Origin of the sequence: Streptomyces sp. 351MFTsu5.1, assembly GCF_000383655.1 — a bacterium.
Lineage (GTDB): Bacteria > Actinomycetota > Actinomycetes > Streptomycetales > Streptomycetaceae > Streptomyces > Streptomyces griseorubiginosus.
In genome coordinates this window covers 283,672-340,872 of record NZ_KB911779.1, presented here as the reverse complement: position 1 = coordinate 340,872, position 57,201 = coordinate 283,672, and the positions used below count along the sequence as shown (strand labels likewise).

Genomic DNA, 57,201 nt, shown 5'->3' with positions numbered 1-57,201 from the left:
GGTACGTCGATCCCGTCGATCTTGGCCTGGCGGGTGCGGACCATGAAGTCGTGGTTGGCCGGGGCGTAGGAGATGTTGCCGGTCCCGTCCTCCTTCTCGATGCCGCCGATGCGGTGTTCGAGGCCGGGGGTGCCGGGCACCGCCCAGGGGCGGGCCAGGGTCTGCGGGTCCCGCTTGTAGGGCCAGAAGACCTCGGTGCCGTCGTCCAGGGTGTGATTCGGGCCCTGCGCGAACTGCACGGTCAGATCCGGGAGTTCGTCCAGCTCCGGGATCCGCCAGGGCTCGGAGCCGTTGGCCAGGTAGCCGTCCGAGAGCAGCATCACCGGCGTGCGGTACGTCAGCGCGATCCGGGCCGCCTCCAGAGCCGCGTCGAAGCAGTCGGCCGGGGTGCGGGGGGCGACGATCGGCACCGGCGCCTCGCCGTTGCGCCCGAACATCGCCTGGAGGAGGTCCGCCTGCTCGGTCTTGGTCGGCAGCCCGGTCGACGGACCGCCGCGCTGGATGTCGATCACCAGGAGCGGCAGCTCCAGGGAGACGGCGAGGCCGATGGTCTCCGACTTCAGCGCCACACCGGGGCCGCTCGTGGTGGTGACGGCCAGCGACCCGCCGAAGGCCGCCCCCAGCGCCGCGCCGATGCCCGCGATCTCGTCCTCGGCCTGGAAGGTCCGGACGCCGAAGTTCTTGTGCTTGCTCAGCTCGTGCAGGATGTCCGAGGCCGGGGTGATCGGGTACGAGCCCAGGAACAGCGGCAGGTCCGCCTGGCGGGACGCGGCGACCAGCCCGTAGGACAGCGCGAGGTTCCCGGAGATGTTGCGGTAGGTGCCGACCGGGAAGGCCTTGGTGGCGGGCGCGATCTCGTAGGAGACCGCGAAGTCCTCGGTGGTCTCACCGAAGTTCCAGCCCGCCCGGTAGGCCGCCAGGTTCGCCTCGGCGATCTCCGGCTTCTTCGCGAACTTGGTCCGCAGGAACTTCTCCGTGCCCTCGGTGGGCCGGTGGTACATCCACGACAGGAGGCCGAGCGCGAACATGTTCTTGCTGCGCTCGGCCTCCTTGCGGCTGAGGTCGAAATCCTTGAGTGCCTCGACGGTCAGCGTGGTCAGAGGGACGGGATGAAGGCTGTAGCCGTCGAGGGAACCGTCTTCCAAGGGGCTCTGCGCATACCCCACTTTCTGCATCGCCCGTTTGGTGAACTCGTCCGTGTTGACGATGATCTCCGCGCCGCGCGGCAGATCGGCGATGTTCGCCTTGAGGGCGGCCGGGTTCATGGCCACGAGCACGTTCGGCGCGTCACCCGGCGTGAGGATGTCGTGGTCGGCGAAGTGCAGCTGGAAGGATGACACGCCCGGCAGGGTCCCGGCAGGGGCCCGGATCTCGGCGGGGAAGTTGGGAAGGGTGGACAGGTCGTTGCCGAAGGACGCCGTTTCCGAGGTGAAACGGTCACCGGTGAGCTGCATACCGTCACCGGAGTCCCCCGCGAAACGAATGATCACCCGGTCGAGACGGCGGACATCCTTCGCGCCCGGCTCTTTGCGCTGCTCTCCCACGACGGTTTCGTCGGCCTGTTCCGCTGGGCTGCTGACCTGGCTGGTCACTGAACTGGACCTCCCTCGAGGCGGCTGTTCGGGAGCGGCCTTCCCGCAGGCCTTCCCTGGATCAACCCTACGACCGTGGGGTTCTCTTCCCTCGGCCATTCGCATGATGGACGTGGTTTTGAGACGATACGGCGCCCTGACTTGTCACCATTTGCTCGACCTCCGACGCTTCCCTGAAGACGCTCCCTCACGTCCCGCGGTTCTGGTTCCGCCAGTTTCTGACACAGTGTCAGGAGCTCATGAGTTCAGATAGGTGAGCACGGCCAGCACCCGCCGGTGGTCCCCGTCGCTCGGGGACAGTCCGAGCTTCAGGAAGATGTTGCTCACGTGCTTCTCCACGGCCCCGTCGCTGACGACCAGCTGGCGGGCGATCGCGGAGTTGGTCCGCCCCTCGGCCATGAGCCCGAGGACCTCCCGCTCCCGGGGCGTGAGATGGGCGAGCACGTCCTGCTTACGGCTGCGTCCCAGCAGCTGGGCGACCACCTCGGGGTCGAGAGCGGTACCGCCCTGGGCGACCCGCACCACCGCGTCCACGAACTCACGCACCTCCGCGACCCGGTCCTTGAGCAGGTACCCCACCCCACGGCTGGACCCGGCCAGCAGCTCGGTGGCGTACCGCTCCTCCACGTACTGCGACAGGACGAGTACCCCGAGCCCGGGATGTGTCTTGCGCAGTTGCACGGCGGCTCGCACACCTTCGTCGGTGTGTGTCGGAGGCATCCGCACATCGGCGACCACCACGTCGGGCAGCTCGCCCTGGTCGGCCAGCTCGCCGATGGTCTTGACCAGCGCGTCACCGTCCCCCACACCGGCCACGACGTCGTGCCCGCGGTCGGTCAGCAACCGGGTCAGGCCCTCCCTCAGCAGCACCGAATCCTCGGCGATGACCACCCGCACCCTGTCCTCCACGACCTTCGGCCCCCCAGCCCACTGCCTGCCCGTCCACTGAACAGGTCCAGCATTCCAGCATTCGGATGCGGAGGGGGGTGGGCAACGGGATTAGGGGCCCCTTATTCGAAAATCGAACGGACCGCGCATCCGGAACGCCGGTCCAGGCCCTGTCAGCCTGTCCGGCGTTCGAGGACGAGGCCCCTTCAGGGCCGACGGGGGTCTGGGGGCGGAGCCGCCAGGGTGCGGGGTGCGGGGGCGGCGGGAGGCGAACCCCCGGGGCGAACCCCCACCGCCCCCGTCACGCACAACCCGTCACACCCGATCCCCCCGCCACGGCAGCTCCGCGGTCACCCGAGTGGGCCCCCCGGCCGGCGAGTCCACCACCAGGATCCCGTCCACCGCGTCCAGCCGCTCCGCGAGCCCCGCAAGCCCGGACCCCGCGGACACGTCGGCCCCGCCCACCCCGTTGTCCACCACCTGGAGCAGCAGCCGGTCCTCCACCCGCCACACGTCAACCGCCGCCCCCGTGGCCCGTGCGTGCTTGCTGACGTTCTGCAACAGCTCCGACACCGTGAAGTACGCGATCCCCTCGATCGCCGGCGCCGGCCGCGACGGCAGGTCCACCTCCACCTGCACCGGAACCGTGCAGCGCGAGGCCACCGAGGACAGCGCCGCATCCAGCCCCCGGTCCGTCAGCACGGCGGGATGGATCCCCCGTGCCAGATCCCGCAGCTCCTGAAGCGCCGTCTTCACCTCACCGTGCGCCTCGTCCACCATCCGCGCCGCCGCCTGCGGATCCTCCGTGAGCTTCTCCTTCGCGAGCCCCAGGTCCATCGCCAGCGCCACCAGCCGGGCCTGCGCACCGTCGTGCAGATCGCGTTCGATCCGCCGCAGATCGGCGGCCGCCGTGTCCACCACGACCCCCCGGTCCGACTCCAGCTCCACCACCCGCGCCGACAGCCGGGTCGGCCCCAGCAGCCCGTGCACCATCACCCGGTCCACCGTCGTCAGCGCCCGTACGATCCACGGCGTGGCCAGCGTGAACAACAGCCCCACCAGCGCGGTCACCCCGATCTCGAACGGGTTGTCCAGGTAGACGCTGTGGGTCTGGTCGCCGTACAGCTGAAGCCCGTCCTGACCGGCGTACGCCGGGAAGACCCAGAACCACAGCGGATACGTCAGCAGCGCCCAGCCGTACACCCAGAAGTTCACCGCGACGACGAACGAGAACAGCGCCCACGGCAGGTGCAGCACGGAGTACAGCAGCGTCCGCCAGGACGTGCCGCTCTTGAGCACCGCCCCGATCCACGCCATGAACCCGGAGCCCCGCGTCCGGAGCGGCTCCGGGTCCGCGACCTCCAGGCCCAGCAGGCCCCGCGCCCGGGCCCGCTCCAGCGCCCCGAGCCCACGGCACCCGGCGAGCCCCGCCGCGAAGACCGGGATGCCGAGGAAGGTCACGAGCAGTCCGGCGCCCAGCGAGACCATCGTGACGGCGTAGGTGAACATCAGGATGCTGATCGGCAGGCTCAGCAGCACATAGCCGAACTCCCGCCAGGTCCGCCCCTCGAACGGCGCCCGCAGCCCCGCCGGCACCCGGTGCCGCCGAACCGTCTCGGGGAACCCGAGCCCACTGTCGTACCCGTAGTCCGTGGCCATCGACGTCGTCCTTCTTCTCTCGCCCGAGCATGTGGTGTCGTCCTGGTTCCACCCTGCTGCGCCGCAGGTCGACGGACCATGGAGGCCGTCGGCGTCTTGGAAGGGGGGTTTTCCCTACCTCTCGCCCGGCGCCCGGTCCCGCCACGGCAGCTCCGCCGTGACGACCGTCGGCCCGCCCGGCGGCGAGTCGATGACGAACAGCCCGTCGACCGCGTCCAGTCGCTCCGCAAGGCCCCGCATACCGGTGCCGCCGTCGAGCCGGGCCCCGCCGCGGCCGTCGTCCCACACCTGGATGAGCAGCCGGTTCTCCGCCCGCCACACGTCGACCGACGCCGACCGCGCCCCGCTGTGCTTGCTGATGTTCTGGAGCAGCTCCGAGACGGTGAAGTAGGCGATCCCCTCGATCGCCTGGACCGGCCGCGCGTCCAGGTCGGCGGTCACCTTCACCGGCACCGTGCAGCGCGAGGCGACCGAGGACAGGGCGGCGTCGAGCCCGCGGTCGGTCAGTACGGCGGGATGGATGCCCCGCGCCAGATCCCGCAGCTCCTGGAGCGCCAGCTTCACCTCACCGTGCGCCTCCGCGACCATCGCCTGCGCGTACTCCGGGTCCTCCAGGAGCTTCTCCTTCGCGAGACCGAGCCCCATGGCCAGGTTCACCAGCCGGGCCTGCGCCCCGTCGTGCAGATCGCGCTCGATCCGCCGCAGATCGGCGGCGGCCGTGTCGACCACGACCCCGCGGTCCGACTCCAGTTCCGCGATACGGCGTTCCAGCTCGTCGGAGGGCGACAGAAGTCCCCGCACCATCGCCCGGTCCACGTTGGCGAGGCCCCGGGCGATGAACGGCAGCACCGGCCACAGCACGAACAGCGACGTCAGCGTGATCGTGAAGGTCAGCACGCCCCACGGCAGCCGGATGAAGTCGTACAGCACCGTCCGCCAGCCCACGGGGTCCTTCAAACCCATCCACAGCTGGGCGAAGAAGCCGTTGCCGCCGTTCCCGGTGCGCCACGGCAGCCGGCTCGGCTCGTCCACCCGCACGCCCAGCAGCGCCCGGGCCCGCGCCCGCTCCAGCTTGCCGAGCTGCCGCGCGCCCAGCAGACCGGCCGCCAGCAGCGGGAATCCGATCACCGTCACGGTCAGCCAGAAACCGGTGAACAGCACCGTCACGACGTAGACGAATCCGAAGACCGACACGGGCAGGTTGGCCAGAAGGTGCGCGATCTCCTTCCACGTGTGCACGTCGTAGGCGAGACGGGCCGGCGGCGGCCGGCCGTCGTCGGTTCCGCCGTCTCTGCCGGTGGTCACGGCACGGCTCGGGGACGATTGGCGTTCGGTCATATGCGCTAGCGTGCCGGGCGAGAGGCCCGTGCGCCATGAGGTGGACCGCCGCGAGGTGCTGGGGAAAACCCCACCCCCTCCCCTTCCAGGGGTGACGGGCTGCTTACCGCGCCTTTACGAGGGCCTAGACTCCCGTGCGTACAGATCGTCGAACAGCGGTGTTCAGCAGCTCACGCTGTGTTCAGCGGCTCACAGGGAGCGAGGGGCGGACGTGCCGGAACCGACCGTCGTCGGTGCAAGCACCGTCGATCCGACTGTCGTCGCGGCGGACTACTTCCAGTCGTACTCGGTCGTAGGACTGCTCGCCGTCGTCGGCGTGCTGTTCGTCGCGGTCGCCTTCGGCGCCGGACGCCTGCTGCGACCCGTGGTCCCCACACCCGAGAAACTCCTGACCTACGAGTGCGGAGTCGACCCCGTCGGCGAGGGCTGGGCCCACACCCAGGTCCGCTACTACGTCTACGCCTTCCTCTACGTCATCTTCGCCGTCGACTCGATCTTCCTGTTCCCGTGGGCGACGGTCTTCGCGGCCCCCGGCTACGGCGCGGCCACGCTCGTGGAGATGTTCGTCTTCCTGGGCTTCCTCGCCGTGGGCCTGCTGTACGCGTACAAGAAGGGAGTCCTGGCATGGACGTGACCCCCTCGGAACCCGTTCTGCTCCCGGAACCGAAACGGCTCGGCGCGCTGGCCCGTCTCGCCCCCGAGCCGATGAAGGTGGTCCTCAACTGGGGCCGCCGGTACTCCCTCTGGGTCTTCAACTTCGGCCTCGCCTGCTGCGCGATCGAGTTCATCGCCGCGTCGATGGCCCGCCACGACTTCATCCGCCTCGGTGTCATCCCCTTCGCCCCGGGTCCCCGCCAGGCCGACCTGATGGTCGTCTCCGGCACGGTCACGGACAAGATGGCCCCTGCCGTGAAGCGCCTGTACGAACAGATGCCCGAGCCCAAGTACGTCATCTCCTTCGGCGCGTGCAGCAACTGCGGCGGCCCGTACTGGGACTCCTACTCGGTGACGAAGGGCGTCGACCAGATCATCCCGGTGGACGTCTACGTCCCCGGCTGCCCGCCCCGCCCAGAGGCCCTCCTCCAGGGCATCCTGAAACTCCAGGAGAAGATCGCGAGGGAGTCGCTGGGGGAGCGGTACGGGGTGACGGCCGCAACGTCCGGGGGGCGCGCGTCGGCGGCGGCGCTCCAGAGCGGGTTGGTGAGGGCGCCGGAGGCCTCGCGGGGGGCGGAGGCTTCGGGCGGTGCGGGCGCCTCGGGCAGTGCGGACGCTTCGGACGGTGCGGGCGGTGCTGCCGTCGACGGCAGGTCTGCCGGTCAGGGTGAGGGGGACGCGACGTGACCGCCGTCGGCTGGCTGCCCGCCCCCGCCGAGGAGCTGTTCGGTCCGGAGGCCACCGCGGAGGAGTCGTACGAGGTCCTCACGGTGGACGTCCCGCCGGTGGCCTGGCTCACGGCCCTGCGCGTGGCCCGCGACGACCTGGGCTGCACCTACTTCGACTGGCTGAGCGCGGTCGACGAACCCGGCACCGGCTTCCGCGTGGCGGCCCACGTGGCGGCCCTGACCCCGGTACGGCGCCTGCTGCTCCGCACGACGGTCCCTCACGAGACGCCGGTCCTCCCCACCGCCGTCGACATCTACGCGGGCGCCGCCTGGCACGAGCGCGAGACCCACGAGATGTTCGGCGTCACCTTCGAGAACCACCCCTCCCTCACCCACCTCCTCCTCCCGGAGACCTTCGAGGGCCACCCCCTCCGCAAGGACTTCGTCCTGGCCGCCCGGGTCGCCAAGGCCTGGCCCGGCGCGAAGGAACCGGGCGAGTCCGAACACGGCGGCCCCAAGCGCCGCCAGATGCTCCCCCCAGGAGTCCCCGACCCCAACGACTGGGGCCCCCAGAAGGGCCAACTCCCCCCCACCCCAACCCGCCCCACCCGCACCCCCCGCCCCTCCTCGGACCGCCCCACCCGCCGAGCCCGCTCGGCGTCGGAGGGGTCGGCGAGTCAGGGGGAGACGCGGGGGGCTGAGGCTGGGGCAGGCTCTGCCGGTGCGGTTCCGGGTGCCGGTGCCGGTGCCGGGACCGGGGCTGCGGGGGCGGTTCCGCGTCGGGCGCGGTCGGCGTCGGAGGGTTCGGCGAGTCAGGCGGGGACGCGAGGTGCCGAGGCCGGGGCAGGCGCTGCGGGCGGGGCTCCGGGGGCCGGGGCTCGGGCTGCGGGTGCGGTTCCGCGTCGGGCGCGGTCGGCTGCTGAGGGGTCCGCGAGCCAGGTGGGGGAGTCCGGAACGTCCGGCGCTCCGACGCCCGGCTCGCCCGAGACCCAGCCCGCAGCTCCGGTGGCTGACACGCCCTCGCCCCAGTCGGCCGCACCAGCGACCGGCTCGCCCGAGTCCGCGTCGGCGGCGCCGGCCCGCTCGCCCGAGTCCTCCACGGACACCCCGGCGGAGGGCTCGCCCGCGTCGGATGCAGCCACCTCACAGCGTCCGGCGAGGAGCGGTGCCGCTCCTGCGGGCCCGCGTCGCGCTCGTAGTGCCTCAGGCGGATCCGCGAGCCAACGCACCACGACCACCCCGGAACCGTCGTCCTCCTCGTCGCCCCCGCCGGAGGAAACCGGCTCCAACCCCGCGCGCCCCAGGACCCCCGTCCCCCCGCGCAGCTCGGACGCCCCGTGGCACCACGCCCGCCCGGCCTTCGACGACCCGGCACCGGAGCGACCCCGCACCCCCGACGACACGGAACCCTCCCAGAGCCCCGAGCCACCCAAGGGCCTCGAAAAACCCTCGACTTCCGAGGGCCCGGCCCCGGAGACCGCCGAGCCGGTCTCCGAACCCGCCGCTCCAAGCCCACAGAACACCGGCCGGACCCCCGACGACTCCACCCCCGACGACGACTCGACCCCGGACGACTCGACCCCGGACGACCCGCCTGCAGCCGAAGCACCCACGGCCGAGACGACTTCCGACGAGCCGTCGACCCCCGACCCCTCAAAGCCCCACCCCCGAAGCACCCCCGACCACCCTGCTGGAGGCCCGCAGTGAACGACGCTCTCGACGTCGCCCTGCGACTCCTGATCGTCTTCGTCGTCTTCCTCACCTTCCCCTTGATCATCGGCCAGACCGAGCACAAGGTGATGGCCCACATGCAGGGCCGCCTGGGCCCCATGTACGCCGGCGGTTTCCACGGCTGGGCCCAACTCGTGGCGGACGGAGTCAAGTTCGCCCAGAAGGAAGACATCGTCCCCGCAGGCGCGGACCGCCGCATCTTCCAACTCGCCCCCGCCGTCGCCCTCCTGCCCTACCTCCTCGTCCTCCTCGCCATCCCGATCGGCCCCGGCGAGGGCGCCGTCGGCGAGGTCGTCGACGCGGGCGTCTTCTTCGTGCTCGCCGTGATGGGCGTGGGCGTCCTCGGCTCCCTCATGGCCGGCTGGGCCTCCGCCAACAAGTTCTCCCTCCTCGGCGGCCTCCGCACCGCCGCCCAGCTCCTCGCCTACGAACTCCCGATGCTGCTCACCGCCGCCTCCGTGGCGATGGCCGCCGGGACTGTCTCCCTCCCCGGCATCGTCGACGCCTTCGAGTGGTGGTGGCTTCCCTGGCAGATCGTCGGCGCGATCGTCTTCTTCGTCGCCGGCCTCGCCGAACTCCAGCGCCCTCCCTTCGACATGCCCGTCGCCGACTCGGAGATCATCTTCGGTGCCTACACCGAGTACACCGGCCTCCGCTTCGCCCTGTTCCTCCTCGCCGAGTACGCCGGAATCGTCGTCCTGTGCGGCCTCACCACCGTCCTCTTCCTGGGCGGCTGGCACGGCCCCTGGGGCGCTGACGGCCTCGGCTGGGTCTGGACCCTCCTCAAGACAGCCCTGCTCGCCTTCGTCGTCATCTGGCTCCGCGTGACCTACCCCCGCCTGCGCGAGGACCAGCTCCAGAAGCTCTCCTGGACTCTCCTCGTCCCCCTCTCCCTCGCCCAGATCGCCCTCACCGGCATCGTCAAGGTGGTGATCCAGTAGCCATGGCCCCGATTCCTGGCAGCGGCCTCGCCAAGGGCCTGGCCGTCACCCTGCGCACGATGACGAAGAAGACCGTCACCGAGCAGTACCCCGACACCCAGCCCGACCTCCCGCCCCGCACCCGCGGAGTGATCGGCCTGTTCGAGGAGAACTGCACGGTCTGCATGCTCTGCGCCCGCGAGTGCCCCGACTGGTGCATCTACATCGACTCCCACAAGGAGACGGTCCCCGCCGCGACCCCCGGTGGCCGCGAACGCAGCCGCAACGTCCTCGACCGTTTCGCCATCGACTTCTCCCTCTGCATGTACTGCGGTATCTGCATCGAGGTGTGTCCTTTCGACGCCCTGTTCTGGTCGCCCGAGTTCGAGTACGCCGAGACCGACATCCGCGACCTCACCCACGAGCGGGACAAGCTCCGCGAGTGGATGTGGACCGTCCCGGCCCCGCCCGCCCTCGACCCCGGCGCGGAGGAACCGAAGGAGATCACCGCCGCCCGCAAAACCGCCGAGAAGCTGGCCACGACCCAGCCCGAGCCTGCGGACCCGACCGGCTCCAACGCCGAGCCGACGGCCCCGGCTGGGCCCAAGACCGAGCCGACGGACCCAGGTGGGCCGGGGCCTGGACCGACGGGCCACGCCGGACTGAAGCCCGGACCGACGGACCAAGCCGGACCGAAGCCCGAGCCCACCGAACCGCGCCCCCGGCCGACCGAGCCGCCCACCGAGCCGCCCGCCGGGCCGACCGCCCCTGAGGGAGACGCCCCGTGACCCTCGCCGCAGCCACCGCGACGGCGGCGCACCCCACGCTCACCACAGTCGCCGCCGAATCCCACGGCTTCCTCTCCCCGACCGGCGTCGAGGTCGCCTTCCTGCTCGTCGGTTTGGTCACCTTCGGCGCCGCCCTCGTCACCGTCACCACCAAGCAGCTGGTGCACGCCGCCCTGTGGCTGGTGGTGGCCCTCGGCGGCCTCGCCGTCGAATACCTCCTGCTCACCGCCGAGTTCATCGCCTGGGTGCAGGTCCTCATCTATGTCGGTTCCGTAGTGGTCCTCCTTCTGTTCGGTCTGATGCTCACCAGGGCCCCCATCGGCCGTTCTCCGGACGCCGACTCCGGCAACCGCTGGGCCGCCCTCGTGGTGGCCGTCGCCGCTGCCGCCGCCTTGGTCTGGGTGGTCGCCGACGCCTTCCGCACCACCTGGATCGACCTGGACGGCCCTGCCGCCGGCTCCACCGAGGCCACCGGCGCCAGCCTCTTCCAGAACTGGGTCCTCCCCTTCGAGGCCCTCTCCGTCCTGCTTCTCGCGGCCCTGGTCGGCGCGATCGTCCTGTCCCGCAAGGCGAAGGCGGAGTCGAGCTCTCCCCCTCTGAACTCCCGAGCCGCGCCCGGTAGTTCCCCGTCCGCTCCGAATTCCCGTAATCACCCGATCGGGCGAAATGGGCGACTCGAGGCAACCCGGTCGGCCAAGGAAACCGGTTCGGCCGAGGAAACCAACCCTGCCGAGCAGGAAGGCGCCCGCTGATGCACCTCGCCTATCCCGCCGTACTCGCCGCCCTCCTCTTCTGCACCGGCCTCTACGGAGTCCTCGCCCGCCGCAACGCGATCCTCGTCCTGATGTCGGTCGAGCTGATGCTCAACGCCGTCAACCTGAACCTGGTCGCCTTCGACGTCTGGCTCAGCAGGGCCGCCGAGGAGACCCTGCACTCCGGTCAGGCCCTGACCCTGTTCACCATCGCCATCGCCGCAGCCGAGATCGGCATCGGCCTCGCGATCGTCCTCGCCGTCCACCGCAATCGCGGCACCGCCGACATCGACAAGCTCCGCGACACCGCCGAGGGCCACGGCCCCGACGACACCGACGACGACGCCCGCACGGCCGAGCCGGCCGCGGAGACCGGGCGGACCGGGAAGGCTGAGGCCACCGCGTGACCACGACCACCCTCGCCGTCCTCGTCCCCCTCCTTCCGTTCCTGGGTGCCGCGGCCGGCCTGCTCCTGGGCCGCACCGCCCCCGGCTTCGTCCGCCCCCTCGCTGTCGTCCCGACGCTGGCCGCCCTCGCGCTGGCCGCGGTGGTCGCCGTACGCCAGGGCGGCGACCAGACGGTGAGCGCGGCCACCGAACTCACCCCGACCGGCTCCGTCCCGATCGAACTCGCCCTGTACGTCGACGGCTTCGCCGCCCTCGTCGCCGTCCTGGTGGCCTTCGTCGCCACCTGCGTGCAGATCTACTCGACGGGCTATCTGCGCGACGACCCGCGCTACCCCTCGTATGCCGCTCTCGTCTCCCTGTTCACCTCCGCGATGCTGCTCGTCGTCTACTCCGGCGACCTGATCGTGCTGCTGGTCGGCTGGGAGGTCATGGGCATCTGCTCGTACTTCCTCGTCGGCCACTACTGGGAGACCCCCGAGGCCCGCGCCGCCTCCCTCAAGGCCTTCCTGGTGACCAAGCTCGGCGACGTCCCCTTCCTGATCGGCCTGTTCGCGCTGGCCACCGACACGGGGTCCTTCCGGATCACGAAGGTCCTCGACGCCGTCGCGCACGGCGGACTCGACCACCCGACCCTGATCGCCCTGCTCCTGCTCGCGGGCGTGGCGGGCAAGTCGGCGCAGTTCCCGCTGCACACCTGGCTCCCCGACGCGATGGCAGGCCCCACGCCCGTCTCCGCGCTCATTCACGCCGCCACGATGGTCGCCGCCGGTGTCTACTTCATCGCCCGACTCCTTCCGGTCTTCGAGGCCTCCCAGGCCGCGATGGTCGTCCTCGCCGTCATGGCCGGCGTCACGATGCTCGGCTCCGGTCTCGCCGCACTCGCCCAGGACGACATCAAGCGCGTCCTCGCCTATTCGACGATCGGCCAGCTCGGCTACATGACCGGCGCCCTCGCCGTCGGCGACCGCGGCGCCGCCGTCTTCCACCTCCTGTCCCACGGCGCCTTCAAGGCGCTCCTGTTCCTCGCGGCCGGCGTGATCATCCACGCCGCCGGCACCAACTCACTGGCCGCCATGTCCCGCATGAAGGACCTGCGCGTCCGGATCCCCGACGCCTTCTGGACGATGACCGTGGCGCTCCTCGCGCTCGCCGCGATCCCGCCCTTCAGCGGCTTCTTCTCCAAGGAGTCCGTCCTCGGCGCCGCCGAGCACGTCGCCACCGGCCACACCGAGCACGCCCCCGGCGCCGCCGGCTGGATCACCCTGGTGGCCGGCCTGCTCACGGCCCTGCTCACCGCGGCGTACGCGACCCGCCTGTGGCTGCTGGCCTTCCACGGGCGAGGCCCCGAAGCGCCCGACCACGGCCGTCAGCCGCTGACGATGAACGTGGTGCTGTGGGTTCTCGCAGTCCCCTCCCTCGCCCTCGGCGCCTTCGCCTACCGCGTGCTGCCCGACTGGTTCGACGGACGCGACCTCACCCCGACCCTCACCACCTCCGTCCTCGGTACGGGCGTGGCCCTGATCGGCGGCCTGGTCACGTACGCCGCCTGGCGCCACACCAGCGCGGCCGCGGCCGGCGTCCCGCTGGGTGCGGTCGCCGCCCACCCCGAGGGCGACGCCGGACTGGTCGAGGCCGAAGCCATCGCCACGCACGAGCCCGCCTACGGAGACGTGGCCTACGCGCCTGACCCCGCCGACCCCGGACGGCTGCTGCTGGGCCCCCTGCACCGCCACGCGGCCGTCGGCTTCCACCTGGACGCCCTCTACACGGCCGTCTTCGTCCGCCCTGTCCAGGCCGGAGCCACCCTCGTGCGGTTCCTGGACCGGGAGGTCGTCGAGACGTACGTGCGCGGCGCGGGCGCGTTGCCCCGCTGGCTCGGCGTCGCCGTACGGCGAGCCCAGACCGGCAATCTCCAGACCTATGTGAGCGCGCTGCTCGCCGGCACCGTCGTCCTCGCGGTCGCCGTCGTCCTCGTCGCCACGGGAGCGTGAGCAGGCGTGATCGATATCAACGAGTCCGTGATGCAGTTTCTTCTGGCGTTGATCGTGGCCGGTCCGCTCCTCGGCGCCGTCACGGCCCTGCTGCCCGCCCCGCCCGGACTGAAGGGGAAGTCGCCCGAGCAGGCGGTCCTGCGGCACGGCGTCACGGTCACCGGCGTGATTCTCATCGCCGCGATCGTCCTCGCGCTCGGCTTCGACCACGACCATCCGTCGAAGATGCAGGCCACGACCGACATCAGCTGGATCCCCGCACTCGACGTGCGCATCCACCTCGGCATCGACGGCATCTCCCTCCCCCTTCTGGTCCTGACCGCGCTGCTGACCTTCCTCTGCGCGCTCTACTCCTACTTCAAGATGCCCTCGGGGCCGACCCCGAAGGCCTTTGTCGCGCTGCTTCTCGTCCTCGAGTCCGGCACCCTCGCGACCTTCGCCGTCCTCGATCTGCTGCTGTTCTTCCTTGCGTTCGAGACGGTGCTCATCCCGATGTACTTCCTCATCGCCCGCTGGGGCGGCGCGGAACGTCAGGCCGCCGCCTGGCGCTTCATCCTGTACACCCTGCTCGGTTCGGTCGTCATGCTGCTCGGCCTGCTCCTGATCGGGATCAAGGCGGGCACATTCGACATGGTGGCACTCGCCACTGACAACGGCCGGTCACTGACCGCATCCGTGCAGGTCATCGCCGTTCTGGCGATCGGGATCGGGCTCGCGGTCAAGACCCCGATGTGGCCGTTGCACAGCTGGCTGCCCGACGCCCACACCGCCGCGCCCACCGTCGGCTCGGTCCTGCTGGCCGGTGTCCTGCTGAAGATGGGTACGTACGGGTTCGTCCGTATTCTGCTCCCGGTCGCGCCCGACGGCTTCCGCGAGTTCGCGCCCTACCTCGCCGCCTTCGCCGTGGTCGGGATCATCTACGGATCCCTGGCCTGCCTCGCCCTCGCCAAGCGGGGAGCGAAGGGCGACCTCAAGCGCCTCATCGCCTACTCGTCCGTCGGCCACATGGGCTTCGTCCTCCTCGGCATCGCCACCATGACCCCGACCGGCGTGAACGGCGCCCTGTTCGCCAACATCGCCCACGGCCTCATCACCGGGCTCCTGTTCTTCCTGGTCGGCGCGCTGAAGGACCGTACGGGCACCACCGATCTCGACACCCTCGCAGAGGAGACCGGCGCGGCCCTGTACGGCAAGGCCCCCCGTCTCGGCGGCCTGCTGGCCTTCGGAGCGGTGGCCTCGCTCGGGCTCCCCGGGCTCGCCGGGTTCTGGGGCGAGATGCTGGCCCTCTTCGGCGCGTTCAAGCCCGCCGACGACCTCAGCCGCCCCGCCTTCCTCACCTTCATGGCGATCGGCGCGTTCGGCACCCTCCTGACGGCCGCGTACATGCTCGTCGTGGTCCGCCGCGTCTGCATGGGCGCCGTACCCCAGGACGCCCCACAACTCGCCGACGTCCACACGTACGAGTTCGCCGCATGGACGCCGCTCGTCGCCCTCACCGTCGTAGCGGGCCTGTGGCCGAAGGCCCTCCTGGGCCTGACCGACCCGGCCGTGCAGCAGCTCCTCGCAGGAGGCAAACGATGAGCACCCTGGCCGCCGTGGCCCAGCCACTGGCATCCTCGGCCGAGTCGCCGGCCGCGATGGCCGCGAACCTCGTCCAGTCCGTCGACTGGCTCGCCATCGCACCCCCGACCCTCGTGGCGGTCGTCGGGCTCGTCGTCCTGGTCGCCGACCTGTTCGTCGGTGACGGGAAGAAGGCCCTGCTCGGCTGGCTGTCGGTCGCGGGCCTCGCTGCCGCCGCGCTCCTGCTGCTGCCCCTCCTGGACGGCGACCGCAGCACCTTCTGCCTGACCGGCGACACACACGTGTGCAGTTACACGGTGGACCGCTTCACACTCGTCATCCAGGTCCTGGTCCTCGGTGGCGCCCTGCTGGCGGCCCTCCTGTCGGTCACCACCCTCAAGGACGCGGACAAGCAGCTCCCCGAAGGGGAGTACTGGTTCCTGCTGCTCTCCTCCGCGGCCGGCGCCGCTCTCCTGCCCGCCTCCCGCGACCTGGCGACCCTCATCGTCGCCCTTGAGGTCGCCTCCCTGCCCGCCTTCGCGCTCGTGGGCATCCGGCACGGCGACAGGAAATCGTCGGAAGCGGCGCTGAAGTTCTTCCTGTCCTCGGTCACCGCGACCGCGGTCAGCCTCATGGGCATCAGCTTCGTGTACGCCTCGACGGGCACCCTGTACCTCACCCAGGTCGCCGACCGCATCCAGCACGTCGACGGACAGCTCCACACCCTCGCCCAGACCGGCGTCGTCCTCACCCTCGTCGGCTTCGCCTTCAAGACCGCCGCGGTGCCCTTCCACTTCTGGGTGCCCGACACGTACGCGGGCGCGCCCCTCCCGATCGCCGCCTACTTGTCGGTCGTCGGCAAGGCGGTCGGGTTCTCCGGCCTGATCCTCATCACCGTCGTCGCGCTGCCGTCCTACGCCGACGTCTGGGGCCCGGCGCTCGCCGCGCTGGCCGCCCTCACCATGACGGTCGGCAACGTCGGCGCCCTCCGACAGCAGGCCACACGCGCGTACAGCGCCGTACGACTGCTCGCCTGGTCGTCCGTCGGCCAGGCCGGCTACCTCCTCGTCCCGATCGCCGCGGCCGCGTACTCCGACAATGCCGAGCGGTCCGTGGGCTCCACCGTCGCCTACGCCCTCATGTACGCCGCCGTGAATCTCGGCGCCTTCGCGGTGGCCGCTCTGGTGGGCCGTACGAAGACCGCGAACCGCCTCTCCGACTACCGAGGCCTCTACGCGTCCAACCCTCTCGCCGCTCTTCTCCTGGCCTTCTTCCTGCTCTGCCTGGCCGGGCTGCCACCGGGCATCATCGGCCTGTTCGCCAAGGTCACCGTCTTCTCAGCGGCCGTGGAGGCGGGACTCGGCTGGCTCGCCGTGGTCATGGCCGTCAACGTCGTGATCGCGCTGTTCTACTACCTCCAGTGGACGACCCTGCTGTTCCGGGCCCCTGAGGGCGAGCCGGCCGCGCACCGCGTTCCCGCTCCCCTGACCGTGGCGCTCGCCCTGACCGGGGTCCTCGGTCTCGCCCTCTCCGGCGCACCCCAGCTGGTGCTGCGCTTCACCGACACCGGCCTCTTCTGAAGCAACCGGCACAGAAGCGAGCCGTCGCCCTGCCGGAACCCGATCCTGTCTTCCGACCCTTCACCCGGACGGCCCACCTGGGCCTCCACGCCCACCAGGGAACTCGTGGCCTCCGCCTGGCGTTGAGCACAACGGAAGGGTCCACTGGACGTGACACCACGGACCAGTGGCTCGGAAGACATCGGAGACCAGTAAGCAAAGGGTTCCCCTGCGGCACCACTTGGAGGGCGTACCGTGCACCGCCGGCACAACGGGCTCAGGACCGCAGTCCTCCTCGGGGGTCTGTCCGCACTCATCATCGTCATCGGCAGCTTCTTCGGCCGTATGGGGCTGATCGTGGCCGTCCTGATCGCGCTGGGCACCAACGCGTACGCGTACTGGAACAGCGACAAGCTGGCTCTACGCGCGATGCGCGCGCGCCCGGTGAGCGAGTTCGAGGCGCCGGCCCTCTACCGCATGGTCCGCGAGCTCTCCACCCAGGCCCGCCAACCGATGCCGCGCCTGTACATCTCGCCGACCGAGGCACCCAACGCCTTCGCGACCGGCCGCAACCCGCGCAACGCCGCGGTGTGCTGCACCGACGGCATCCTGCGGATCCTGGACGAGCGCGAACTGCGCGGCGTCATCGGCCATGAGCTCAGCCACGTCTACAACCGCGACATCCTGATCTCGTCGGTCGCCGGCGCGCTCGCCTCCGTGATCATGTTCCTCGTCAACTTCGCCTGGCTGATCCCGGTCGGCCGGTCCGACGACGATGACGGCCCGGGCCTCCTCGGCATGCTGCTGATCATGATCCTCGGGCCGCTGGCGGCCAGCCTCATCCAGCTGGCGATCAGCCGCTCCAGGGAGTACGAGGCGGACGCCTCCGGAGCCCAGCTCACCGGCGACCCCCTCGCGCTCGCCAGTGCCCTGCGCAAGCTCGAAACGGGCACCCAGCAGCTGCCGTTGCCCCCGGAGCCACGCATCGAGACCGCGAGTCACATGATGATCGCGAACCCCTTCCGCCCTGGTCAGGGACTGTCCAAGATGTTCTCGACGCACCCGCCGATGGCGGAGCGCATCGCCCGGCTCGAGAAGATGGCAGGTCGCCCCCAGTGAAAACCATCCTGAACGTCATCTGGCTCATCCTGAGCGGCTTCTGGCTCTTCCTCGGATACCTGGCCGCGGGTGTGCTGCTCTGCATCACGATCATCGGCATCCCGTTCGGGATAGCCGCCTTCCGCATCGGCGTCTACGCCCTGTGGCCCTTCGGGTACACCACGATCGAGCGCCGGGACGCGGGCGCCCCTTCCTGCCTGGCCAACGTCCTGTGGCTGGTCCTCGCCGGCTGGTGGCTCGCCCTGGGCCACATCGCCACCGGACTCGTCCTCTGTCTGACGATCATCGGAATCCCGTTCGGCATCGCCAACTTCAAGCTGATCCCCGTGTCCCTCTTCCCGCTGGGCAGGGAGATCGTCCCCACGGACGTACCGTTCGCGGCTCGCTGACGGGCGGACTCGGGAGTGCCCGCCGCAGTTGTCCACAGGCAGGTGGTCGGGCTCGGACCGGTGGTTGTCCACAGGTCGATGGTTGTCCACAGGCCCGCCCGACTGTCGGTGCCGCCCTGCATCATGAATGCATGACCGAGAGCGAGCAGTTGCTGGCACGGGTGGCGGACAAGGCCCGCAACACCCGTCCGTGGGGCTGGGCCTCCCTCCCCGAGCCGGTGGACGTGGCCACCCTGAACCGCGCCGAGGCTGCGCTGGGATTCCACCTGCCCCCGCTGCTCGCAGACCTCTACCTGCACGTAGGAGACGGTGGATTCGGCCCGGAGTACGGGCTGTTGCCGCTTCTCGACAGCCCGCCGGCCGGCGAGCCCGCGGCTGTCGTGCAGTACCTCGCCAACCGCAAGAGCAGCCGCAAGGACCCCGACTGGCCCTGGCCCGAAGGCGTCCTGCCGATATCCCACTGGGGCTGCGCGATGTACGCGTGCGTGGACTGCCACACCGAGGGAGCCCCCGTTCTGCTCTTCGAGCCCAACGCAGGCGACTGCGACCACTCCTGGTTCGTCGACAGCGTCACCCTCGCGGACTGGCTGCGAGCGTGGGTCGACGGTACGGGCTGGTACGAGGAGATGAACGAGGAGCTGGAGATGACCCCTTGGGCGGAGTTCCGAATACGAGCGAACCGGTCAGTTCAGCCGTCCTGACACAGGGGATCCCGACCCCGCACAACTCGGCGCGACCATTGCGACTGAGGCGGGGTCAACTACAGGCCGCGCGGGCCGCGCCGCCCGCCGACGCACGCACCACGGCCGACCTGTCGGCTGCACCGCCCCGACGCAGCCGCCCCACGTACGCCGCTGCCTCCCCCTACCGCGCCCGCCACTTCCGCACGCCGTACGCGATCGCCCCGACCCCCAGCACTCCCGCCCCCACGACCGCCGAAACCGCCGGCAGCGCGAACGCCAGTACCCCGCACCCGAGCAGACCCACCGCCGGAACCACCCGAGCCACCGAACCCGAACCCGAGCCCGAATCCGCATCCGAAGCCGAACCTGCAGGCGATCCCGCTCCCGACCCCGAAGTCGAACCCAGCGTCCAAGCCGACGCGTTGGCCACCGCGTAGTACGCCAGCACACCGAAGGAGGAGAACCCGATCGCGCCCCGCACGTCCACCGTGGCGGCGAGGACCGCGACCACCGCACCCACGGCCGCCTCAGCCCGGTGCGGCACCTGGAACCGGGCGTGGACGGCGGACAGCGCGCGGGGCAGATGTCCGTCCCGTGCCATGGCCAGCGTCGTCCGTGAGACGCCCAGGATCAGGGCGAGCAGTGAGCCGAGCGCGGCCACGGCGGCACCGACCCGCACCACCGGCGCGAGCCCCGGCACGCCGGCCGCCCGCACCGCCTCGACCAGCGGCGCACCCGCACGTCCCAGGGCATCGGCACCGAGCACGGAAAGGACAGCCACCGCCACCGCCGCGTAGACGACCAGCGTGATGCCCAGGGCCAGGGGGATCGCGCGGGGGATGGTGCGCGCGGGATCCCGTACCTCCTCGCCGAGGGTTGCGATGCGCGCGTAACCCGCGAACGCGAAGAACAACAGACCGGCAGCCTGCAGCACCCCGCCCGTGCCGCCGGAGGCCCCCACGTCCAGCCGCCCGGCCTCGGACGCGCCCGACCCCAGACACACCACCACGACGGAAGCGAGGACAGCGAGGACCACCGCCACGATCACCCGGGTCAGCCAGGCGGACTTCTGGATGCCGCCGTAGTTCACCGCGGTCAGCGCCACCACGGCCGCGACGGCCACGGCATGAGCCTGTCCCGGCCAGACGTACGCCCCCACCGTCAGAGCCATCGCCGCACAGGAGGCCGTCTTCCCGACCACGAAGGACCAGCCCGCGAGGTAACCCCAGAACGGACCGAGGCGTTCGCGTCCGTACACATACGTGCCGCCCGAGGCGGGGTACAGGGCGGCCAGCCGAGCCGAGGACGTGGCGTTGCAGTAGGCGACCACGGCGGCGACGGCGAGTCCGAGCAGCAGCCCGGACCCGGCGGCGCGGGCAGCCGGACCGAGGGCGGCGAAGATGCCGGCGCCGATCATCGAACCGAGCCCGATCACGACGGCGTCGGTCACCCCCAGGGTGCGCCGAAGTTCGGCGGCGGGTTGCGTCATGTGCGGCACCCTACTGACCGAATGCAACCACGGAGTGTGGCCCTGACGTCCTCTTCGGCAGGATCCGCACGGTGCGCCGGGACGTAGATCACAGTCCTCGGACCGTGCGAGCACAGCGCGGAAGGGCAGGTTCAGGGCATGAGCATCATCGGCTGGATCATCCTCGGACTGTTGGCCGGAGCCATCGCCAAGTTCCTGCTGCCGGGGCGCGACCCGGGCGGCATCCTCGGGACGACCCTCATCGGAGTCGCGGGCGCGTTCATCGGCGGCTGGATATCGGCCCGTTGGCTGGACCACCCGATCTCGAAGGACTTCTTCGACGGCGCCACCTGGGCGGCCGCGATCGGCGGCTCACTCGTCCTCCTGATTGCCTACCGCCTCCTGTTCGGCAACTCGCGCGACTGATCCACCCCGAACCGCAGCCAGCAGGCGAGAAGGGTGGGCACCGGCCAGGTGCCCACCCTTCCTCGTGAAGTCGTGCAGCGGTGAAGCGTTGAAGCCGTGGAGCCGTCGGTCAGCGGCTCGGTGGCTCAGCGGATCACCGGTAGTTCACGAACTGGATCGCGAAGTCGAAGTCCTTGCCCTTCAGCAGGGAGATGACGGACTGAAGGTCGTCGCGGCTCTTCGAGCTGACCCGCAGCTCGTCGCCCTGCACCTGGGCCTTCACGCCCTTCGGACCCTCGTCACGAATGATCTTCGCGACCTTCTTCGCGTTGTCCTGGGAGATGCCCTCCTCGATCGACGCGAAGATTTTGTACTCCTTGCCGGAGAGCTGCGGCTCGCCCGCGTCGAGCGCCTTCAGCGAGATCCCACGCTTGATCAGCTTGGACTGGAAGACGTCGAGGACCGCATTGACCCGGTCCTCGGAGTTCGCCTCCATCAGGATCTTGTCACCGGACCACGAGATCGAGGCACCCACGCCCTTGAAGTCGTAGCGCTGGGAGATCTCCTTGGCGGCCTGGTTGAGGGCGTTGTCGACCTCCTGCCGCTCGACCTTCGAGACGATGTCGAAACTGGAGTCGGCCATGTCCTGTGGCTCCTTGTATCAGGGTGCGTGTCGGCGTGCGTACGGATGTGTATCGGCGTACGTGGGGGCGGGCGCCGAACCCGTCGTGGGCCCGGGCCGCATCCGCCCAAGCCTAGTCACCCCACGCCCCGCGGGCGCAGATCAATCAGGTGGCGAAGCACCCCTGGGCATCGGGTATTGTTTACGTCGTTGCCACGGAGCACCGCCGAAAGACGGTTCGAAGGGCAGCAACCCCGGCGGTGTGCCCGAGCGGCCAAAGGGAGCAGACTGTAAATCTGCCGGCTCAGCCTTCCCAGGTTCGAATCCTGGCGCCGCCACGCTGAGAGAGACCCCCTCTCACCAGGTTAATCGCCTGGTGAGAGGGGGTCTCTGCGTTGCCCGCGCCGTTCGATTCGCCGTGGCCGGGACGTGGACGTGTCTCACCTCGTACCGCCCATATCCCACTGTTGATCAGTGCGCGTCCCCCAGGTGTCCCCCGGGGGTGAGCATGGTCACTCTGGCTCGTTCCACTCCCGAAGCGCTGCGTCGATCCGGCTGTTCGCACGCTCGCGTGTCTGGTCAAGCACCTTGGCGTACACCTTGTGCAGCACCGCGATGCTGTGTCCGGCTCGGCGGGCGCACTCCATGGCGTCCACCCCGGAACTGAGCCAGAACGAGACGCCGGCGTGACGGAGGTCGTAGGGACGACGGGCCAGCAGCGAGGACGTCTCCGCTTCGGTGAGCACGTCCTTCCGGGCCTTGGCCCACACCTCGCCATAGCCGGTCTCTTGTAGAACGCCGTTGCGGTTCGTCCGGAAGAGGCGGCCATCGGGTGCCGTCCCGTGAGTGGCGATGTGCTCTCGTAGGAGGCGGACGAAGTGCGGTGGGATCGGTACTGGACGGGAGTCATTCTTCGCGCGGGCCTTGAGGTGGCGCGTCTCGTGCGCCGTGCCGTCGTCGGTCCAACTTCGTCCGGCGCGGACAACTCCCTGTCGCAGGGTGAGCATCCCCCACCCCGTCTCCGGGAGGTGGCACTGGTTCATCCGCAGTCCAGCGACTTCGGCAGGGCGCATGGCGGCGTAGTACAGGCACCCGAAGAACGCTTCCAGGTGCCGTCCCCGCGGGCCCTGCTCACGCACCCCAGCCAGCAGGGCGCGGACCTGGCGAGGGTTGGCGACACTCTCGGGGTCCACCGCTTCCACCGACTTCGGGGCGATCCATTTCACGACCGTGATCGGGTTGACCGGCATGGTGAAGTACTGCTTTTCCACGGCGAGTCCAAGGACGTCGCTCAGGCAGGCCCGCTTGCGCTTTGCGGTGCGCGGCGATGCCTCTTTGCCGTCCAGCCGTCGGGACAGCGCGTCCAGAGCGAGACGGACGGTTGCGGGATCCTCCATCGCAGTGACCGGCATGGAGTGCTTGGCGATCCAGGCGAGGGCACGAGCCACATCGTCCGGTGGGGTCTCGTCCCAACGATTCCGGTTGTACGCCCACCCGTACAGCGCGCGTCGCATGAGCGCGGCATCGGGCATTCCCGCTTGTGTTTTTACGAGCGCAGGAGTGATGGTGGCTAGCGCATCGGCGTAGTTCTTCCGCGATTTCGCCGGGGCCAGCGCCCACTTGCGGTCGACGTACGCGCGGCTGTGCTCGTACCACGTCACGGAACTCTGCTTGGCGCGCAACTCCGAGACGGGGAGGCCTGTCTCCTCGTCGAACTGGTCGCCGCGCCGTACGGCAGACATCAGCTCCGAGCGTCGCCCCTCGGCTTGGACCTTCAGCGCGTAGCTCTTGGAGTGCTTACGCTCCCCGACCAGCCAGCGCACGCGGTAGGACTTCGGCCGATCCTTGCGAACCTCGATCGCGTAGAGGCGAACGTCGTAGGTCAGTGCCATATGAACTCCAGAGGGGCCTGCCGGAGGCGGGCCCCTCGTGTCTTGGGTGTGCGGGAGGTGGTCAGGCGGCAGCGTCTTCCATGGACGACCACCACGCGTCGAGGTCGACGCGGCGGCAGCGGAGCTGGCCATTGGGGAGCTTGATCAACTTCGGGGCCTTGCCCCGCGCACGCATCCGATAGAAGGCGGCGCGACTCATGTCGATCTCTTCGAGGACTTCGGAGAGCTTGAGCATCTTGGGGCGAGCCATTGTTGCGACTCCTCGTCTGGGGCCTTCTGGGGAATCCGCAACATCCGCCACACCGCAACATTGCTGGTCAGCGGCTTGGATCTGTGGCGGATGCTGGTTGTGTTGCGGATAGGTGCCGCCGCGCGGGGTGCGCGGCGGCACGACGCGGTTGCGGCTGGTCAGCCAGCGATGCGGAGTTGCCGTGTGTCGGTTTCCGCGGACACGTGGCGGCTCTCGGAGGGGTCTTCCGCCACAGATTCACCCTCGCTGACCTGCGGTGTTGCGGACGTTGCGGATGTTGCGGACTTCTCGGGGGGAGGGGGGCAATAGCGGGTCCAGGCGTCGTGGAGGTCTTCCGCGTAGTAGCCCTTGGGGGTGCCGCTGCCGACGCGGATGCCGCGGGGCTTGATGGGGGTGTTGTCGGGACGTACGTATTGGCTCAGGAGCTTGGACAGGCCGCGTGCGGTGAGCGGTTTGGTGCTTTGCCCGTCCTCGCTCATATCGGCCCACGGGGCGTCATCGAGTCCCAGCAGGACTTCGAGGATGGCGGCACTTGGCATGCGATCGGCCCCGCAGAACACGCGGTCGCGCAGATCGGTGAGTAGTCGCACCCCGAGGGATGCCTCATCACCCTGGGCAGCGGCTTTGATGAGCGCGACGCATGCGCTGCGGGCCCGCTCGGGCCAGTGGCTGCCAGCAGCGTCGGCGACCGCCAGGAGCGGTTCCCAAACGTCGGCGGGCCGGTCTGACACGCCCTCGGGCATCTCCGGCCAGGCCGCGGCGACCTCGTCATGGATGGCGGTGGCCCAGTCGGCGAGCCGGTCCCGCAGTGCGTGGCCCTGCTTTTCGTGGACGCGCCGGCGGTACGGCTCGGCCTTCTCGTTTGGGGCCTTCTTGCGCATACGGATGATCACGGAGCGGGTCAGGATCGTGTCCGGGAGGGAGCCCAAGCCAGCCATGGCGACCGCGCAGAACGAGGAGAACCACTCGGTGCTCTGGTTGGAGCCGTCGCCGACGCAGCGCAGGGACTTGGCGCCACGCCGGTAACCGGAGTTGAGGAACCCGCGGACCTCTTCGTTGCCGCCGGCCTTGGGGCCGAACACGGTGTCGATCTCGTCGAAGAGCAGGGTCGGGGTACCTCCGTCCGCCTCTACCAGTCGGAACAGCGCGTTGGCAGAGGCGTTGACGGTGGTGGCCGCGCGCGGGGTGAGGGTCTCCACGATCTCCAGCGCACGGGACTTGCCCGATCCGGGCTCGGGAGAGAGGAACGCGAGGCGAGCGGTGCCGTCGAATGCGTCAATGAGGTGCGCGTGGGCGTCCCACAATGCGACCGCGACGTAGGCGTGCTCGGTAGGGAAGACGTTGAACCTGCGGTGGAACGCTTCCACCTCATCGAGCAGCGCGGCGCCGTCCATCGGGTTCTGCGAGCCGGTCATGCGGCGTTCCTCCTTCCGGAATTACAGGTCGTGCATGAGGTTCGGTGGATCGTGGGGAAGAGCTGAAAGGGCGCCCTTCGGGCGACCTTCTGTCGGCCGCCCTCGCCTGCTCCGACACGGGCGGGCAGGGCGTCCTGCGGCCCGTCGGGGGCGGGGATGAGGCAATCCAGGCGGGGGGAGTGGTTGGTGGTCACGCGACCTCCCGCGGTGTCGCGTTCGCCACGATCCACTCCATGGCGCTGCGGATCGTGGTGCGGCACTCGGCAGCCGGCAGTCCCGTCGACTCTCCCGCCGCCTGGATTGCCTGTTCGACCGTGTGGCGGTCGATGTGTCCCCAGGCGACGAACCGGGCCACCTTGCACGCACTGCGGTGCAGGGTGTTGTTGCGCCCGTTCGGGCCGCCCTCGCGAGCGGCTCGGATGACCGCGCACTCCCGTTCCAGAGCCGTGCGCGCGGCCTTGCTGCCGTCCAGCACCGGCGCGAGCGTCGGCGGTTCGGCAGGTTTCGCGGGTTCGGTCAGCAGGGTGGCCAGCCACGTGGGCAGCGCGGCGACCGGGGCCGCCTCGGCTACCTCGTAGGCGCCCTGCGGGGTGGTGCTGCCCGCGGCGACGACGTAGCCGCCCCAGGCACGGGTGTCGATGTTCGGGGCGAGCCGCTTGACGCTGCACTTCAACCGCACCCCACTCGGGGCCGTGAAGTACAGATGGAGGCCCCCGCTCGGGGTCCGCACCTGGTAGGTGTGCGGGTAGGGCTGGCCGTGGCGCTCGCAGAGCGCCTTGAAAGAAGTGGCGCCGTCAGGCGCTCCTTCAGGTTCTTCCTCCTTCGGCATGTCCAGATCGACGACCAGCAGGCCGGCCGGTCCGGTCGCGATCCCGACGTTGTACGGGTGATGCGCCCATGCGGTGTGGATCAGCTCGGGGTCGGTGGTGGCGCGCTGTTCGGGGGTGCGGTGCCCGCCGGCGCAGCGTCCGGTGCGGGGGCAGTCACGTTCGGGGTGCCCGGTGGGCCGCTTGGCGCCCGGCACCAGCGGGATGACGGGCCAGCCCCGCTCGCCGCACAGCAGGGCGGCGGCGAGCAGGTGCAGGGTGTCCAGGGAGACGGTGAGGGGCTCGCTCATGCCGCCGCCTCCCGCCCGGGTGCGAGGGCGGCGAGGTAGGCGCGGCCGACCCATTCCGTGTAGGCGGGCGGCAGCGCCTCGCGGAGCCTGCGGTGGTCGGTGGACCAGTCGATGCCCTTCGCGGCCCGGATCTCGTCCACGGTGGCCTTGCCGCCGCCCTCGCCGTACGCGGCGACGTAGGGGCCCTCGCGGTACTCGCCGTGGCGCCACCCGCGTACGTAGCCGCGGTGCTTGGGGTGGGCCGGGCGGACGGTGGTCCAGCCTCCGAGTTCGAAGTAGCGGTGCATGAGCACCGCGAGGCTGAACTGTTCCCCGCACAGCCGGATGTCCTTGCGGACTTCGGAGCCGGGCACGTTCTCCATCGCGTACGGCCGTCCGGTGCCTTCCAGGGCGGCCCGGGTGGGCGCGATGAGGCGGGGGTAGGTGCGGCCGATCGCCGCGTTGCGCGCCTTGTTGGTGCCCTTGCTGGGTGCGCCTTCGCCCTGGCAGGGCGGGGAGGCGTGGATGAAGTCGTATTCGTGGCCGTGGGCGCGGATGAAGTCGATGGCGTCGCCCTGGTGGAAGGCGTCGCCCGGGTAGTCGGGCTGTGCCTGGATGTCGACGCCGGTGATGTGGCAGTCGGGGCCGAACGCGCGCCGGTATCCGTAAGTGGCGCCCCCGATGCAGCAGAACGCGTCCAATACCCGGATGGGTTCGGACGGGGCGAGCAGTCGCCCGATCGCGGTGGGGTGGGTCATGCTGGAGACCTCCACAGGTCAGTTGACTGGTGGGTGGACAAGGGCGGCCCCGCGACTTTGGCGAGACGAGGGGGCCGCCCTTGGCGCAGCTAGAACGGGGGTTCGGCGTCGGCCGCGGCTCCGCCGGAGCTGTTGCCGGTGGCCCACGGGTCATCGCCCGCGGGGGTGTTCTGGCCGGTGCGCTTGGCGTTGATGGTCACGGTGGTGAAGCGGACAGAGGCGCCGATGTCGTCGATCTCGACGGCGAGCATGGAGCGCTTCTCGCCCTGCTCGTTGGTCCAGTCGTGCTGGCGCATCCGCCCGTTGGCGACGACGCGTGAGCCCTTCTTGAGGCTGTCGGCGATGTGTTCGGCGAGGGTGCGCCAGGCGGCGCAGCGGTAGAAGGCTGTGGTGCCGTCCTTCCACGCGTTTGACGTGCGGTCGAAGGTGCGCGGGGTGACGGCGACGGTGAACTTGGCGAGCGCGGCGCCGCCCTCGGTGAACTTCAGCTCGGGGTCGTCGGTCAGGTTGCCGACAAGGGTGATCGGGGTTTCTCCGAACGACATGGTCACTCGCTCTCAGATTTGGTGGGCTGGTGGTCGGCGGTGAAGTACAGGCGCACGCGCTTGCGGTCGCGGGTGGGGTACTGGCGGGCGGGTCCGGTGTCGAACGCGGCGGCCAGAGCGCGGCTGACGCGGTCGGTGTCGGTGGGCTCGCAGATGACGCGGATCTCGAACACGGCTGCGTCCTGGGCTACTTGGAGCAAGCGAGTTTGAGGATGATGCCGCCGACCCCGACGGGTCCGGCGGCGCTGGCGATGACGGTCGCGTTGTGGGCGGCGACGTCGAGCAGCCAGGCCACAGCGGCGGCCAGTCCCCATCCGCCGGCGATGAATGCGCCGGCGATCGCGAACGGGTACAGGAAGCGCCGCAACGGAAAGTCGTTGTTGGTGCCGTGTATGTGCGCCAAAGCGGGTTCTCCTTGTCTCGGGGATGGTGCGGGCGGCCGGGTGGCCTGTCCGGTCCTCGCCCCCGTGTGCGGGAGGGCGAGGATCAGGCGGAGCATCCGGGCGCATGAGAAAGGGCCCGCACCCTGGTGGGATACGGGCCCTGCGCTGTGCTGGAGGAACGCGCGTCAGAGATCGGAAGGGAGCTTGGTTCCGGTCTCTGCGTCGTACGCGATGCCGGTCGGGGACAGGCGGATGGTCCGGGACTGTGCGCGGGCGCCGTCCTTCCAGGTCTTGCCGCCGACCGAGACGCGGACGGTGATGTCCGCGAGGGGGTCGGTGACCGGCAGGTCGATCTCAGGCGCCTTGGGGAACCAGCGGTCGTTGCCCCGTGTGGTCTGTGCCGTCTTGCCGGAGGCGTCGATGCGCAGGTACTTGGCGTTGCGGTCCGCGTACGAGCGCAGTTCCAGGAAGACATGGTCCCGGTTGCTGTTCCAGTGGGCGACCAGGTCGGCGTTGACACCGTCGACCTGAAGGGCTGCCCCGGAGCGGCCCTTGTAGGCGGCGGCCTTGGCCTGGCGCTCTTGCTGCGCCTGGTCGTCGGCCGCGTACTGGTAGACGCCCGCGATCGTGATGCCCAGGGCCGCGATCGCGGCGACGTAGGGCCACCGCCGCCGGGCGCGCGGCGGCGGTGGTGGGACGGTGGTCTGAGGTTCGGGGGCATACGGCTGGGGGCCGCGGTGCCATTGCGGGGACGTGCTGTCGCCGGTCTTCTCGAACCATGCAGCGTCGTCGGAGCCCATGTGGGCGACGGTAGCGCGCAGTTGCACGGCCTGTCCGTGCTCCCCGCGCAGATCGGCCACCTGCGCGCGGGTCTCCCACCAGGCAAGCGCCTGGGGGGAGTTGAGGCCGTGGGCGATGATGTCCTCGCGTTCGTAGAGGGCGGCTACCTGACAGGCCTGGTCGAAGTGGCCGTCCAACGCGGCCTGGAGGACGCTCTCGTGCCGGGTGAGAGCGCCGATGACGTTCGGCGGCAGGCTCTCCCAGTCCCAGGTGTCATCGGCTGCGGTGAACGGTGCGTGCAGATCATCCGAGTCGACAACGACGCCGGCGTTTTCGCTCGGCTCCGTGACCTGCTCGGTGGCCGTGGTGTTCTGTTCGACGGACGTCCCCTGCTGCGCCATGCGGCGCCGTGACGACGTGTCCGTCAGCGCGATCTCGTGCTCATCGAGCAGAGTGTGGACGACGTCGACGTAGTCGGGGCCGACCTTCCACACCGCCTGGCCGGGTTCGAGGGTGGGGATGATGTCGATGAGCGTCTGGGGAAGTCCGAGCAGGGCGCCGACGATCGCGGCCTCTTCCGGTCCCAGGCGTCCGACGTGGGCGATCTCGCACAGCCGGGCCAGGTCCTGCGCCTTGCCCTGTCCGAGGTCGGACAGGGTGTGCATCACCACGTCCAGCGACAGAGCGGCCTTGCGGCTGTTCTTCAGCAGGCGCTGGATGAGTTCGCTGGTGGCCGGGGACAGCAGGATCTGCCAGGCCTCTTCGAGCACCAGGTGGCGATGCACGGCGGTGGACTGACGCAGCCACACGTGCTCTGCCCAGCAGGAGATCGCGGCCATCAAAGACGGGATCGCCGGGCTGTTGCGGTCCAGCTTGGTGAAGTCGAACGACAGGATCGGCAGGTCCGTCTCCGGCAGGCTGGCGTCCTGGCCGTCGAACAGGCCGGTCAGAGAGCCTTCGGTGTAGCGGGACAGGGCGATCGCTGCGCCCTCGCCCCACTCGGTCAGCTTGGCGGCTGGCCACCGCCCGTCCTCCGGTGCCACCAGCGCATCGACCAGCCCGTTCAGCGAGGTCGCTTTCGGGTGGGCGAGGGCGTGCTGAAGGGCGTGGGCGGCCTGATGGGTCAGGGCGCCCGGCTCGACAGCGGCGATCAGGGAGCGCACCAGCTGCTCGCGGACCTCGCGCGGGAACAGTCCGCTGCACGGGTTGAGGGTGAAGGAGCCGGCCTCGATGACCCGGCCCCCCAGTGCGCGGACCAGCGGGGCCCACTCGCCGCTCGCACTGTCCTCGCCGAAGGAGTCGATGACGACGGCCTGGTGGGCGTTGTCGAGGATCTCGCGGCGAATGCGGGCCTTGGCGGTCGTGGACTTGCCGGAGCCGAGACCTCCCAGCGCGAGCGAGTTCGTGGACGGCAGGATCGCAGCGTTGGTCAGGACGGGCGAGAGGTGGAAGGCGCGGCCGTCCAGCAGGGAGCGGCCGATCGGGATGCCGGGGAAGGCAGTGTTGGAGGCGATGAGGGGTGCGGTGATCGCGGCGTGGTTGGAGGGCAGGCGGATCACAGGATCGCCCCTTTCCGGGTGGAAGCGCCGTGCGGGGTGGTCATCACGTGGGCGCGGTGCTGCTGGCCGGGAAGCCAGTCAAGGACGATGCGGTGCCGATCGGCCGCAAGGGATGCCTGCCAGCGAGCGTCGATGACGGCTCCGGGGCTGTCGCCCCACACCGTCAGGTAGGCGTCCAGATCCACGAGGGTGGCGCCCTGCACGAGGGCGCCGTGCGTGGTGCCGCTGGCGATCTGGTGGGCGTCCTGCTTGACCTTGTCGGCCGTGAACGCCTCGCTCGCCGCGGCCTGCCACTTCGCCGACCTGCGGGACTGCCCCGCGGGGAGCGGCCGGTACAGGACCGCGAATGAGCGCTGTGCCTGGTCGTCGAGCAGGAACTTGCCCATCAGGTCCCCGCCGGTCTCGTCCGGCCAGCCGGTCACCCGGGCCGTGGCCGCGAACCGCCCGTCCTCCAGACCCACCCACCCGGAACCGCGGTCAACCACGGCAGGCAGCGGATCCGGGACAACGTGAGCGAGCGTTCCCAGGCGAGCGAACTCGCCCTCCAGCGTGGCCAGCAACCGGTCCGGCTGCCCAACCAGCCCCTTGGGGACGTGCACAGAGATCGTCTGGGTGTGGTCGGTGAACTCGCCGACCGCGGCATGATGGGTGACGTGCACCTGCACGCCTGCTTGGCGGGCCTGGCCGCCGGCGAACGTCAGCGCCTTGGAGAACGCCTCATGGAAGGCGATGCGGCGCGCGTCGTCCTGCATGGTGCCGTGGCCCGGGTACAGAGCCCACGTCGCGGTCGCGCCGGGCTGGCCGGTCATGGCCATGGGCGCGGTGCCCTCGCGAAGGTGCCGGTAGCCGACGGCCGCCCATCGGGCCATCGAGCGGGGACCGGGGGCGAGGTTGAGCAGGGCTCCGGCCGCGCCGATCGCACCGAACGCCCACAGCGGGGGCGGGGAGATCATCGCGGACGCGAGGACAGCGCTCCCGACGCCGGCGTTCACCCGGGTCAGCAGGGTCTCGCAGGGGCTCAGTCCGCGCTGGAGAGCAGGGATGCGGTAGCCGGGCGTCAGGGAGTACATCGGAAGAACCTCCGAAAGTCTGAGGGGCGAACCGCCCCGGGCCCGGCACTCCGCTCATCCCGCGATCGGGTGGGATGAGAAGAACGCCGGGCCCGGCCGGGGGGCTCGCTACGGGGTGGAAGGACGACCGGCCCCCGTTGCGGGAGCAGGGGCCGGACTGCTCGGAGCGGCGGCGGGGGAAGGGGTCGGCGGCGAGCCGGACGCCCGCACCTGGCTCCGGGCCGCCTTGATCTGCGCACTGCGGTCGGAGCGTTCGGCCGCGTGCGCGGCAGCGGACTGTGGGGTAGGACGTCCCGACCTCTTCTGCTGCTGCCGGACGCCGTACGCGGCGAGCAGGACCCCGCGGTCCTGGTGCACGGCGCGGCCCGGAGTGTTGACGGTGCGCCGCGGGCGCGGAGCGTTCTCCTGCTCGTAGACGTCCGGGGCGCCGGCCCGCACGACTGCATGGGCTACCCGGTTGTCGGTGCGCCGTTCCACGACGGTCCGGGCGCCGCGCGCGACCTTGGGCCCGAAGTACGGGATCCCGTGGAAGACCATGCGCAGCATCAGGGCGTCCGCCGCGAGCAACAAGACGGTGTCGACCACGAGTGAGCCGTGGGCAAGTTGGACGAACGGGGAGACGAGGATCAGGGCGAACGGGCAGAACATCAGCCCGAGCAGGCGCATCGTCCACGTCTTCACGGCCGTCGTGTCGCCCCCTCGTGCCAGCGAGGCCAGCACGAGCGGGGCCATGCACACGAACGCGAGGATGCCGAGGTTGCGGGTGATGAACACCAGCGCCGCGGGGGCGAGGGCCACCACGAGAGCGGAGACGGTCAACAGCTTGGCGAGTGGCACGTCCTTGTCCGCGCCCTGCTGGAGGTCGTTCAGGATGACCTTGAACAGCGTGCTCTCGTTGCTGTTGAACGCGGTCGTGAACGCGGCGCTCACGGCCTTGTTCAGCATCATCACCGTCCCCGGTACCGTCGCCATTCCGGCGACGGCCGCCAGGGTCCATCCGGTCGATGCGCCCATCTGGCGCAGGCGCGGTGCGCCCTGCCAGGCGGTCAGGCCGCACACGACGACCACGCACACGAAGACTGCAACGGCCAGGTGCTGTCCAAGCCATAGGAACGGCTCGTAGAGGGCACTGTCCGCACTCTTCGGTGCCCACGCGTCCTTCGGCGCGACCAGCGCAATGATCTTCTTGATGACGCTCTCTGCGAAGTCCCGCACGTTGTCGGAGGCGCCGCCGGTGATGCCGCCTCCGGTGCCGCCGCCGTGAGAGCGCCTCCAGTCTTCCTCACAGATCTCGCGCATCGGTTTGGCGAGTGCGCTGCTGCAATGGCTCTCGTTCTCCGCCATGGGCGTCAGCCCTTGGCCTGGGTGACGGTGGAGAACAGGGTGTCGCCGTACAGGGCGAGGACGACAGCGACGAACAGCGTGCCGATCGCCATCGATCCCTTGCGCAGGGCGCCCTTGGGGTCGCTGGAGGTCTGAAGCAGCATGCGCAGCGCGATGATCGCGATCACGGCGGCGATGCCCTTGACGACCAGGCCGCCACCGGTCATGCCGATGGTGGCGAAGAAGTCCTTGAAGCCGCCGGACATGTCGACGGGCTTGGCGAGGATGAGGAGCTTGCTCATCGGGTTAGATCTCCTGGTTCTGCTGGGGAACGGGGCGGGCGAGGGCGTACAGGTCGGGCATGGTGTCCAGGGGGTCGATGCGGACCTTGGCGCCGGGTCGGGGGGCGTTGAGCATGTGGCCGCCGCCGATGTAGAGGCCGACGTGGTGAATTCCTGCGGCGGTCTTTCCGTAGAAGACGAGATCGCCGGGGCGGGCGTCTTCCGGCTTTATGGGCTCGGAAGTCGCGTACTGCTGTGCTGCCGTACGCGGGAGCGAGATTCCGGCTTCCGCGTAGGCGTAGAGCGTGAGCCCGGAGCAGTCGAAACCGGTGATGTTCGTTCCGGAGCGGCCCATCGGCGAGCAACAGATTCCCGTGCTGGGACCGCTCGCCGTTCCACCGCCCCACGAATACGGCGTACCGAGCATCGCGTACGCCGCATTGAGCGCGGTCACGCCCTGATCTGCGGTTGCCGTCGTTCCGCTGGAGGGCTGTTTGGCGAGTGCTTCGATGGACTGGACGTAGTTCTGTGTTTCCTTGTAGGGGGGAATTCCGCCGTATTTGCGGACGGCTCCGCTTCCGGCGTTGTAGGCGGCCAGCATGTTGGACTGCTTATCGCCGGGAACGTCGTCGACTTCTTTGGCGATGGAGCAGAGGTATTTGGCTGCCGAGGGGATCGCGTCGGCGGGGTCCCACACATCGCGCTTGTTGTCGCCGTTTGCGTCGATGCCGTGGGCTTGCCACGTGGACGGCATGAATTGTGCGATGCCTTCCGCGCCGACCTGCGAGCGCGCTTTCGGGTTGAAGTTGGATTCCTGGGTGAGGAGCGCGGCGAGCAGGTTCGGCGTCACCGCTGGACAAGTGCTGCCGGCCGCCTGGATCAGGGCCTTGTACTGACTCGGCACGGACAGGCTGAGCAGCGATCCCGCGGGATCGTCGCCCACTGCTTGCAGGCACGCGGCCACAGCGACGGCCGCGGTCGCGCCTACGCCGATCGTGACGGCTGTAGAGGCACGCACGGGCTTCCTGCCTCCTTTCTGGGGTTGTGATCGTCTGCGCTGGTCAGGACCGCCATGGCGGACCGTCAGGGCACCGCCACACCGTGGCCTGGCACCGCCACGTCACCGCCATGGGGTGGCGGTTGTGGCGGTGGCATGGCGGTGGTCAGGCGGTGCCCGTGGCGGTCACACGGCGGCCATGGCGGCGGCGGTAAGGTCGGCCAGCCGGTAGCCGCGGCCTTGCGCGGTCTTGCCCGCCGGAACGCCTCCCAGGAGCCGCGAGAGCTGCTTTCCGCGCTCGGTCGGATCGGTTTCCGTGATTCCAAGAGCCGGGGCCAGGTCGGGTGTGGACATGAAGTCCACCCCGGCCTCCCGCATCAGTTCGATTGCCTGCTTCAGTGGGGAATCAGGGATCGCCTTTTCGCGTCGGGCGTGGACCTCATCGACCACTTCCCAGATGAACTCATCCGCGAAATTGAAACCCCGGAGCAGGGTGGAAGAGCCGTTGGCGAACAACACCGCCTGACCCTTCACGTCCGGGTCCAAGAGCGCCGGGTGGATCGGGGCGACCGTGTCGAAGTACGAATCCCCGAGAGCCACCTTGGCGCTGCCCTCCGATGCCACGTAGAGGCACATTCGGTACAGAAACTGATCCCGCACCTTCACCGGGATCGCATCCTTGGCCGGACGCTGTGTCAGCATCACCGTGGCGATGCCGGATTCCAGGGCTTTCGAGACCAGGGACCGCGACTTGTCCTCTACCCGGCGAACCTGCTCTTTCGATTCCTTGGTTCCGTTGTCGGTGTAGAAGTCGGCAGCCTCATCGACGATGAAGAACACCGGTTTGAAGACCGGTGCAGGCTGCCGGTTACGGATAGCGTCCTGCAATTGCGTGTACCGGCGGTCCACGCGGGAGTTCAGCTCATCGAGCATGTCCTCCAGAACAGCCGGATCGTCGGACGCCTCATAACGCACAGCGAGCTTCTCGAACTTGGTCAGCCCGCACAGTTTCCCGTCGAGCAGATACAGATCGAAGTCGCCGTACGCGATGAGCAAGCAGGTGATGAGGCCGTTGACCAGGGTCGTCTTGCCCATCTGGGTCATGCCCGCGATGAGCAGGGACGCCTTGTCGAACGTCGGCACCCCGGCGAGCCGGCCGGTGACCTCGTGTCCGAGGGGAACCCCCGCGAACGACTGGATCTCCTGCCGGGTAGGAGTGGGGAACGCCGTGCTGAACGGAGGCTCGTTCAGCACCAGCAGGCGCACATGGCGCTCGCTGCGGCGGGATGTCTCCAGCTTCAGGTGCAGGCGGGTGACGCCGAACATCGACGCGATCCGGTCGAGCCGTTTCGCGACGTCGTCGTGCGTGCGCCCCTCCGGCATCTGAAAGTCGTAGACGGTGCCGATGCCCGGCAAAGTCTCGATGGTGGCGTGTTCGGCGCGGACTTGTTCGTCCCTGCCGATCGCCCCCACCCTGCTGAGCAGCATGGTCAGGTGCGCGTGACCCTCGTTCCCGCCCGGGGGAGCCCCGGCAGGCATTGGCGGAACCGGCCCCGCTGCGGCGGCCTGATCAGGAGTTCCCTGCCATACGGCGGGGGCTTCCTGCGCGAACGCTGCCTGCGGGGCCGCGGCCTGAGGCTGTGGGCGATGTGCCCACAGGCGCGGGATGCCGGTGCGGATCTTCCAGGCCAGATAGCCCAGCACGACCAGCGCCCCGGTAGTGACCAGGACGGTGGCCGGCCAGGACAGGCCCAACTTGTCTTTGATGGCGGCCAGGACACCGAAGGCAATCGCTACGACGCCGATCGCGCCCGTCAACTGCCCGTAGGCATCCTCGCCCTTGCCTTGCTGTGGCTTCCTTCCCACACCCCTCCGTTCTTCGCGATCTCGCGCGAGCAGGCACGGCCCGCCGCGCACTCGGTCTGGTGGGTTTGCGTGAGGCTCGCTGGGTCTGCGCCGGGTCTGCGAACGTGCCGCTCGCCGGGGCTCGCCGGGTCTGCTTCACTGGGGTTCGACTGCTTCCGGCAGTCGCAACAACGGCCAGCCCACTAGCCCTGGGCTGGCCGTCATTGGTGTGTGCCGGACGCTTGCTTACGGCTGTGCGTCCTCCGCGTCGATCAGCGCGGCATACGCCTTGCGCACCCGCTCTTCCTTCGCGATGAACCCGGCCGCGCGGTAGGCAGCCAGGGCCTTGCGGTACGAGAGCGGAGGGTTCTCGGAGTGGCGCAGCCACCGCAGCACGACGGTGAGCTGTTCCTCGCTCAGCGGCTCGCCCGGCTCGGGCGTCTCGACGCCGGCCACGGCCGCCACCTGCACGAGAGCCGACCAGTCGAGCGGGGCGTGTCCCTCGCCCTGGGAAGCAGGCAGTTCGGGCGTCGGGGACACGGGGCTGACCTGCGGGGACACAGGGGACACACCCAGGGACACACCCCCGTCCGACCACTGTCCCAACACCCGGGCCAGATCCTCATCGGAGAACAGCGCTGGCACCGCCTCGGGGACCTCGGTCACCGGGCTCCGCTCGGAGACCTTGGCCAGCTTGTCGGCTGCCTTGTGCCGCGTCTTTTGCGCCTTGCCGCGGGCCTTCTGCTCCTCACGCTCCAAGACGGCCGCGGTGGTCTGCCGATCGGTCTTGGCGCGGGTGACCGCCCGGCCGATAGCGACCTGGTCCCGCGTAGCGCTCCGGACCGCGTCGATCTGCTGCTGCGCCGCGGGGGAGATCCGGGTGGCCTCCCGTTCCACGGCCATGATGAGCGTGGCCTTGGCCGCGGCGGGCACCACGGCGCCGATCACGGCCACAACCGCAGTGGCGTACAGCAGGCCGTGCGTGAACAGCACGCCGACCGAGGTCACCAGGAACAGCCAGCCCAGGGTGGTGGGCAGTGTCGCCTTGGAGCCCTGGCGGCGGTGCGCGGTCTCCATGGCCAGCGCGTACAGCCACACCGCGTCGTAGATCCCGGCCACCGTGTAGGCCAGTGGTGCAGGTGCTTGGTGGGCGAGGATCTCGCCGACCGCGTAGACCGTCCAGCCCAGAGACAGGCCGGTCAGACCGGCCGGCAGACTCCAGTGCGCCAACCTGCGCAGCACGGCCTGTACTTCCTTCCAGTTCATGTGATCACTCCTTGTTCTGGTCGTCGGGGTAGGCGCAGGGGACGCAGACCCCGAGCGATGAGGGGATGACGTATCCGGCATCCGTGCGGCACTGCGGGCAGGTCCGGCGCGCACGCATCGCGCACGCCAGGGCCCGCCGCTTGGCCGGGGTCATCGGCCGGACAGGCAATGCCTTGTCGAGCCGGTAGAGGTAAGCGACCAGCGGCCCGCGCCGGTAGCGCGGCCGGAGTATCTGGCCGGCGATCGGCTGGCCACCGGGGCGCAGGCCCCGGGCCCGTAACTGCCGTCTGGTCGCTAGTCCGTTGGGCGCGTACCGCCACGGCCAGGTGGGGATGCCGAGGCGGGCGCCGTTCGGGTCGTAGCACTTGCCCCAGGTGACGGACATCAGGCCGCCGTCCCGGCCGGTTGCGGGGCGGTGATGCTGCCGTAGCCGACCAGGTCCACGACCGTGCCCGCGTGGTCGACGCTTGCTGTCAGGACGCGGGTGTGGCCGTTGCTCTGCTCGCGGTGGACCACGGCCTCCGGCGGGATGCCCAGGGCCTCGCGCCATGCCTCGAAGCCGGACAGGTCGTCGTGGAACGACAGCTCCAACCGGTCCGGGTAGATGGTCGACACCGCCACGGCCGGCGCAGACAGGTACCCGAAGTCCGCAGCCAGCAGGCGCAGCGCCCGCAGCGGGATAGCCAGGTCGTCCAGTGTCAGACCCTCGCTCATGCCGCGACTCCCCGACGGGCCGTACGGCGGCGGGCGAGGCGGGCCAGCGGGACCACGTTGAACAGGTCCGGGTTCTCGTCGACCACCCGCGCGGCCAGCCGGATCAGGTCGTCGGGCAGGCAGCCGTAGTCGGGGTCCGCCAGGATGTCACGGGCCGCGTCCAGGCGGGCCGCGCGCTCCATCTCGCTCTCGCCGTCGACTCCGAGCCAGAGTTCGGCGGGAGTGCCGAGGGCGAGTTCGACGAAGTCCTGTGGGGTGTCGGCCCGGTGGCCGCCGACGTAACTGTGCATGGGAGCTCCCATATCGAAGGGACGGAGAAAGCCGGAAGCCGCGAGCGCGCCCACCAGAGGGCGGCGGCCGGTCCGGGAAGTACGGCGCCGCCGCGCGATGCGGCGGGCCGGAGCGCTCCGGCCGGGAGTCGAACCCGGCCGGAGCCATCAGTGCGGTTGGGACGTTCAGTAAGGGTGCGGGCCGCGCGGACGCGGCCGCAGCGGATCCTTGGTCTTCTCGTGCTCGCCGCTGGCCATCAACGGCCGCCCCGAGCGCGGGCGTTGTCCTCGCTGCGCTTGTTCGCTTCGCCTGCCTTACGGGACAGTTCGTCCCGTTCCGCGTCTGTCAGACTGGTGGCCACAGGTGCCTCCACATCAGGTGCCTGCTCGCGGTCCCTCGGGTCGCACCCCGGGGGACCGCTCAGGGCCGGACTTTCCGGCTCCCCCCGCCTCGCCCGTGCAGTCGGCGCACCAGGTGCGGGCCGGACGGGCGAGGAGAGGCAACCGGCCGCAGCGCGAGCCGCTGCGATGCCAGGAATGAGGCGGACCAGGAAGTCGTTCAGGCGCTGCCGGCCGGTCCGCCCGGCAGCGCCCATGTATGTCGTCGGCTCACGCCGACCTCCCGCAAGTGGCAGAGATGCGGCTTCACCGGCGCTCCGTTGCTACGGACCACCGGTCCCGAGCCGGGGAATCGGGTGCGTCATCGTCACTGCTCTGACGCCAGCAGGGCGGCATGTACCAGGTGGCACCCCAAAGGGATGTTCTCCAGAGCTGATGCAGGTGGCTGCGCCGCCGACGACTTCACCCGGTCGTCTCGGGGGCGGTCTTCTCATCCCGCCACGTGCGTTGGGGCCCGCTGTACTTCCCCACACCCGAGATCGGATGGCGCCTGCCAGGCGCGTAGGGGGAGAGCTTCGTACATCACGGCGGTTTGCCACCCGGACCCTCGCCCTAGGCACCTGCCGTGACCGCCGCTCTCGCGTCAGCCCCGCACGATCACTCTTCAGTTCTCAAACAACGGCTTGCGTGGTGCACACGCCGGATCAGCTCCCTCCGGAGCCTGTTCGGCTTGCAGTACCTGTTTTACAGGTACTGCATAGTGGTCCGTCAAGTACGAGCACGGATCCGCTTGGGTTTCGCGCCGGCACTTCTTGGCGCACATTCAGAATCGCCCCAGGTCAGGGGAGTTGGGCACCCCGTACGTAGACAGCTCGGAATCATCTGGCTACGGTCAAGAAGTCCCTAGAAGTCCACGCGGGGGTAAAGGTGTCCAACGAACGATTGAGGTCTGCCCTGTTGGCGCGCGGCATGACGATCCAGGACTTGGCTGCCGAGATCGGGGTGATCCCCAAGACCATCGAGCGCTGGGTCACGCAGGGCAAGGTGCCGTACCGGCGCCATCAGTACGCGACGGCGACAGCACTCCAGGTCGACGTAACGATGCTGTGGGACGACTCCCGGACGCAGGAGTCCGCAGTCGACCTGAGCAAAGCGGAGATCGTCACGGTCTACCCGCACCGCCACGTCGTACCGACGGACTTGTGGCGGGAGATGTGCGAGCGCGCCAACGAGCGCATCGACATCCTGGTCTACGCAGGCATCGGCCTCGCGGAAGACCCGCGCTTCCTCTCGGTCCTCAAAGCGAAATCGAAGAGCGTCGCGATTCGCGTCCTGATGGGCGACCCCGCGTGTGAGGCCGTCATCCAGCGCGGCATCGACGAAGGCCACCGCATCATGGACGGCAAGATCCGTAACGCCCTGGTCAACTACAGTCCTCTGTTCACCAGCCACCCCGACATTGCGTTCCGCCTGCACGACACCGTGCTCTACAACTCGATCTACCGAGCGGATGACGAGATGCTCGTGAACACGCATGTGTACGGCATCGGCGCCTACCTGGCTCCGGTCCTGCACCTACGACGACTCCCCGGGGCGGGACTCTTCGACACATTCGCCAATAGCGTGCAGCAGACCTGGGAAGGCGCAAGGCCAGTGACCGAACACGACATCACAGGAGCATGAGCCATGGGACGCATCGACTACCTTCACGACCCCGACGCCCCGCTGGCCAACTCAGTGGTGCCCTCTGTCGTGGCTTTCGTGCAGAACGATGCGGGACAGGTGCTGATGATCCAGAGGTCGGACAACGGCCGTTGGGCCCTGCCCGGCGGCGGGCACGACGTCGGCGAGTCCATCAGCGACACCGTAGTGCGCGAGGTCTGGGAAGAGACGGGCGTCAAGGCCGAAGTCGTCGACATGTCCGGGATCTACACCGACCCTGGGCACGTGATGCAGTACGACGACGGCGAGGTGCGCCAGCAGTTCAGCATCTGCTTCCGCGCCCGGCCTGTCGGCGGCGAACTCCGCACGAGCAACGAGACGACTCAGGTCCGCTGGGTCGACCCGGCGGACCTGACGAAGTTGGACGTGCACCCCACGATGCGGCTCCGAATTGAGCACGCCATGGACCGGACGCGCCCGACCCCCTACATCGGCTGACGCTTGGCGGCGCCGACGCGTTCGAGCACGCGCGAGGTGCATGCCAGGATCTCGGGTTCGGCCCGGCGGATGAACTGCCCGATCAGGCTCTCCGGTCCGTATCGACCGGTGATCTCATTGATTCGATCGATCGGGTTCGTGGGCGTGCCGTCCGGTGTGGTGTTCATGTCGCAGTAGCAGAGCGCATCGTTCAGGTGCGCGCTCTCGCGGGGGAACTCGCCCTCCAATTCCTCGCGCATGCCGCGGGCTTCCGCCTCCAACCAGGCGCAGGAGTGGTGAGCAACTAGGTTGATGACCCGTTCATCGGCGCCGGCCACGTCCCGGAGGTATCGAGCCCCGTCCAGCGGGTGAAAGCCCGTCTTGGCGAGGTCCGGGGCATAGCCGATGTCGTGCAGTACCGCCGCGGCCTCCAGCAGATCCGCGTCCTGGTCAAGAACGAGCGCGATCGTACGCGCCCGCTCGGCTACGCCGAGGCAGTGCTTCCAGCGCCGCGGAAGCGGCTCGGCGAGCAGGGACTCAGCCAGGGGATAGGCCCACTCGGTCAACGTCGGCAAGCTACGAACGCTCCTCTCGCGTCGGCAAGGCACGGACCGTCCGCACCCTGCCCTGTCCGCCACCCGCCAGTACGCCGGCGGTCTCCAACTTCTCCAGCGCCTTAGTCACCGTGGGCCGGGAAACTCCGAACCGGTTGGCCAGGGCGGAAGCGCTTGGGAAGGCTGCCCCCACCTGGAGTTCCTCAGCCGTGATGATGTCGGCGATGCGCTCATCGAGCGGGCGCCGATCGACTCGTACACCCGAACGCACAACGCGCCACCGTTCGCCGGGCGCAGGTTCGGCCAAGCCTTCCTGTCGCAGTACCCCGTACGCACGGATGGCAACGCCGCGTGAGACGCCGTGTTCGCGCATGACCTCAGTCAGGGAGGGCAGCTCTGTCATCTCCGGATCACCCTCGATCAGTACCTTCACTGAGTCGGCAATCTTCAGGAAGGTTCCCCGAGGGCTGGCCTGCTGCGACACTCGCTCTCCCTCTCCGTTCGCCCGTCGTCACCCCTAAGAATCCCACGACGTACGGCCGCTGCGGAGGGGGCGGCCGTACGGCAGACCGCATGCGCAGGACCCAATGAGGCGTAGTTGCGGGCTCTGGCGGCTCACGGGTTGCTACCGCAAGACAAGCTTGCCCACGGATCTGATCATCGCGGCATGCAGTGTGCGACACCAACTCCACAAAATGCAGTATCTGATCTCGCTCGCGGGTCGTACCATCTCGCTGTGCTTAGGCTTCTAATTGATACGTCCGTATGGCTGGACATAGCCAGGCGTCGCGACGGTCAGCAAATCATCGTACCCATTCGAGTTCTCTTCTTTCAGAAAAAGCTTGACCTCCTTGTGCCATCCATAATCTTGGAAGAGTTTGAGCGTAATCGCCCACGCGCCGAGGCCGCTGCCACAGATAGCGTTCGCGAACGCTTCAGGCTATTGAAACAAGACCTCAAGGAGTACGGCGATAGCGAGACGCAAGAATGGATTGCAGAGATGGCGCATCAGGTGCCATTCGTCAGCGCGCAAGCACTGCAGAATTTCTCTGAGATCTCTGAGCTACTCGGCCATGGCAAAAAGCTTGAGCCCAGCGCCAAGGAAAAAGGTGCCGTGGTCGAGCGAGCACTCGAAAAGCGGGCTCCGTTTCACCTGAATAAGAACAGTATCGCTGATGCCCTCTTGATGGAACTCTTTCGCTCCGCCCTTGCAGAGTCCGAAGATTCTTCGGACTGCTACGTATTCGCTACTTCCAACTATCAGGACTTCTCCGTAGTTAATGGCGACCGCCGTAAGCCACATCCTGACTTTGACGCAGTATTTGCAGATGGACGTACTGCTTACGCTTATGACGTGGATGGATTGATTGCCGTGCTTGCGGAACAACTTGGTGAGGAATACGAGGAACTGGTAGAAGAAGTGTCATTTCTCGATGATCCGCCTCGCTCGCTCGCAGAAATCCTAGAGTTGCACACGGAGCTATACGATCGCATTTGGTATACGCACAGCAGATGGAGCGACACTCCAGACGGTCATATCAACCCGAGATACGATGAGGGTCTGCGTAAATCGATTGAGCAGGGCAGAGCCCGCATAGAAGGCAAGTACGATGCCGGCCTTCTGCTGCCTGCGGACGATTACGAGTGGGGATTCCTCAACGGGAAGATGGCGATCCTTGAATGGCTCCTAGGGGACGACCTGAACACTGCGGAGTGGTATCGGTATTAGGGGAACTTTCAGCCCATAGGGCTGCGACACCATTGCACCGGAGGCCAACATTAATCGGTGTCCCTGCTTATTTGGTACGAAACCGACTCGATGAGTCATGACGGCATGCCCAGAATCCCATTTCGCCGCCCGAACTCTTGAATTGTCTGCTCTATGGCGTGCCAGTTATACGCCACGCCCAGATTTAGCTCTTGAGCTAGCTTGACATGGGGTCCATGGCCTACAACAAGGGGAAGGAGTGTCGATCTTTGCATTGTTGCCGCAATTACTCCAACAAGGACGAGCCGATTCCCCGGGGCCACGCTAGTCGGCCCCGATCGATAGAAACCCTCATTGAGTAGGAACACGGGGCTTCCGCTACTCCCCCCGAAGACTGACCCGTCGACCAGGAAAGACGGTTTGCCACTGAATGGAAGCTCAAGCGGGGTGGCTGTAATTCCACGCCTAACGATAGGTGTCAGGTGGGCTGGGTCCTGTTGTCCATTCGGGTATCCAATGAAGGTAATCTCCTCAATAGCATCAATGAAGAGACCATCCCCGTCTACGGGCATCTGACTCATCGGCATAGTGCGATAGAAGATTTTCTGGCCAAGTTGCTCAATTATTTCGCCGATTGACAGGACTGCAACATCAACCTCCGGATCTGGATGGCCCACCCAGGCGATCCCCGGATTGCCAATCGTCACATCCTCACGCTGCCCAAGCTTGGGCTCCCCGTCATCGCCCCTCGCGATAAATCCGAGAGTAAGCAATTGGGCGTCGGCCAGCACATGCTTGTTAGTTACAATAAATAGAATCGAACTTGAGTCGTTTACTTTCTTGTGGAGCAAAAATCCGGTGCCAACGGTCCTAACCCCGCCTGCACCTTCGTTAACGATTCTTACCGTGACAAAGAGTAGCTCTTTCGTGGGTGTGTCAATCTTCATGAACTGAGACTGCCACAGGAAGCCACTGATTGTACGGTGGACAAGGATTTCCTGGTCCATGGTGCTCTGCTGTGCGCGGCTGCACCGCCAGGCCGACGCAGAGTCCGTGCCAACCTGCTCCCCAGCGCGGTGACGCCTTGAGGTCGGCTCAATGGCGCCATGTCACTTGGCTCATGGTCAGGTCGGCGAGCGGCGAACTAGCCCACGGTGGCCTTTCCGGCGCGTCCGGCGTCGTCCCCTGAGCGTCACAAACCGCCCTGAGCAGGCATGACACCTGCTTCTTGAATGCCCACGGACGTCCCCAGGCCGAGATCAGACAACGCGTAATGCGTAGGCCCCGAGCACGAGCCCTGCAAGTAGCCCTGGTGATAAGAGCGACGGGGGCCACCACTACTGAGATTGCCGACGCAGGGCCTTCAAGCGGGCTCGCGCGTCCCGGCGAACGGTGCTTCGAGTCTGCGGGTCCCCCAGCAGATTCTGGCGACGTCGGCCATCGGGAAGCTCTTCCCGTAGCCAGTCCATGCACTCAGCCATGGCCTCGGGGACTTTGATCCCGTTCTCCTCGCGATCGAGGCACCATTCCTCAATCAGGTCTGCTTCCTCGTAAGGGGTCTCGTTTGCCTCCTGGAACTTGGACGTCTCGACCGTCAAGCGGCTGGAGTGCTTGACCCAGCGCTGGAGGAAGAGGTTGATCCCGTAGGGGCTGAGGCAGGCGATTCTGTTCCCGGCCTGAAGTTGCTCGGGGGAGACGTAGTACCCCTGGTTGAAGAATGCAGCACATGCCTTCACCCCGTTGCTCGCCTGGGGAAACGGCGGAGGGAGGAACATACGATTGAAGGCGCCGTTCCACTGGGCTCCCTCGGCCGGCGTCACCTCACCAACGTTCAGACGCGGCGCAAGGTTCACCCCGTCTAGGCGCAGCGAGCACGGGTGCTCAAGGACCATGGCCGTGATCTCGCGCTTGGAGCCATCTGTCTCGATAACAGTGACGCCTTCGTAGACGTCGCCGGTGAGAACAGGACGTGCGGCGACGACGTCGTCGCCGCACGCGTGGTACAGATCGTGCGGATCTTGCGGGCGTTCCATCTCAGCGGGCACTCGTCACGCTTCCTTCTGACGGATCGACATGACCCCATCCACGTCACGGTAGACCTCGAAGTCAGATTGATAGCGCTCGCGCCAGTCGGGTGCGTAGACCGTGAGGATCTCCTCAACATCGTTCGGCCCGAGTGCGTGGTCTAGTACCAGGTCTGGCCTGCGCTCTGTGAAAAGGTCGATCGGAGTCACGGGCACGCCGGGGGTGAGGGGCATCTCGAACCAGGATGCGACATCATGGATGAACGCCTGCTTGATCATGTCGCACAGGGCCAGCAGGCTCGCCAGCTGCATGCGGTTGTCCCCACTGACTCCGCCGGAGCGTCGCCACTTCTGCACGGCAGGAACGCTCACGCCGAGCATGCGGGCGATGTGACGCCACGAGAAACCGAGGTCGGACAGCTCCTCAAGCAATGTGGTGTGAGACTGCTTGGCGTGTTCGGCCGTAAGCCTGCGCCAGTCGCGGATCAGGAGCTCAAGGTGGTACTCGGTAACGTCCTCGAAGACGTTCTTGGCTTGGTACCTGAGCGATCCAGCCGCCCCGGTGAGGTCTGACAACTGGTTGGACCTGGTCGCCGTGGGCTCCTGCGGCTGCAGTACAAGGCTGCTGCCAGTGGGTTCCGTGACCACGTTCATCGGCCGCTGTGCCTCACTGCTCACGCTTAAGCACCTCCGTGCGGTAGTGGTCCGTGATCAGTTGCTCGAACAGCTCGTACGCAGACAAGCCAACGGTGTTGAACCGCTCTTCAATGCTGGCCCAGTCGAGCTGTGGAACGTCCCCGCCGGGCGTCCAGTAGGAGTCCAGGTCGAGTAGGTAGAAAGGGCCTGGCGCGGGGGTTTGGCGGCGCAGGTCACCGGCCGGGTCGACAGCGTAGCCCTCGAAGTTGCCGTGCCGAAGCACGACTCCCACGGACGGAGTGCCGAAGACCGTCACGCCCTGCCAGGTCTGGGCCGCCATATCCTCCGTGTGAAGACTGGCGATGCTGGTCAATGGTGCGGAGATCCAGCGCTCCCAGTCGGACGGATGCTCAACGTCGGGGACGCGGACTTCGTTGACGTACCGGATACCCAGACGCTCCACTCCGTCGACAGGAGAGACCTTCTGGCGAGCCTCCACAGCCTGGCGCAGGAGCTCACGCAAGGCGCTCCGCCGCTTGTAACGTGTCGTCTCGACGACGATCGCGTTGTCGCGGAAACTGATGGACTCAGTGGAGTCCCGCGTCATGTAGCGGGGGTACAACGTCCGGTCTTCCGAGGCGCCTGCGTTCGTGACGGTAATGCTCACTTGCTGGGCCGGCTTGTAGATCGGGAAGGTGCTCGCGAGGAGTGACTTCAGCCCTGCCTTGTCGGCTTCGGACAGTGTCGTACTGGCCGTGTGGCGGAGCTCAACGACTGTGAGCGCCAACGGCGCATTCGAATAGATCTCACGGTGCCCCATGCCATCAAACTACCCGAGTAGAAACCAGAACGACAACCGTTCGGACAACCGCTTGCTGCCTGTGTTGCGACTGTTGCGAAGCGATCCGTCCTCGAGAGGCAGGAAGCTGGCCGCGGTGGTTGGGTCAGGGCCACAGCTGATCTTCACATCGGACGTCTCAGCTCAAGCCCGGTGCGGTGTGCACTCGCCAGCCGCGATTTTCAAGATCAGGACGAGATGTGGACGAGGAAGTCCTGCTCAACACCTGGGCGCTACTAAGTCGCAGGTCAGATCGGGTGCGGAGTGGCGATCTTGGGGGGACTGTAAATCCGCTGTCCTCCAGAGCGGGGCCGTCGCAGGGCGGCCTAGGGTGGCCACGCAGCTGGGCCTGGACCTCAATAGGTCTCAGGTGCGCAGCCCAGTGTCAGTGTCCGTGGCTACTGTTCGGGCGTGGATGAACTCTTGAGTGAGGTGCTGGGCCTTCAGAAGGTGTGGCAGGCGAAGAACACGGAAGAGATGCAGCGTCGTGGCTTCGTCGTTCGTACCGAGATCCGCGAGTGGCTGCGTGAGCATGCGAAGGCGCTCGCCGTAGCCATGGAAATACCCCTCGACGATGTAGGGGTGGAGGGCAAGGACGGGGCCGGTCAGCGGGCTGAAGTCGTATGGACCCGCGTCTACTCGAAGAGCAGAACCCCGAGCGCAACCGATGGCTGGTACATCGTCTACCTGTTCAGTGGCGACGGTGAACGCGTCTACCTGTCGCTCATGCAGGGCACGACCGAATGGATCGCCGGCGAGCTCAAGCCCCGCGAGCCTGCTGCCCTGAAGAAGCGCATCGCCTGGGCCCGCCCCCTCATCGAGCAAGTCGCCGCCGAGCGAGGTGACTTGTTGACGGAGATCCGTCTCAACGCGCGCACGAAGCTCGGCAAAGGCTATGAGCCGGGCAACGTCGTGGCCATCGAGTACCAGAGGGGTGCCATCCCCAACTCGGGCGCCCTGAGTGAAGATCTGCTCTTCATGGCGCGGCTCCTGGGGCGTCTGTACAAGGCCACGGACGACGCGACCTACGTTCCTGGCGACCTGCCGGTGGAGGTCCGCGAGGCAACCCAGAGCGCGGCGACCACCGCGAATCGCAGGAGTGCCCGTAAGGGCGGTCAAGGGTTCGTCCTGACCGCCGCCGAGCGCGGCGCCATCGAGAAGCGCAGCGTCCAGCTCGCCACGGAGTACTTCCAAGCGCAGGGATGGACCGTGAAGGACGTCGGCGCCAGCAAGCCGTACGACCTGCACCTGACGCGAGGGGACGAGAAGCTCCACGTAGAAGTGAAGGGGACCACGTCCGACGGCAGCCAGGTCATCCTGACGCGGGGCGAGGTCGAATGGCAACGCAAGTTCGCGCCGGCCAACGCCCTTGTGATCGTCCACTCCATCGAACTGGATCGCACCCTTGTACCTGTGAGCGCGACCGGTGGAATCCTCCACTGCACCTCACCGTGGACCATCGAGGAGGAGACCTTGACCGTCATCTCCTACATCCACCGAACCGGACTGTGAGGCGGTCGGCGCGCAGCTTCCTTCCCCAGGTGTCCCTAGGACGCCGCACGGAACTCGTGACGTCTAGCACTCCACACGGCTCCGCCGAGCCGCAAGAGAGTCGTGCAGCACTTGATTGTCAGTGGTCACAGGTACGCTCGCACAGCGCTGCACTGCAAAGTGCGGCCGTTCGACCGCCACCCTGAGGCTCTGGAGATCGCGTGCAGCCAGTCAAGATTGTCGACTTGTTCGCCGGACCGGGTGGCCTGGACGTGGCTGCGGAGAAATTGGGAGTACCCACTGTCGGCATTGAATGGGATGCCGATGCTTGCGAGACCCGCCGCGCTGCGGGCCTGGGCACAGTCCAGGGCGACGTGCGGCAGTACGGTCCGGTCGACTTTCCGGACGCAGACGTGCTGGCCGGCGGGCCGCCGTGCCAGACCTTCACGGTCGCAGGCAGCGGGGCGGGCCGTAAGGCCCTCGATGACGTCCTCAAATTCGTCGAGCAAATGACTGCTCGCGTCGACCGCGAACAGATCGTTAGCGATCTCGCGAACTTGGATGACGAGCGGACCGGCCTCGTACTGGAACCCCTCCGATGGATCTTGGAAGCCATCGATGTACAGAAGAAGCCCTACGAGGCAATCGTCCTGGAGCAGGTGCCTGCGGTGCTCCCTGTGTGGGAGGCATACGCCCGAGCCCTCCGGAACGAAGGTTACTCGGTTGACTTCGGACTCCTGCTCACGGAGGCCTACGGCGTTCCGCAGACGCGGAAGCGGGCCGTACTGGTCGCGCGCCGGGGGGAGCACAACGTGAAGCTTCCCGCCTCTACCCATAGGACCTACCGCAAGGGGGTTCCGCGTGATGCCGGCGATGCGTCGAAGGAGCCGTGGCGCACGATGGGCGACGTGATCGAGCGAGGAACGCCCTTCGAGGTGATCTCGAACTACGGAACCGGTGGCGACCCGAAGCTGCGTGGGCGCAGGACCTCCTCCCAGCCCTCTGCCACCGTGACTGGCAAGATCCGCCGAAACCGCGTCGTCTCCCTCGACGGGGCTGAACTGGATCGGTTCAATCACTCCGAAGCCGGACGTCTGCAGACCTTTCCTGCCGACTACCCATGGTCCGGTCGCGACATCGGGCAGCAGATCGGGAACGCCGTTCCGCCGCGCCTGGCGATGCATGTCCTGAGCGCCGCCTTCGGCTGGTCTCCTCCGAGTGAGGACCTGCTGGCGAAGCTTGATTGGTGGCACCGACTGCCGGTGCAGGCCGCGTCTGCGCCTGACGACGAGGTGCTGGTACGGGCCTAACGCCTGTGCGTCCTCCTCGAAGCCTGTCGAGCATGTGTCTCCTGCCGGGTGCCAACCGCGCCCGCCGAGGAGGGTTCGTCGAACCCGGCTGAGTGCCTGCTGCCAGACTTCAGCTCGTGACGATACAAGAGGGTCTGTGGTTACCCGAGGATGCTCCTCAGGCTGGCATGCAAGATTCGCGTGCGTTGGCGGCGAAGCACTCGCGCCGCAATTCGTACCGCACTTGGGATCTCCCGAACGAGCCCATGAGCAGGGTGCCGCGTGAGTGGCGGATTCAGTCCGGTCTCACGCAACCCGTCCCCGATGACCTTGTCCCGTTCGTGGAGTGGTTCTACAGCCAGCCGGAGGCGCGAGAGCGCTTCCGATGGGCCCTCCGCGACTCTCTCGACGAGTTGCTCGATGGCCAGCGGACGGGGCGCTGGGCCTACCAACACCTGACGAAGACCGAGAAGACGTATCTCGGCACGGCCGTCGAGGTGAACCTCACCAAGGAGTTCGCCATCGACAACGGCGCAGACCTCGACTGGTCAATCGCCGGCCTCGACATCGACTGCAAGTTCTCCAAGGATCTCGGCGGCTGGGAGATCCCAATGGAGATGTATCTGTGCGCCGACCACGGCGAGCGGAGTGGCCGTGCCGACCACGCTGCAGTCGTGACCTGGATGGACGACGACACGAGCCGGTGGGCCGCTGGCATAGTGCGAATCACCGATGAGCGCCTGCGTTGGAAGAGAGCGCTGGGTGCAAACGGCGACCTCGTCCGCGCATACAACCGAGACAACAAGCGCAAGCTCTCCGACGCCGCCCAGTCTGGGGTCTACTGGCTCTGGGGTGGGCTCCAGAGGGATCTACCGACAAACCTGCTCCGCGACCTGCATCCCGAAACACGCGAGCGGATTCTCACCGCCCGACTGCCGGGCCGCCGATCCTCGTCGGGTCAGCAGCGGGTGAACCAGCTGTTCCGTGATGTGCAAGACCGGCTCATTGGCCGTCAGGTCGTGTTGACCGTCGGCCAGCAGGACGACGCGCCAAAACGTGCCCGCGACGCCCGGATAAAGCTGCGCCCGGAGGGCATTGTCGTTCTGGGTCACCAAGGATCACACCCGCACGCCGCCCGTGCGCTCCGGTTGCCGGAACCGACCAAGGGTGAGTGGATCTCCACCAGCCTCGTTCCGGTTTCATCTGACGATGACCGACCGAAGTTCTCACTGGACGGCCAGTTCTGGGCGCGTGGTTGCGGGGAGGAGCAGTTGCCTCCCGTTCCAGCGCCCGACCTACCTGATGGCCGCGAGGGCCTTTGGGCGCACCGCTTCGGGGCCGGTTTCAATGCGTAGCTCGGCTCTGATCCCCCAGGTATCCCCCAGCACCGAGTGACGTACGGAAAGCCGCAGGTCACCGACGGTGGAAGCGGCCCGCAGTAAGTCTGCCGAGGCGGGTCGTTTTGCACGGGTCTACCGGGCGCGGGCGCCGTTGCCTGGAACATTTGGGAAACGGCTCAGGGGTTCGGAGTGGGGCTTCTGCGGGTGGAGCGATGGAGAGTGCCTCTGGTGCTGTCCGCGACAAGTCGGTCGCGGACAGCTGCGGTAACCCAACGGCTGCTCAGTTCTGGGGTTTGGTCAACTTCGCTGGCGGCGGAGACGTGGATCAGGGCGCGAGCATCGCCGTGGGCCTCACTTCTCGGGTCCCATTAATTGCCCGGATTGTGGACGAGCTCAATGAGAGTCAGAGGTGGGGGCTGGAAATGCGCCGAGCAGGTTGGGTACGCCGCAGGCGGTGGCGAGGAGGTCGGCGTACGCGGCAAGGATGCGGCGGGTGTCGTTCAACGCGGTGCGGAGTTCAGCAGCCTGCGACCAGGCACGTTCGTGGTCGCGGCGGGAGCGGTCCACAGGACGGCGGCTCTCCCAATCCTCCAACGCAGGGTGCCAGGTGGCCAGGAGCGGGCGCACGCCGTAGTTGAGCATGGCCACGGCCAGGTAGCCGAAGTTGTACTGGCCGTCCCGTTTCGGTTCGGCGATCTGCGGACCGTGACGGCGCAAGATCTCACGGGTGGTGCCGAACAGCGAGTAGAGACTGGTCAGTGCTTCCCGTAGCAGGCCTTCGTCCGATCGCAGCGGCACCACCGAGACGCGGGTGATCAGTTCCACGTACAGCTCCCAGGCTGCGCGCCGCTCCGCATCGTTCGGCTCCCAGCTGCCAGCGATCTCAAGCAGCGGCAGCTTCAACCTGACTTCCACGTTCTTCCGCGCCTGAGCCATTTGCTTTCCTCTTTCCTGCCAGCCGATCTCAACGTTGTCCGCCCGCTCCCACGCTATATGCGAGATCATGGTTCATGCTCCACAAACCAAGCGTCAGGGGACTCGGAGGCCAACGGTGACCGACGCCACGCAACGGCTTTTCGTCAGCTACGCGGGCCCAGACCGGCCCTGGGCGGAGTGGGTCAGCTGGCAGCTCAAGCGGGCCGGTCACCAGGTGGAGCTCGACCGGTGGGATTGGCGCACGGGGGATGACTTCGTCCAGAAGATGAACCTCGCTCTCGACCGGGCTGAGGCGGTGGTGGCCTTGTTCTCCAAGAACTACTTCGCCGCCGGGCGATGGACCCACGAAGAGTGGTCAGCCATCGTGGCTGTGCGGGGACGGCTCGTGCCGGTGGCGATCGAGGCACTGATTGAGGATGACATTCCCCCCCTGCTGGCTGGGAGGCTGCGCAGGGACCTCCACGGGCTCGACGAGACCGGTGCGGCTGCTGCCCTGCTCGAAGCTGTCCACGGACCGAATCTCCCAACCGGCCCGGTTGTCTTCCCCGGCGCCGCCTCGGCCGATTCGGATTCGGAATCTGATTCACAGCGTCCCCGGCTGCCCAGCAGCGTCGGTCTGCCCGAGGTGTGGAATGTCCGCCGCCGCAACCCCGACTTCTCCGGCCGCGAAGCTGAAATGGTTCGGCTTCGCACTGGGCTGCTCAGCGGGCGCCAAGCCGTGGTCCAAGCGCTGCATGGTATGGGCGGCATCGGCAAAACCCAGATTGCCCTGGAGTACGCTCACCGTTTCGCTAGCCAGTACGACCTTGTGTGGTGGGTTGATGCCGAGCAGGCCGACCAGCTGCCCGTCCGTTACACCGAACTCGCCGACCGCCTCGGCATCGCCAAAGCCAACGCCGGCACCGAGGCCAATGCCCATGCCCTTCTCGAACATCTGCGGACAAGGCGCCGCTGGCTTCTCATCCTCGACAACGCTGAACAACCTGATCAAATCGAGCCCTTGCTCCCTGAGGGCCCCGGCCATGTTCTGATCACCTCGCGCAATCCCGACTGGCACGGGGTCGCTCATCAGAGCGGCCTGGACATGTTCGCACGCACCGATTCACTGGCCTACCTCCAGGGCCGTATCCCGGGAATCGCAAGCGAGCAGGCCGATCTTCTGTCGCAGGACCTCGGCGACCTTCCCCTCGCCCTCGCCCAAGCGGCAGGCGTCCTGCGCAGCGGCATGACCCTGGACCGTTACCGTCAGCTCCTAACCACCCACACCGGACGCCTCCTACAGGAGAGCGACGTCCGCGACTATCCAGCGCCGCTTGCTGCGACGGTCAACATCGCGGCAACCCGCCTCACGGACGAGGGCCACCCCGATGCCGCTGCCTTGCTCAATCTCGGTGCCTTCCTCGGCCCGGAACCCATCCCCACCGCCTGGCTGGAGACAGCCCGCCCCCGCCTGGCCACCATTCCCGGTGCCCCAGACGACCCGATGTGGCTCCGAAACGCCCTCCAGCCCCTTGGCCGTTACGGACTGGCCCGCACCGACTTCGACACCTTCCAAATCCATCGCCTCACCCAAGCAGTCCTCCGCACCTTGGCCAGCCCTAACCTGGTCGTAGCAATCCGCGACGACGTCACCGCTGTCCTTGCCGCAGTCGACCCCGGCGATCCGGAATTTCCGGGCGACTGGCCAGCGTGGTCCTCCCTCACAGCCCACCTCACCACCCCCCACATCGCCACGACAGTCACCGGCCGATCCGAACTGCGTCGCACGCTCTCAAACGCCGTCTATTTTCTCCTCTGCAGCGGTCAACCACGCGCCGCGGATGACCTCGGTATGGCATTGCATCAGGCGTGGAGCACTGATCTGGGGCCAGATCACCCCGACACCCTCACCTGCGCGCAGTATCTGGGGCACGCCAGCGCCGCCCTCGGTGAATACGTAATGGCTCGTTCTCTCATTGAGGACACCGTTGCCCGTCGTCGCCGTGTTTTGGGCGAGGACCATCCAGACACGCTCCAATCCGCCAACAATCTCGCCAACACTCTGGGTGACTTGGGGGAGTACGGGGAGGCTCGGCGGATGCATGAGGACGTTCTGGTGCGTCGTCGCCGTGTTTTGGGCGAGGACCATCCTGACGTTCTCCAATCCGCCAACAACCTCGCAGGTCTCCTGAACGACTTGGGGGAGTATGGGGAGGCTCGGCGGATGCATGAGGACGTTCTGGTGCGTCGTCGCCGTGTTTTGGGCGAGGACCATCTCGACACCCTCGTCTCAGCAGGCAATCTCGCAGGCGTCTTGGGTGACTTGGGGGAGCACGGGCAGGCTCGGCGGATGCAGGAGGACGTTCTCGTGCGTCAACGCCGTGTTTTGGGCGAGGACCATCCCGACACCCTCACCTCAGCAGGCAATCTCGCCAGCACCCTGCGCATCTTGGGGAAATACGGGGAGGCTCGGCGGATGCAGGAGGACGTTCTCGTGCGTCATCGCCGTGTTTTGGGCGAGGACCATCCCGACACCCTCACCTCCACCAGTAATCTCGCCAGCACCCTGAGCTCGTTGGGGGAGCATGGGGAGGCTCGGCGGATGCATGAGGACGTTCTGGTGCGTCGTCGCCGTGTTTTGGGCGAGGACCATCCCGACACCCTCACCTCAGCAGGCAATCTCGGAGGCGTCTTGGGTGACTTGGGGGAGTATGGGGAGGCTCGGCGGATGCAGGAGGACGTTCTGGTGCGTCGTCGCCGTCTTTTGGGCGAGGACCATCCTGACGTCCTCCAATCCGCCAACAACCTCGCAGGCACCTTGCACGATATCGGTCAGTACGCAGAGGCGGTCGAACTCTGGAGGGATACCCGCGCTCGCATCGTACGAGTCCTCGGCGCGAAGCATCCTGACACTGTGAGGGTCACCGGGAACCTTGCCAGTGGGCTGACCGCGATGGGCAGGGTTCACGAGGCTCAACAACTGACGGGCCGGAAGTCGACCAAAGGTAAGCGCCGCTTCGGCCGTAAGCGGCGGTGACGTCACATGACCAGTGCCTCCGAGCCCCACATGTGGGATCGCGCTCACTCTGTGACTGGCACGCGGCCTTCGGTGCGGTAAGTGGTAGGCAGCTTCATCCTGCGGGGCCTCAAACCTCTGGTCTGGGGCAGATGGGCCCGCAGGCCGTAAATCAGCTAGCTCAGGCTCAGCTCAACACGAAATCGAAGGGCGACTCCTGGGGGCTTGTGGGCTATGTGTGGGCCAGACGCCTCATAGGGCGGTCTTGAAATCCGTCGCGGTAGCGTCGGAGGCCTGATTCCCCCAGGTGTCCCCCGAACGCCGTTCCAGGCAAAGCAGCCGCAGGTCAAAGCACCCGAACTCGGCCCGCTGTAAATCTGCCGGCTCAGCCTTCCCAGGTTCGAATCCTGGCGCCGCCACGCTGAGAGAGACCCCCTCTCACCAGGTTAATCACCTGGTGAGAGGGGGTCTCTGCGTTGCTCGCGCCGTTCGAATCGCTGTGGACGGGACGTGGACGTGTCTCACCTCGTACCGCGTCGGCTGCGCGCGCTCCCGAGTCCGGTCCAGCACCTTGGCGTACACCTTGTGCAGTACCGCGATGCTGTGTCCGGCGCGGACAACTCCCTGCCGGAGGGGGAGCATCCCCCACCCCGTCTTCGGGAGGTGGCACTGGTTCACCCTCGGCGCGGCGGCTTCGGCGGGACGCATGGCCGCGTAGTACAGACACCTGAAGAACGCTTCCAGGTGCCGTCCCCGCCGGCCCTGCTCGCGCACCCCAGCCACCAGGGCGCGGACCTGGCGAGGGTTGGCGACGCTCTCGGGGTCCACCGCTTCCACAGCGAGTTCAAGAACGCCCGCCCGCATGTACCCACCGATCGACGTGTCCAGATCGCTGAGGGCGCTGAAGGGACGGTCCCACTCGGCATAGGCCCGGGCCCTTCGTAGCCGGACATCGGCCGTCAGCAAGACCGCGGGTACGGGACCGGTCTCCTGCCGGTCACCCCGTTGCTCACTCTCCTCCCGGGTGGCGAGCTGCTCCGACTCCATCCGCTGGTACAGCTCCTCGGCCTGGTCCAGGGCTGCGACTGCACCGCTCACGTCTCCGACATCGGTCCTGGCCCGTCCTATGGCGTAGAGCAGTCCCGCTCTGGCCTGGGGAAGCTCAGGCAGGTCCGGGGAGGCGGCGTCCAAACGGTCCAGGGCGTGCTGCGCCCGCGCGAACTCGGCCAGTGCCTGTGTCGGCCCCTGGCTCTGCTCGGCGGCGAGCCCCCGTTCGTAGGCCGTCCCGTACTCCTGGATCGCCTGCTCGGCAGGATCCCGTTCCTGAGAGGCTCCGCGGCGCCGAAATATCTTCATCTTCCCTATATTCCCCTTGAGTTGACTACATCCAGCCGTCCGGTAGAAAGCCGACATCCTGTCACGGCGCCTCCACCAGATGCCCTCGTTCACTTCGAAGGGGTCTGTCACAGGTTCCCTGGCCGACTTGTGCCGACGTGTCCGTCCGCGAGCGTCGGATCAGGGGAACGGCAGGGGGCGGTCCAGCCGTGCGCGTCCGTCGGGGGCCGTGCTGCCGGGGCGTGCACGACGAGCCGGAGGCGGCCGTCGACCACCAGGCACAGTCGCACCGTGCGCCCGCCGCGGTGCTCAGGGGGTGCTCAGGGGCGGGCGCCGGGCTTGTTGACGACGCCCCAGGCCGCGCGGGCGCCGACCGTCTCCCCGTCGTTGCGGGTCTCCCCGAGGTAGGCGTAACTCTCGGGATCGAAGAAGATCTCCTGTTTGCCCTGCGCGCCCGAGGGCGCCCTCTCGGCGTAGTTCACGCTCACCCCGATCGCCGCGCGGCCGAGCGGGTCCTTGACGCCGGTCGTCACCCGGGCACCGGGGATCTTCGCGAGCGCCCGGAACAGGCCTGCCTGGACTTTCGGCGGGATCAGCACCGACCGGTACAGGACGTCGATCTCCCGCCAGTCGCGCTGTGCGCGCGTCTCCCCGTTGATGGAGCCGATGGCGTGCTCCTCGCGGATGCGTTTCATCATGCGGTCGGGGTCGCTCGGCAAGGTGGCGAGGAAGCGGTAGAACTGCCGCTGTGAGCGGTCGTCGTACCCCTCCCGCTTCCACTTCTCCTCCTGGTTGGGGCCGTACCAGACCTGGAGCTTGTCGGGATCGAAGTCCGAGATGTCACCAGCCGGTGGGATGCCGGGCAGATTGGCCTGTCCAGTGCCGTCCCAGCGGGTCCACTCCTCACTGCTTTGCGGCTTGCCCTGGAAGAAGACGGTGCTCTTCTCGTACACCCACTGCTTCGGGCCGGGTTCGGTGCCGTCGTGCTTCTCGACGGTCGCGGCGGCCAGTTCGAGGGCGTCGGCGGAGGCGCCCGCCGACAGCACCTGGGGGTGCTTCCCGGCGGGTGCGCGGGGGCTGTCGGCGGGCAGGGTCGCGACGATCCCGGCGGTCACGGCGAGGGCTCCTGCGGTGGCGGCGCCGACCAGGATCATCCGGCGCCCGGGACGGGCTGCCCGCCCGCGGTGGGTCTCCTGCCGGAGCGCCGCGGCGAGCCGGGCCCGCGGCGCGGCGAGCTGGTCGGCTTCGGGAAGGGGGGCGTCGGCGCGCAGGCCGCGGATCTCGGAGAGCTCGTTCATGCGGGGTCACCTTCGTGTATGCGAGCTTCGGTGAGGGGTCCACCGGCCGCGCCGGTCGCGGTGCGCAGCTTGCGGCGGGCGCGGTTGAGGCGGGAGCGGACGGTGCCGACGGGAATGCCGAGGGCTTCGGCGATCTCCTGGTAGCTGAAGTCGGCCCAGGCGAAGAGCAGCAGGACGTGCCGGTCTCCCGCGGAGAGACGTGCCAGTGCCCTGGCCAGTGGGCGGGCAGCGGCCTCGGCAGCCAGACGGTCGTCGGCGGAATCGGTCCAGCTGTCGGCGACCGGGTCGTGGCCGGTGCGGGCGAGCAGCTTCAGTGCCCTGACCTCCTCCCGGCGCTGCCGACCGATCTGTTTGGCGGCGATGCCGTACAGCCAGGGCCGCACGCCGGCGCGGGCCGGGTCGAACCGGGCCCGTATCCGAAAGGCCGTCAAAAACGTTTCCGCGGTGACATCGTCGGCGGCGTCCCGCCCCAGTCGTCGGGCGACGTACTGGTGGATCGCCGGGGCGTGACGCTCGAAGAGCGCCGCGAAACGCTCGGGTTCGGCGAGTGAGGCCGCGATGAGCTCGGCGTCGCCGCCGGCCGAGTCGGTCATGGACTGTCCGTCCGTTGGCGGGGTCGGTGGGTGTCAGGATGGCTGGTGTT

At 68.1% G+C, this 57,201-nt stretch carries 54 protein-coding genes, 1 tRNA gene and 1 pseudogene (1 of these 56 only partly in view); 22 read left to right on the top strand and 34 right to left on the bottom strand.

What is annotated here, in order from left to right:
- The 4 genes from H295_RS0113620 to H295_RS0113605 all read right to left on the bottom strand — a co-directional run.
- Positions 1-1,592, bottom strand: partial view of a 2-oxoacid:acceptor oxidoreductase subunit alpha gene (locus H295_RS0113620; protein ID WP_020135891.1) — the 5' portion only. The gene continues 337 nt to the left of window position 1, outside the view; the window shows 1,592 of its 1,929 coding nt (coding positions 1-1,592); its start codon is at positions 1,590-1,592; the stop codon falls past the left edge of the window.
- 237 nt (positions 1,593-1,829) lie between these two features.
- On the bottom strand, positions 1,830-2,489 hold the full coding sequence (locus H295_RS0113615) for a LuxR C-terminal-related transcriptional regulator (protein WP_028809330.1): 660 nt from the start codon (positions 2,487-2,489) through the stop codon (positions 1,830-1,832).
- 306 nt (positions 2,490-2,795) lie between these two features.
- Positions 2,796-4,139 carry a sensor histidine kinase gene (locus H295_RS0113610; RefSeq protein ID WP_020135889.1) on the bottom strand — a complete coding sequence of 448 codons (1,344 nt, stop codon included), beginning with the start codon at positions 4,137-4,139 and terminating at the stop codon, positions 2,796-2,798.
- Positions 4,140-4,253: 114 nt separating this feature from the next.
- A complete protein-coding gene (locus H295_RS0113605; RefSeq protein ID WP_028809329.1) occupies positions 4,254-5,477 on the bottom strand; it encodes a sensor histidine kinase in 1,224 nt (407 codons plus the stop codon).
- A 211-nt stretch (positions 5,478-5,688) separates the two neighbouring features.
- On the opposite strand from H295_RS0113605, the gene H295_RS0113600 reads away from it, so the two are divergent.
- From H295_RS0113600 to H295_RS0113540, 13 genes are all read left to right on the top strand, one after another.
- The gene (locus H295_RS0113600; RefSeq protein WP_020135887.1) at positions 5,689-6,111 is read left to right on the top strand and encodes an NADH-quinone oxidoreductase subunit A; all 423 of its coding nucleotides are present in this window, start codon (positions 5,689-5,691) and stop codon (positions 6,109-6,111) included.
- Positions 6,102-6,818: an NADH-quinone oxidoreductase subunit B gene (locus H295_RS0113595; RefSeq protein ID WP_020135886.1), complete on the top strand. Its 717-nt coding sequence runs from the start codon at positions 6,102-6,104 to the stop codon at positions 6,816-6,818. The genes H295_RS0113600 and H295_RS0113595 overlap by 10 nt, the downstream gene beginning before the upstream one ends.
- The gene (locus H295_RS0113590; protein WP_020135885.1) at positions 6,815-8,506 is read left to right on the top strand and encodes an NADH-quinone oxidoreductase subunit C; all 1,692 of its coding nucleotides are present in this window, start codon (positions 6,815-6,817) and stop codon (positions 8,504-8,506) included. Before H295_RS0113595 ends, H295_RS0113590 begins: the two co-directional genes overlap by 4 nt.
- Positions 8,503-9,471 carry a complex I subunit 1/NuoH family protein gene (locus H295_RS0113585; RefSeq protein WP_020135884.1) on the top strand — a complete coding sequence of 323 codons (969 nt, stop codon included), beginning with the start codon at positions 8,503-8,505 and terminating at the stop codon, positions 9,469-9,471. The genes H295_RS0113590 and H295_RS0113585 overlap by 4 nt, the downstream gene beginning before the upstream one ends.
- A gap of 2 nt (positions 9,472-9,473) precedes the next feature.
- Positions 9,474-10,238 (top strand): NuoI/complex I 23 kDa subunit family protein, encoded by a 765-nt coding sequence (locus tag H295_RS43210; RefSeq protein ID WP_020135883.1) that lies wholly within the window; start codon positions 9,474-9,476, stop codon positions 10,236-10,238.
- Complete coding sequence (locus H295_RS0113575) at positions 10,235-10,990, top strand: NADH-quinone oxidoreductase subunit J (protein WP_020135882.1); 756 nt, start codon at positions 10,235-10,237, stop codon at positions 10,988-10,990. The genes H295_RS43210 and H295_RS0113575 overlap by 4 nt, the downstream gene beginning before the upstream one ends.
- Entirely contained in the window at positions 10,990-11,397 is a 408-nt protein-coding gene (gene nuoK, locus H295_RS0113570; protein WP_020135881.1) for an NADH-quinone oxidoreductase subunit NuoK, read from the top strand. The genes H295_RS0113575 and nuoK overlap by 1 nt, the downstream gene beginning before the upstream one ends.
- Positions 11,394-13,388: an NADH-quinone oxidoreductase subunit L gene (locus H295_RS0113565; RefSeq protein WP_020135880.1), complete on the top strand. Its 1,995-nt coding sequence runs from the start codon at positions 11,394-11,396 to the stop codon at positions 13,386-13,388. The genes nuoK and H295_RS0113565 overlap by 4 nt, the downstream gene beginning before the upstream one ends.
- A 6-nt stretch (positions 13,389-13,394) precedes the next feature.
- Positions 13,395-14,969, top strand: coding sequence for an NADH-quinone oxidoreductase subunit M (locus tag H295_RS0113560; RefSeq protein ID WP_020135879.1), 1,575 nt, complete (start codon positions 13,395-13,397; stop codon positions 14,967-14,969).
- 56 nt (positions 14,970-15,025) lie between these two features.
- Complete coding sequence (locus H295_RS0113555) at positions 15,026-16,528, top strand: NADH-quinone oxidoreductase subunit N (protein WP_043217481.1); 1,503 nt, start codon at positions 15,026-15,028, stop codon at positions 16,526-16,528.
- A gap of 234 nt (positions 16,529-16,762) precedes the next feature.
- A complete protein-coding gene (gene htpX, locus H295_RS0113550; RefSeq protein ID WP_020135877.1) occupies positions 16,763-17,626 on the top strand; it encodes a zinc metalloprotease HtpX in 864 nt (287 codons plus the stop codon).
- Complete coding sequence (locus H295_RS0113545) at positions 17,623-18,015, top strand: YccF domain-containing protein (RefSeq protein WP_020135876.1); 393 nt, start codon at positions 17,623-17,625, stop codon at positions 18,013-18,015. Before htpX ends, H295_RS0113545 begins: the two co-directional genes overlap by 4 nt.
- A gap of 131 nt (positions 18,016-18,146) precedes the next feature.
- On the top strand, positions 18,147-18,716 hold the full coding sequence (locus H295_RS0113540) for an SMI1/KNR4 family protein (RefSeq protein ID WP_020135875.1): 570 nt from the start codon (positions 18,147-18,149) through the stop codon (positions 18,714-18,716).
- A gap of 163 nt (positions 18,717-18,879) precedes the next feature.
- Here H295_RS0113540 and H295_RS0113535 read toward each other — a convergent pair whose 3' ends face one another.
- Positions 18,880-20,187 (bottom strand): APC family permease, encoded by a 1,308-nt coding sequence (locus H295_RS0113535; protein WP_020135874.1) that lies wholly within the window; start codon positions 20,185-20,187, stop codon positions 18,880-18,882.
- Between the two features lie 138 nt (positions 20,188-20,325).
- Here H295_RS0113535 and H295_RS0113530 point away from each other — a divergent pair, with 138 nt between their 5' ends.
- Entirely contained in the window at positions 20,326-20,592 is a 267-nt protein-coding gene (locus H295_RS0113530) for a GlsB/YeaQ/YmgE family stress response membrane protein (RefSeq protein WP_020135873.1), read from the top strand.
- Between the two features lie 133 nt (positions 20,593-20,725).
- Here the strand turns inward: H295_RS0113530 and H295_RS0113525 are convergent, their stop codons facing one another.
- Positions 20,726-21,214: a YajQ family cyclic di-GMP-binding protein gene (locus tag H295_RS0113525; RefSeq protein WP_020135872.1), complete on the bottom strand. Its 489-nt coding sequence runs from the start codon at positions 21,212-21,214 to the stop codon at positions 20,726-20,728.
- 235 nt (positions 21,215-21,449) lie between these two features.
- Between H295_RS0113525 and H295_RS0113520 the strand changes: the two genes are divergently transcribed.
- A tRNA-Tyr gene (locus H295_RS0113520) sits at positions 21,450-21,531 on the top strand.
- Positions 21,532-21,705: 174 nt separating this feature from the next.
- On the opposite strand, the gene H295_RS0113515 is transcribed toward H295_RS0113520, so the two are convergent.
- The 18 genes from H295_RS0113515 to H295_RS0113430 all read right to left on the bottom strand — a co-directional run bounded on the left by H295_RS0113515 (position 21,706) and on the right by H295_RS0113430 (position 37,657).
- Complete coding sequence (locus H295_RS0113515) at positions 21,706-23,085, bottom strand: tyrosine-type recombinase/integrase (RefSeq protein WP_020135871.1); 1,380 nt, start codon at positions 23,083-23,085, stop codon at positions 21,706-21,708.
- 61 nt (positions 23,086-23,146) lie between these two features.
- Positions 23,147-23,335 carry a helix-turn-helix transcriptional regulator gene (locus H295_RS0113510; RefSeq protein ID WP_020135870.1) on the bottom strand — a complete coding sequence of 63 codons (189 nt, stop codon included), beginning with the start codon at positions 23,333-23,335 and terminating at the stop codon, positions 23,147-23,149.
- Between the two features lie 158 nt (positions 23,336-23,493).
- Positions 23,494-24,750, bottom strand: a complete 1,257-nt coding sequence (locus H295_RS0113505) for a DUF3631 domain-containing protein (RefSeq protein ID WP_020135869.1) — start codon at positions 24,748-24,750, stop codon at positions 23,494-23,496.
- A 190-nt stretch (positions 24,751-24,940) separates the two neighbouring features.
- Positions 24,941-25,867: a bifunctional DNA primase/polymerase gene (locus H295_RS0113500; RefSeq protein ID WP_020135868.1), complete on the bottom strand. Its 927-nt coding sequence runs from the start codon at positions 25,865-25,867 to the stop codon at positions 24,941-24,943.
- Positions 25,864-26,604, bottom strand: coding sequence for a class I SAM-dependent methyltransferase (locus tag H295_RS0113495; RefSeq protein WP_020135867.1), 741 nt, complete (start codon positions 26,602-26,604; stop codon positions 25,864-25,866). Before H295_RS0113495 ends, H295_RS0113500 begins: the two co-directional genes overlap by 4 nt.
- A gap of 89 nt (positions 26,605-26,693) precedes the next feature.
- The gene (gene ssb / locus H295_RS0113490) at positions 26,694-27,149 is read right to left on the bottom strand and encodes a single-stranded DNA-binding protein (protein WP_028809326.1); all 456 of its coding nucleotides are present in this window, start codon (positions 27,147-27,149) and stop codon (positions 26,694-26,696) included.
- A gap of 2 nt (positions 27,150-27,151) precedes the next feature.
- Positions 27,152-27,322: a hypothetical protein gene (locus H295_RS47510; RefSeq protein WP_020135865.1), complete on the bottom strand. Its 171-nt coding sequence runs from the start codon at positions 27,320-27,322 to the stop codon at positions 27,152-27,154.
- Between the two features lie 14 nt (positions 27,323-27,336).
- Positions 27,337-27,552: a hypothetical protein gene (locus H295_RS46665; protein WP_020135864.1), complete on the bottom strand. Its 216-nt coding sequence runs from the start codon at positions 27,550-27,552 to the stop codon at positions 27,337-27,339.
- Between the two features lie 165 nt (positions 27,553-27,717).
- A complete protein-coding gene (locus H295_RS0113475; protein ID WP_020135863.1) occupies positions 27,718-29,871 on the bottom strand; it encodes a hypothetical protein in 2,154 nt (717 codons plus the stop codon).
- The gene (locus H295_RS0113470; RefSeq protein ID WP_020135862.1) at positions 29,868-30,941 is read right to left on the bottom strand and encodes a hypothetical protein; all 1,074 of its coding nucleotides are present in this window, start codon (positions 30,939-30,941) and stop codon (positions 29,868-29,870) included. Before H295_RS0113470 ends, H295_RS0113475 begins: the two co-directional genes overlap by 4 nt.
- A 108-nt stretch (positions 30,942-31,049) precedes the next feature.
- Positions 31,050-32,285: a hypothetical protein gene (locus tag H295_RS0113465; RefSeq protein WP_158691046.1), complete on the bottom strand. Its 1,236-nt coding sequence runs from the start codon at positions 32,283-32,285 to the stop codon at positions 31,050-31,052.
- 5 nt (positions 32,286-32,290) lie between these two features.
- Positions 32,291-32,566, bottom strand: coding sequence for a hypothetical protein (locus H295_RS0113460; protein ID WP_020135860.1), 276 nt, complete (start codon positions 32,564-32,566; stop codon positions 32,291-32,293).
- Between the two features lie 4 nt (positions 32,567-32,570).
- On the bottom strand, positions 32,571-33,563 hold the full coding sequence (locus H295_RS0113455; RefSeq protein ID WP_020135859.1) for an NlpC/P60 family protein: 993 nt from the start codon (positions 33,561-33,563) through the stop codon (positions 32,571-32,573).
- A 165-nt stretch (positions 33,564-33,728) separates the two neighbouring features.
- On the bottom strand, positions 33,729-35,408 hold the full coding sequence (locus H295_RS0113450; RefSeq protein WP_020135858.1) for an FtsK/SpoIIIE domain-containing protein: 1,680 nt from the start codon (positions 35,406-35,408) through the stop codon (positions 33,729-33,731).
- 225 nt (positions 35,409-35,633) lie between these two features.
- A complete protein-coding gene (locus H295_RS0113445; RefSeq protein WP_020135857.1) occupies positions 35,634-36,653 on the bottom strand; it encodes a hypothetical protein in 1,020 nt (339 codons plus the stop codon).
- A 4-nt stretch (positions 36,654-36,657) separates the two neighbouring features.
- Positions 36,658-37,038 (bottom strand): RRQRL motif-containing zinc-binding protein, encoded by a 381-nt coding sequence (locus H295_RS0113440; protein ID WP_020135856.1) that lies wholly within the window; start codon positions 37,036-37,038, stop codon positions 36,658-36,660.
- Positions 37,038-37,367 (bottom strand): hypothetical protein, encoded by a 330-nt coding sequence (locus tag H295_RS0113435; protein WP_020135855.1) that lies wholly within the window; start codon positions 37,365-37,367, stop codon positions 37,038-37,040. The genes H295_RS0113440 and H295_RS0113435 overlap by 1 nt, the downstream gene beginning before the upstream one ends.
- A complete protein-coding gene (locus H295_RS0113430) occupies positions 37,364-37,657 on the bottom strand; it encodes a hypothetical protein (RefSeq protein WP_020135854.1) in 294 nt (97 codons plus the stop codon). Before H295_RS0113430 ends, H295_RS0113435 begins: the two co-directional genes overlap by 4 nt.
- A 1,287-nt stretch (positions 37,658-38,944) precedes the next feature.
- On the opposite strand from H295_RS0113430, the gene H295_RS0113425 reads away from it, so the two are divergent.
- Both H295_RS0113425 and H295_RS0113420 read left to right on the top strand, forming a co-directional pair.
- Entirely contained in the window at positions 38,945-39,658 is a 714-nt protein-coding gene (locus tag H295_RS0113425) for a hypothetical protein (protein ID WP_020135853.1), read from the top strand.
- A 3-nt stretch (positions 39,659-39,661) separates the two neighbouring features.
- Positions 39,662-40,135, top strand: a complete 474-nt coding sequence (locus tag H295_RS0113420) for an NUDIX domain-containing protein (protein ID WP_020135852.1) — start codon at positions 39,662-39,664, stop codon at positions 40,133-40,135.
- On the opposite strand, the gene H295_RS0113415 is transcribed toward H295_RS0113420, so the two are convergent.
- Positions 40,123-40,689 carry an HD domain-containing protein gene (locus H295_RS0113415; protein ID WP_020135851.1) on the bottom strand — a complete coding sequence of 189 codons (567 nt, stop codon included), beginning with the start codon at positions 40,687-40,689 and terminating at the stop codon, positions 40,123-40,125. The two genes, H295_RS0113420 and H295_RS0113415, sit on opposite strands and share 13 nt — an antisense overlap.
- A 1-nt stretch (position 40,690) precedes the next feature.
- Complete coding sequence (locus H295_RS0113410; protein WP_020135850.1) at positions 40,691-41,152, bottom strand: GntR family transcriptional regulator; 462 nt, start codon at positions 41,150-41,152, stop codon at positions 40,691-40,693.
- Positions 41,153-41,404: 252 nt separating this feature from the next.
- Between H295_RS0113410 and H295_RS47195 the strand changes: the two genes are divergently transcribed.
- Positions 41,405-42,397, top strand: coding sequence for a PIN domain-containing protein (locus tag H295_RS47195; protein WP_158691045.1), 993 nt, complete (start codon positions 41,405-41,407; stop codon positions 42,395-42,397).
- Between the two features lie 95 nt (positions 42,398-42,492).
- On the opposite strand, the gene H295_RS45420 is transcribed toward H295_RS47195, so the two are convergent.
- The 4 genes from H295_RS45420 to H295_RS0113390 form a co-directional block, all read right to left on the bottom strand.
- Positions 42,493-43,323 carry a trypsin-like peptidase domain-containing protein gene (locus tag H295_RS45420; protein WP_158691044.1) on the bottom strand — a complete coding sequence of 277 codons (831 nt, stop codon included), beginning with the start codon at positions 43,321-43,323 and terminating at the stop codon, positions 42,493-42,495.
- A 390-nt stretch (positions 43,324-43,713) separates the two neighbouring features.
- A complete protein-coding gene (locus H295_RS0113400; protein ID WP_020135849.1) occupies positions 43,714-44,421 on the bottom strand; it encodes a hypothetical protein in 708 nt (235 codons plus the stop codon).
- A gap of 3 nt (positions 44,422-44,424) precedes the next feature.
- On the bottom strand, positions 44,425-45,078 hold the full coding sequence (locus H295_RS0113395) for a helix-turn-helix domain-containing protein (RefSeq protein ID WP_234021603.1): 654 nt from the start codon (positions 45,076-45,078) through the stop codon (positions 44,425-44,427).
- Positions 45,068-45,856, bottom strand: a complete 789-nt coding sequence (locus H295_RS0113390) for a TIGR04255 family protein (RefSeq protein WP_020135847.1) — start codon at positions 45,854-45,856, stop codon at positions 45,068-45,070. Before H295_RS0113390 ends, H295_RS0113395 begins: the two co-directional genes overlap by 11 nt.
- 429 nt (positions 45,857-46,285) lie before the next feature.
- Here H295_RS0113390 and H295_RS47190 point away from each other — a divergent pair, with 429 nt between their 5' ends.
- The 3 genes from H295_RS47190 (at position 46,286) to H295_RS0113375 (ending at position 50,009) form a co-directional block, all read left to right on the top strand.
- On the top strand, positions 46,286-47,386 hold the full coding sequence (locus H295_RS47190; protein WP_158691043.1) for an MrcB family domain-containing protein: 1,101 nt from the start codon (positions 46,286-46,288) through the stop codon (positions 47,384-47,386).
- A gap of 200 nt (positions 47,387-47,586) precedes the next feature.
- Entirely contained in the window at positions 47,587-48,675 is a 1,089-nt protein-coding gene (locus tag H295_RS0113380) for a DNA cytosine methyltransferase (RefSeq protein WP_020135845.1), read from the top strand.
- Positions 48,676-48,995: 320 nt separating this feature from the next.
- Positions 48,996-50,009 carry a NaeI family type II restriction endonuclease gene (locus H295_RS0113375; RefSeq protein ID WP_234021602.1) on the top strand — a complete coding sequence of 338 codons (1,014 nt, stop codon included), beginning with the start codon at positions 48,996-48,998 and terminating at the stop codon, positions 50,007-50,009.
- A 378-nt stretch (positions 50,010-50,387) separates the two neighbouring features.
- Here the strand turns inward: H295_RS0113375 and H295_RS0113370 are convergent, their stop codons facing one another.
- Positions 50,388-50,999 (bottom strand): hypothetical protein, encoded by a 612-nt coding sequence (locus H295_RS0113370; RefSeq protein WP_234021601.1) that lies wholly within the window; start codon positions 50,997-50,999, stop codon positions 50,388-50,390.
- 46 nt (positions 51,000-51,045) lie between these two features.
- On the opposite strand from H295_RS0113370, the gene fxsT reads away from it, so the two are divergent.
- Complete coding sequence (fxsT, locus tag H295_RS0113365) at positions 51,046-53,946, top strand: FxSxx-COOH system tetratricopeptide repeat protein (RefSeq protein ID WP_020135842.1); 2,901 nt, start codon at positions 51,046-51,048, stop codon at positions 53,944-53,946.
- Positions 53,947-54,525: 579 nt separating this feature from the next.
- On the opposite strand, the pseudogene H295_RS48720 reads toward fxsT, so the two are convergent.
- The 3 genes and pseudogenes from H295_RS48720 to H295_RS0113350 form a co-directional block, all read right to left on the bottom strand.
- Positions 54,526-54,765 (bottom strand): annotated as a pseudogene (locus H295_RS48720) (site-specific integrase); the annotation flags it as partial.
- A gap of 815 nt (positions 54,766-55,580) precedes the next feature.
- Entirely contained in the window at positions 55,581-56,558 is a 978-nt protein-coding gene (locus H295_RS0113355; protein WP_020135841.1) for a CU044_5270 family protein, read from the bottom strand.
- The gene (locus tag H295_RS0113350; protein ID WP_020135840.1) at positions 56,555-57,151 is read right to left on the bottom strand and encodes an RNA polymerase sigma factor; all 597 of its coding nucleotides are present in this window, start codon (positions 57,149-57,151) and stop codon (positions 56,555-56,557) included. Before H295_RS0113350 ends, H295_RS0113355 begins: the two co-directional genes overlap by 4 nt.
- Positions 57,152-57,201: the final 50 nt, after the last annotated feature.

Coding starts and splice junctions, on each gene's coding strand:
- ssb (WP_028809326.1), bottom strand. CDS start 27,149: ATGTCGTTCGGAGAAACCCCGATCACCCTTGTCGGCAACCTGACCGAC.
- H295_RS0113445 (WP_020135857.1), bottom strand. CDS start 36,653: ATGAACTGGAAGGAAGTACAGGCCGTGCTGCGCAGGTTGGCGCACTGG.
- H295_RS0113390 (WP_020135847.1), bottom strand. CDS start 45,856: ATGGGGCACCGTGAGATCTATTCGAATGCGCCGTTGGCGCTCACAGTC.
- H295_RS0113440 (WP_020135856.1), bottom strand. CDS start 37,038: ATGTCCGTCACCTGGGGCAAGTGCTACGACCCGAACGGCGCCCGCCTC.
- H295_RS0113595 (WP_020135886.1), top strand. CDS start 6,102: ATGGACGTGACCCCCTCGGAACCCGTTCTGCTCCCGGAACCGAAACGG.
- H295_RS0113540 (WP_020135875.1), top strand. CDS start 18,147: ATGACCGAGAGCGAGCAGTTGCTGGCACGGGTGGCGGACAAGGCCCGC.
- H295_RS0113420 (WP_020135852.1), top strand. CDS start 39,662: ATGGGACGCATCGACTACCTTCACGACCCCGACGCCCCGCTGGCCAAC.
- H295_RS0113610 (WP_020135889.1), bottom strand. CDS start 4,139: ATGGCCACGGACTACGGGTACGACAGTGGGCTCGGGTTCCCCGAGACG.
- H295_RS0113530 (WP_020135873.1), top strand. CDS start 20,326: ATGAGCATCATCGGCTGGATCATCCTCGGACTGTTGGCCGGAGCCATC.
- H295_RS0113505 (WP_020135869.1), bottom strand. CDS start 24,750: ATGACCGGCTCGCAGAACCCGATGGACGGCGCCGCGCTGCTCGATGAG.
- H295_RS0113465 (WP_158691046.1), bottom strand. CDS start 32,285: ATGGCGGAGAACGAGAGCCATTGCAGCAGCGCACTCGCCAAACCGATG.
- nuoK (WP_020135881.1), top strand. CDS start 10,990: ATGCACCTCGCCTATCCCGCCGTACTCGCCGCCCTCCTCTTCTGCACC.
- H295_RS0113350 (WP_020135840.1), bottom strand. CDS start 57,151: ATGACCGACTCGGCCGGCGGCGACGCCGAGCTCATCGCGGCCTCACTC.
- H295_RS0113605 (WP_028809329.1), bottom strand. CDS start 5,477: ATGACCGAACGCCAATCGTCCCCGAGCCGTGCCGTGACCACCGGCAGA.
- H295_RS0113555 (WP_043217481.1), top strand. CDS start 15,026: ATGGCCGCGAACCTCGTCCAGTCCGTCGACTGGCTCGCCATCGCACCC.
- H295_RS0113470 (WP_020135862.1), bottom strand. CDS start 30,941: ATGTACTCCCTGACGCCCGGCTACCGCATCCCTGCTCTCCAGCGCGGA.
- H295_RS0113370 (WP_234021601.1), bottom strand. CDS start 50,999: ATGATCTCGCATATAGCGTGGGAGCGGGCGGACAACGTTGAGATCGGC.
- H295_RS0113425 (WP_020135853.1), top strand. CDS start 38,945: ATGACGATCCAGGACTTGGCTGCCGAGATCGGGGTGATCCCCAAGACC.
- H295_RS0113435 (WP_020135855.1), bottom strand. CDS start 37,367: ATGAGCGAGGGTCTGACACTGGACGACCTGGCTATCCCGCTGCGGGCG.
- H295_RS0113510 (WP_020135870.1), bottom strand. CDS start 23,335: ATGGCTCGCCCCAAGATGCTCAAGCTCTCCGAAGTCCTCGAAGAGATC.
- H295_RS0113525 (WP_020135872.1), bottom strand. CDS start 21,214: ATGGCCGACTCCAGTTTCGACATCGTCTCGAAGGTCGAGCGGCAGGAG.
- H295_RS43210 (WP_020135883.1), top strand. CDS start 9,474: ATGGCCCCGATTCCTGGCAGCGGCCTCGCCAAGGGCCTGGCCGTCACC.
- H295_RS0113535 (WP_020135874.1), bottom strand. CDS start 20,187: ATGACGCAACCCGCCGCCGAACTTCGGCGCACCCTGGGGGTGACCGAC.
- H295_RS0113355 (WP_020135841.1), bottom strand. CDS start 56,558: ATGAACGAGCTCTCCGAGATCCGCGGCCTGCGCGCCGACGCCCCCCTT.
- H295_RS45420 (WP_158691044.1), bottom strand. CDS start 43,323: ATGAAGATTGACACACCCACGAAAGAGCTACTCTTTGTCACGGTAAGA.
- H295_RS0113495 (WP_020135867.1), bottom strand. CDS start 26,604: ATGACCCACCCCACCGCGATCGGGCGACTGCTCGCCCCGTCCGAACCC.
- H295_RS0113500 (WP_020135868.1), bottom strand. CDS start 25,867: ATGAGCGAGCCCCTCACCGTCTCCCTGGACACCCTGCACCTGCTCGCC.
- H295_RS0113430 (WP_020135854.1), bottom strand. CDS start 37,657: ATGCACAGTTACGTCGGCGGCCACCGGGCCGACACCCCACAGGACTTC.
- H295_RS0113460 (WP_020135860.1), bottom strand. CDS start 32,566: ATGAGCAAGCTCCTCATCCTCGCCAAGCCCGTCGACATGTCCGGCGGC.
- H295_RS0113515 (WP_020135871.1), bottom strand. CDS start 23,085: ATGGCACTGACCTACGACGTTCGCCTCTACGCGATCGAGGTTCGCAAG.